61 protein-coding genes (2 of these 61 running past the window's edge) are annotated in these 57,021 nt (G+C 42.6%); 10 read left to right on the forward strand and 51 right to left on the reverse strand.

The features are described 5' to 3' along the window. On the forward strand, positions 1 to 1,956 hold the 3' portion of the coding sequence (locus tag GS399_RS13315) for a TonB-dependent receptor (RefSeq protein ID WP_160845143.1). The gene continues 435 nt to the left of window position 1, outside the view; only the last 1,956 of its 2,391 coding nucleotides appear in the window; its start codon lies beyond the left edge, outside the window; its stop codon occupies positions 1,954 to 1,956. Positions 1,957 to 1,974: 18 nt separating this feature from the next. Then, complete coding sequence (locus tag GS399_RS13320; RefSeq protein WP_160845144.1) at positions 1,975 to 3,210, forward strand: DUF4374 domain-containing protein; 1,236 nt, start codon at positions 1,975 to 1,977, stop codon at positions 3,208 to 3,210. 173 nt (positions 3,211 to 3,383) lie between these two features. Here the strand turns inward: GS399_RS13320 and GS399_RS13325 are convergent, their stop codons facing one another. The 6 genes from GS399_RS13325 to GS399_RS13350 form a co-directional block, all read right to left on the reverse strand. Then, positions 3,384 to 6,458, reverse strand: a complete 3,075-nt coding sequence (locus GS399_RS13325; RefSeq protein ID WP_160845145.1) for an efflux RND transporter permease subunit — start codon at positions 6,456 to 6,458, stop codon at positions 3,384 to 3,386. Next, the gene (locus GS399_RS13330) at positions 6,455 to 7,345 is read right to left on the reverse strand and encodes an efflux RND transporter periplasmic adaptor subunit (RefSeq protein ID WP_160845146.1); all 891 of its coding nucleotides are present in this window, start codon (positions 7,343 to 7,345) and stop codon (positions 6,455 to 6,457) included. The genes GS399_RS13325 and GS399_RS13330 overlap by 4 nt, the downstream gene beginning before the upstream one ends. 46 nt (positions 7,346 to 7,391) lie before the next feature. Further along, positions 7,392 to 8,627, reverse strand: coding sequence for a TolC family protein (locus GS399_RS13335; protein WP_160845147.1), 1,236 nt, complete (start codon positions 8,625 to 8,627; stop codon positions 7,392 to 7,394). Between the two features lie 64 nt (positions 8,628 to 8,691). Continuing rightward, positions 8,692 to 9,129, reverse strand: coding sequence for a PepSY-like domain-containing protein (locus GS399_RS13340; RefSeq protein ID WP_160845148.1), 438 nt, complete (start codon positions 9,127 to 9,129; stop codon positions 8,692 to 8,694). Between the two features lie 69 nt (positions 9,130 to 9,198). Continuing rightward, positions 9,199 to 10,446, reverse strand: coding sequence for a sensor histidine kinase (locus GS399_RS13345; protein WP_160845149.1), 1,248 nt, complete (start codon positions 10,444 to 10,446; stop codon positions 9,199 to 9,201). Continuing rightward, positions 10,443 to 11,120, reverse strand: a complete 678-nt coding sequence (locus tag GS399_RS13350) for a response regulator transcription factor (RefSeq protein WP_160845150.1) — start codon at positions 11,118 to 11,120, stop codon at positions 10,443 to 10,445. The genes GS399_RS13345 and GS399_RS13350 overlap by 4 nt, the downstream gene beginning before the upstream one ends. 223 nt (positions 11,121 to 11,343) lie before the next feature. On the opposite strand from GS399_RS13350, the gene GS399_RS13355 reads away from it, so the two are divergent. Then, the gene (locus tag GS399_RS13355) at positions 11,344 to 11,853 is read left to right on the forward strand and encodes a hypothetical protein (protein WP_160845151.1); all 510 of its coding nucleotides are present in this window, start codon (positions 11,344 to 11,346) and stop codon (positions 11,851 to 11,853) included. Positions 11,854 to 11,882: 29 nt separating this feature from the next. Here the strand turns inward: GS399_RS13355 and GS399_RS13360 are convergent, their stop codons facing one another. After that, positions 11,883 to 12,197 (reverse strand): transcriptional repressor, encoded by a 315-nt coding sequence (locus GS399_RS13360; protein ID WP_160845152.1) that lies wholly within the window; start codon positions 12,195 to 12,197, stop codon positions 11,883 to 11,885. A gap of 134 nt (positions 12,198 to 12,331) precedes the next feature. Further along, a complete protein-coding gene (locus tag GS399_RS13365) occupies positions 12,332 to 12,925 on the reverse strand; it encodes an HD domain-containing protein (RefSeq protein ID WP_160845153.1) in 594 nt (197 codons plus the stop codon). Between the two features lie 123 nt (positions 12,926 to 13,048). Between GS399_RS13365 and GS399_RS13370 the strand changes: the two genes are divergently transcribed. Both GS399_RS13370 and GS399_RS21190 read left to right on the forward strand, forming a co-directional pair. After that, entirely contained in the window at positions 13,049 to 14,071 is a 1,023-nt protein-coding gene (locus GS399_RS13370; protein WP_160845154.1) for a YncE family protein, read from the forward strand. Between the two features lie 88 nt (positions 14,072 to 14,159). Continuing rightward, a complete protein-coding gene (locus GS399_RS21190) occupies positions 14,160 to 14,621 on the forward strand; it encodes a di-heme oxidoredictase family protein (RefSeq protein ID WP_439649251.1) in 462 nt (153 codons plus the stop codon). A 34-nt stretch (positions 14,622 to 14,655) separates the two neighbouring features. On the opposite strand, the gene GS399_RS13380 is transcribed toward GS399_RS21190, so the two are convergent. The 9 genes from GS399_RS13380 to GS399_RS13420 all read right to left on the reverse strand — a co-directional run bounded on the left by GS399_RS13380 (position 14,656) and on the right by GS399_RS13420 (position 25,755). After that, complete coding sequence (locus GS399_RS13380; RefSeq protein WP_160845155.1) at positions 14,656 to 15,075, reverse strand: EamA family transporter; 420 nt, start codon at positions 15,073 to 15,075, stop codon at positions 14,656 to 14,658. 586 nt (positions 15,076 to 15,661) lie between these two features. Continuing rightward, complete coding sequence (locus GS399_RS13385; protein ID WP_160845156.1) at positions 15,662 to 16,507, reverse strand: toll/interleukin-1 receptor domain-containing protein; 846 nt, start codon at positions 16,505 to 16,507, stop codon at positions 15,662 to 15,664. A gap of 40 nt (positions 16,508 to 16,547) precedes the next feature. Then, entirely contained in the window at positions 16,548 to 17,993 is a 1,446-nt protein-coding gene (locus tag GS399_RS13390; RefSeq protein WP_160845157.1) for a type I restriction-modification system subunit M, read from the reverse strand. Then, a complete protein-coding gene (locus GS399_RS13395; protein ID WP_160845158.1) occupies positions 17,990 to 18,886 on the reverse strand; it encodes a hypothetical protein in 897 nt (298 codons plus the stop codon). Before GS399_RS13395 ends, GS399_RS13390 begins: the two co-directional genes overlap by 4 nt. Next, positions 18,883 to 20,466: an AAA family ATPase gene (locus GS399_RS13400; protein WP_160845159.1), complete on the reverse strand. Its 1,584-nt coding sequence runs from the start codon at positions 20,464 to 20,466 to the stop codon at positions 18,883 to 18,885. Before GS399_RS13400 ends, GS399_RS13395 begins: the two co-directional genes overlap by 4 nt. Next, the gene (locus tag GS399_RS13405) at positions 20,453 to 22,198 is read right to left on the reverse strand and encodes a restriction endonuclease subunit S (RefSeq protein WP_160845160.1); all 1,746 of its coding nucleotides are present in this window, start codon (positions 22,196 to 22,198) and stop codon (positions 20,453 to 20,455) included. Before GS399_RS13405 ends, GS399_RS13400 begins: the two co-directional genes overlap by 14 nt. Positions 22,199 to 22,509: 311 nt before the next feature. Then, a complete protein-coding gene (locus tag GS399_RS13410) occupies positions 22,510 to 23,469 on the reverse strand; it encodes a hypothetical protein (RefSeq protein WP_160845161.1) in 960 nt (319 codons plus the stop codon). A 16-nt stretch (positions 23,470 to 23,485) separates the two neighbouring features. Further along, complete coding sequence (locus tag GS399_RS13415; protein WP_160845162.1) at positions 23,486 to 24,604, reverse strand: AAA family ATPase; 1,119 nt, start codon at positions 24,602 to 24,604, stop codon at positions 23,486 to 23,488. Further along, complete coding sequence (locus GS399_RS13420; RefSeq protein ID WP_160845163.1) at positions 24,604 to 25,755, reverse strand: DUF262 domain-containing protein; 1,152 nt, start codon at positions 25,753 to 25,755, stop codon at positions 24,604 to 24,606. Before GS399_RS13420 ends, GS399_RS13415 begins: the two co-directional genes overlap by 1 nt. Positions 25,756 to 26,083: 328 nt before the next feature. On the opposite strand from GS399_RS13420, the gene GS399_RS13425 reads away from it, so the two are divergent. Next, the gene (locus GS399_RS13425) at positions 26,084 to 26,386 is read left to right on the forward strand and encodes a hypothetical protein (RefSeq protein WP_160845164.1); all 303 of its coding nucleotides are present in this window, start codon (positions 26,084 to 26,086) and stop codon (positions 26,384 to 26,386) included. Beyond that, positions 26,335 to 27,270 (forward strand): SOS response-associated peptidase, encoded by a 936-nt coding sequence (locus tag GS399_RS13430; protein ID WP_160845165.1) that lies wholly within the window; start codon positions 26,335 to 26,337, stop codon positions 27,268 to 27,270. Before GS399_RS13425 ends, GS399_RS13430 begins: the two co-directional genes overlap by 52 nt. Positions 27,271 to 27,273: 3 nt before the next feature. Here the strand turns inward: GS399_RS13430 and GS399_RS13435 are convergent, their stop codons facing one another. Genes GS399_RS13435 through GS399_RS13450 form a run of 4 tightly spaced genes read right to left on the reverse strand, consistent with a single transcriptional unit; the run spans position 27,274 to position 33,006 of the window. Next, positions 27,274 to 30,483: an error-prone DNA polymerase gene (locus tag GS399_RS13435; RefSeq protein ID WP_160845166.1), complete on the reverse strand. Its 3,210-nt coding sequence runs from the start codon at positions 30,481 to 30,483 to the stop codon at positions 27,274 to 27,276. After that, positions 30,480 to 31,982, reverse strand: a complete 1,503-nt coding sequence (locus GS399_RS13440) for a Y-family DNA polymerase (RefSeq protein WP_160845167.1) — start codon at positions 31,980 to 31,982, stop codon at positions 30,480 to 30,482. Before GS399_RS13440 ends, GS399_RS13435 begins: the two co-directional genes overlap by 4 nt. Next, positions 31,975 to 32,700: an ImuA family protein gene (locus tag GS399_RS13445; RefSeq protein ID WP_160845168.1), complete on the reverse strand. Its 726-nt coding sequence runs from the start codon at positions 32,698 to 32,700 to the stop codon at positions 31,975 to 31,977. The genes GS399_RS13440 and GS399_RS13445 overlap by 8 nt, the downstream gene beginning before the upstream one ends. A 9-nt stretch (positions 32,701 to 32,709) precedes the next feature. Further along, the gene (locus GS399_RS13450) at positions 32,710 to 33,006 is read right to left on the reverse strand and encodes a hypothetical protein (RefSeq protein WP_160845169.1); all 297 of its coding nucleotides are present in this window, start codon (positions 33,004 to 33,006) and stop codon (positions 32,710 to 32,712) included. A 104-nt stretch (positions 33,007 to 33,110) separates the two neighbouring features. Between GS399_RS13450 and GS399_RS13455 the strand changes: the two genes are divergently transcribed. Both GS399_RS13455 and GS399_RS13460 read left to right on the forward strand, forming a co-directional pair. Beyond that, positions 33,111 to 33,464: a hypothetical protein gene (locus GS399_RS13455; protein WP_160845170.1), complete on the forward strand. Its 354-nt coding sequence runs from the start codon at positions 33,111 to 33,113 to the stop codon at positions 33,462 to 33,464. Positions 33,465 to 33,469: 5 nt separating this feature from the next. Next, complete coding sequence (locus GS399_RS13460; RefSeq protein ID WP_160845171.1) at positions 33,470 to 33,721, forward strand: hypothetical protein; 252 nt, start codon at positions 33,470 to 33,472, stop codon at positions 33,719 to 33,721. Between the two features lie 11 nt (positions 33,722 to 33,732). Here the strand turns inward: GS399_RS13460 and GS399_RS13465 are convergent, their stop codons facing one another. Then, complete coding sequence (locus tag GS399_RS13465; protein WP_160845172.1) at positions 33,733 to 33,993, reverse strand: hypothetical protein; 261 nt, start codon at positions 33,991 to 33,993, stop codon at positions 33,733 to 33,735. A 396-nt stretch (positions 33,994 to 34,389) separates the two neighbouring features. Here GS399_RS13465 and GS399_RS20700 point away from each other — a divergent pair, with 396 nt between their 5' ends. Further along, positions 34,390 to 35,169 (forward strand): hypothetical protein, encoded by a 780-nt coding sequence (locus GS399_RS20700; RefSeq protein WP_202409462.1) that lies wholly within the window; start codon positions 34,390 to 34,392, stop codon positions 35,167 to 35,169. A 261-nt stretch (positions 35,170 to 35,430) separates the two neighbouring features. Here GS399_RS20700 and GS399_RS13475 read toward each other — a convergent pair whose 3' ends face one another. The 29 genes from GS399_RS13475 to GS399_RS13615 form a co-directional block, all read right to left on the reverse strand. Next, the gene (locus GS399_RS13475; RefSeq protein ID WP_202409463.1) at positions 35,431 to 36,264 is read right to left on the reverse strand and encodes a DNA adenine methylase; all 834 of its coding nucleotides are present in this window, start codon (positions 36,262 to 36,264) and stop codon (positions 35,431 to 35,433) included. A 17-nt stretch (positions 36,265 to 36,281) separates the two neighbouring features. After that, a complete protein-coding gene (locus tag GS399_RS13480; protein WP_160845173.1) occupies positions 36,282 to 36,482 on the reverse strand; it encodes a hypothetical protein in 201 nt (66 codons plus the stop codon). A 218-nt stretch (positions 36,483 to 36,700) separates the two neighbouring features. Then, positions 36,701 to 37,201, reverse strand: coding sequence for a hypothetical protein (locus GS399_RS13485; protein ID WP_160845174.1), 501 nt, complete (start codon positions 37,199 to 37,201; stop codon positions 36,701 to 36,703). Beyond that, positions 37,198 to 38,070, reverse strand: coding sequence for a hypothetical protein (locus GS399_RS13490; RefSeq protein WP_160845175.1), 873 nt, complete (start codon positions 38,068 to 38,070; stop codon positions 37,198 to 37,200). The genes GS399_RS13485 and GS399_RS13490 overlap by 4 nt, the downstream gene beginning before the upstream one ends. An 18-nt stretch (positions 38,071 to 38,088) precedes the next feature. Further along, a complete protein-coding gene (locus GS399_RS13495) occupies positions 38,089 to 38,403 on the reverse strand; it encodes a hypothetical protein (protein WP_160845176.1) in 315 nt (104 codons plus the stop codon). Continuing rightward, positions 38,393 to 39,001 carry a hypothetical protein gene (locus GS399_RS13500; RefSeq protein ID WP_160845177.1) on the reverse strand — a complete coding sequence of 203 codons (609 nt, stop codon included), beginning with the start codon at positions 38,999 to 39,001 and terminating at the stop codon, positions 38,393 to 38,395. Before GS399_RS13500 ends, GS399_RS13495 begins: the two co-directional genes overlap by 11 nt. A 5-nt stretch (positions 39,002 to 39,006) precedes the next feature. Then, a complete protein-coding gene (locus GS399_RS13505) occupies positions 39,007 to 39,789 on the reverse strand; it encodes a DUF4099 domain-containing protein (protein WP_160845178.1) in 783 nt (260 codons plus the stop codon). Between the two features lie 10 nt (positions 39,790 to 39,799). After that, positions 39,800 to 41,008, reverse strand: a complete 1,209-nt coding sequence (locus tag GS399_RS13510) for an ArdC family protein (protein ID WP_160845179.1) — start codon at positions 41,006 to 41,008, stop codon at positions 39,800 to 39,802. Further along, positions 40,998 to 41,174, reverse strand: a complete 177-nt coding sequence (locus tag GS399_RS13515; RefSeq protein WP_160845180.1) for a hypothetical protein — start codon at positions 41,172 to 41,174, stop codon at positions 40,998 to 41,000. Before GS399_RS13515 ends, GS399_RS13510 begins: the two co-directional genes overlap by 11 nt. Before the next feature lie 17 nt (positions 41,175 to 41,191). Further along, a complete protein-coding gene (locus GS399_RS13520; RefSeq protein ID WP_160845181.1) occupies positions 41,192 to 41,680 on the reverse strand; it encodes a M23 family metallopeptidase in 489 nt (162 codons plus the stop codon). Between the two features lie 10 nt (positions 41,681 to 41,690). Next, positions 41,691 to 42,116, reverse strand: coding sequence for a hypothetical protein (locus tag GS399_RS13525; protein WP_160845182.1), 426 nt, complete (start codon positions 42,114 to 42,116; stop codon positions 41,691 to 41,693). A 23-nt stretch (positions 42,117 to 42,139) separates the two neighbouring features. Continuing rightward, entirely contained in the window at positions 42,140 to 44,173 is a 2,034-nt protein-coding gene (locus GS399_RS13530; protein ID WP_160845183.1) for a TraM recognition domain-containing protein, read from the reverse strand. A 4-nt stretch (positions 44,174 to 44,177) separates the two neighbouring features. After that, the gene (gene traN, locus GS399_RS13535) at positions 44,178 to 45,020 is read right to left on the reverse strand and encodes a conjugative transposon protein TraN (RefSeq protein WP_160845184.1); all 843 of its coding nucleotides are present in this window, start codon (positions 45,018 to 45,020) and stop codon (positions 44,178 to 44,180) included. A 14-nt stretch (positions 45,021 to 45,034) separates the two neighbouring features. Beyond that, positions 45,035 to 46,240 carry a conjugative transposon protein TraM gene (locus GS399_RS13540; protein WP_160845185.1) on the reverse strand — a complete coding sequence of 402 codons (1,206 nt, stop codon included), beginning with the start codon at positions 46,238 to 46,240 and terminating at the stop codon, positions 45,035 to 45,037. Positions 46,241 to 46,258: 18 nt separating this feature from the next. After that, positions 46,259 to 46,690, reverse strand: coding sequence for a hypothetical protein (locus GS399_RS13545; RefSeq protein ID WP_160845186.1), 432 nt, complete (start codon positions 46,688 to 46,690; stop codon positions 46,259 to 46,261). Beyond that, entirely contained in the window at positions 46,662 to 47,288 is a 627-nt protein-coding gene (traK, locus tag GS399_RS13550) for a conjugative transposon protein TraK (RefSeq protein WP_160845187.1), read from the reverse strand. Before traK ends, GS399_RS13545 begins: the two co-directional genes overlap by 29 nt. Before the next feature lie 66 nt (positions 47,289 to 47,354). Then, positions 47,355 to 48,464: a TraJ family protein gene (locus GS399_RS13555; protein WP_237487948.1), complete on the reverse strand. Its 1,110-nt coding sequence runs from the start codon at positions 48,462 to 48,464 to the stop codon at positions 47,355 to 47,357. Between the two features lie 19 nt (positions 48,465 to 48,483). Beyond that, positions 48,484 to 49,272, reverse strand: a complete 789-nt coding sequence (locus GS399_RS13560) for a hypothetical protein (protein ID WP_160845189.1) — start codon at positions 49,270 to 49,272, stop codon at positions 48,484 to 48,486. Between the two features lie 4 nt (positions 49,273 to 49,276). Further along, a complete protein-coding gene (locus GS399_RS13565; RefSeq protein ID WP_160845190.1) occupies positions 49,277 to 49,948 on the reverse strand; it encodes a hypothetical protein in 672 nt (223 codons plus the stop codon). Positions 49,949 to 49,954: 6 nt separating this feature from the next. Further along, the gene (locus tag GS399_RS13570; RefSeq protein ID WP_160845191.1) at positions 49,955 to 50,611 is read right to left on the reverse strand and encodes a hypothetical protein; all 657 of its coding nucleotides are present in this window, start codon (positions 50,609 to 50,611) and stop codon (positions 49,955 to 49,957) included. After that, positions 50,608 to 51,276, reverse strand: a complete 669-nt coding sequence (locus GS399_RS13575; protein WP_160845192.1) for a hypothetical protein — start codon at positions 51,274 to 51,276, stop codon at positions 50,608 to 50,610. Before GS399_RS13575 ends, GS399_RS13570 begins: the two co-directional genes overlap by 4 nt. A gap of 17 nt (positions 51,277 to 51,293) precedes the next feature. Beyond that, entirely contained in the window at positions 51,294 to 53,753 is a 2,460-nt protein-coding gene (locus tag GS399_RS13580) for a TraG family conjugative transposon ATPase (protein ID WP_160845193.1), read from the reverse strand. After that, positions 53,725 to 54,030 (reverse strand): DUF4133 domain-containing protein, encoded by a 306-nt coding sequence (locus GS399_RS13585; protein ID WP_160845194.1) that lies wholly within the window; start codon positions 54,028 to 54,030, stop codon positions 53,725 to 53,727. The genes GS399_RS13580 and GS399_RS13585 overlap by 29 nt, the downstream gene beginning before the upstream one ends. Then, a complete protein-coding gene (locus GS399_RS13590) occupies positions 54,027 to 54,341 on the reverse strand; it encodes a DUF4134 domain-containing protein (protein WP_160845195.1) in 315 nt (104 codons plus the stop codon). The genes GS399_RS13585 and GS399_RS13590 overlap by 4 nt, the downstream gene beginning before the upstream one ends. Before the next feature lie 43 nt (positions 54,342 to 54,384). After that, on the reverse strand, positions 54,385 to 54,714 hold the full coding sequence (locus GS399_RS13595; RefSeq protein ID WP_160845196.1) for a DUF4134 family protein: 330 nt from the start codon (positions 54,712 to 54,714) through the stop codon (positions 54,385 to 54,387). A 1-nt stretch (position 54,715) separates the two neighbouring features. Then, positions 54,716 to 55,063, reverse strand: coding sequence for a hypothetical protein (locus tag GS399_RS13600; protein ID WP_160845197.1), 348 nt, complete (start codon positions 55,061 to 55,063; stop codon positions 54,716 to 54,718). Next, positions 55,060 to 55,449: a hypothetical protein gene (locus GS399_RS13605; RefSeq protein WP_160845198.1), complete on the reverse strand. Its 390-nt coding sequence runs from the start codon at positions 55,447 to 55,449 to the stop codon at positions 55,060 to 55,062. The genes GS399_RS13600 and GS399_RS13605 overlap by 4 nt, the downstream gene beginning before the upstream one ends. Then, positions 55,446 to 56,081 carry a ParA family protein gene (locus GS399_RS13610; RefSeq protein WP_160845199.1) on the reverse strand — a complete coding sequence of 212 codons (636 nt, stop codon included), beginning with the start codon at positions 56,079 to 56,081 and terminating at the stop codon, positions 55,446 to 55,448. The genes GS399_RS13605 and GS399_RS13610 overlap by 4 nt, the downstream gene beginning before the upstream one ends. A 17-nt stretch (positions 56,082 to 56,098) precedes the next feature. Next, positions 56,099 to 57,021 carry the 3' portion of a relaxase/mobilization nuclease domain-containing protein gene (locus GS399_RS13615; protein ID WP_160845200.1) on the reverse strand. Its footprint extends 289 nt past the window's final position, so 923 of the gene's 1,212 nt are visible here — the last part of the coding sequence; its start codon lies beyond the right edge, outside the window — the gene reads right to left on this strand; the stop codon is at positions 56,099 to 56,101.

A 57,021-nucleotide genomic window follows, 5' to 3' on the forward strand; every position in this document is an offset into this window, starting at 1 on the left:
GATCTTAACCGTGCTCTTAATCAAACTTCGGGAGTTCGTGTTCGGGAGGACGGAGGTGTCGGTTCAAATTTCAGTTTTTCATTAAACGGTTTCTCCGGCAGGCAGGTAAAGTTTTTTCTTGACGGTATTCCTATTGACAACTTTGGGCAGTCTTTAACACTCAATAATTTTCCGGTGAATATGTCGGAAAGAATTGAGGTTTATAAGGGAGTGGTTCCGGTAACCTTAGGTGCTGACGCACTCGGAGGAGCAGTTAATATCATCACCAGGAGTAACCCTAATTTTCTTGATATCTCGTATGGTTATGGATCGTTCGGCACACAAAAAGCATCTGTTAACCACGCCTATACCAATACAAAAACCGGTTTTACCGTCCGAACCAATGCTTTTTATAATTACTCGGACAACGATTATAAAGTCAAAGTACAGCCAATTGATTTACAATCCGGTCAAAAAGAAACAGAGCAGGAAGTTAACCGGTTTCATGACGGATATCAATCGATCGGTGCCCAGGTAGAAGCAGGACTATCCGGCAAAAGCTACGCCGACAAACTGTTAGTCGGCCTGATCGCCTCCGGTAATGATAAGGATATACAAACCGGCGTGACAATGGACCAGGTATTCGGAGCCAGAACATCAAATTCCAGCTCGCTGATTCCAACATTAAAATATAAAAAAGCTGATCTGTTTATTCGCGGCCTTGATTTGGGCGTCTATGGCGCTTACAATATGACCCGGAATACATTTGTTGATACAACCAGGCTGAAATATAACTGGCTCGGGCAAACAGTTCCCTCAAGCACGGCCGAGCTAAGCAGGTCGCAGTTAAAGAACAAAGACAACGAAGCTCTTGCCACGGCGAATCTGACTTATAATTTGAATCAAAACCATGCCCTGTCACTGAACTATGTATTGACAGACTTCAACCGAAAATCGAGTGATGTTGAAAATCCCGACAACATTACTTTTTTATACCCTCAAAAATTAAGCAAGCAAATTGGCGGACTTGCATGGCAAACGAAATATGAACGCTTTACCGCTACGGTATTTGGAAAGTTATATATTTTAAATGGCCGGTCATTTGAACAGGTTAGCAACGGAACAGGTGTTGCCGGTTACCGTGAATCATCGACCAGCACCAGCGATTTCGGTTACGGAGCTGCCGGAGCTTATTTTATCAGGCCTCAGTTCCAGGTAAAAGCGTCCTATGAGCATACCTACAGGCTGCCTGAAGCTGTCGAGTTACTCGGTGACGGATTATATACCAGGAGGAATTCAGAGTTGAAACCGGAAAGCAGCAACAACATAAATTTGGGCGCTGTGTACTCACTTAACCTTAGCAGTGCACATAAGTTCGATTTTGAAGCAAACTACATTTTCAGAAATTCCCACGATTTTATCCGGTTGGATCAGGCCCAAACGCAACCTATTGACAGGCAGTACATCAATATCGGAGATGTACGAACCAACGGCATTGAGGGGGAGATCAGGTACTCCTGGAGAAATAACCTGCACACGGCGATAAATCTGTCTTATCAAAACATCATCGACAAACAAAAAACATTTACCAGTACAAATTTCCAGGGAACGATCACCTCTCCTAACCTCGGCTATGGTTACCGAATTCCTAATACACCTTACCTGTTTGGCAATGCCGATCTTGGATATTTATTCAGCGAAGCCGGCGGAAGGCGAAACGCACTAGATATCACATATAGTTTAAATTTCACTCAGAAATACTACCTGACTCCTAACCAGCTCGGATTAAATAATAAGGATGATATCCCGACCCAGTTCGCACATAATATAACTGCCAATTATACCCTTCAGGATGGCAGGTACAATGTATCGCTGGAATGCAGGAATTTTACAAACAGCGATCTTTTCGACAATTACCTGCTGCAAAAACCAGGTCGTTCCTTCTTTTTGAAACTGAGATATTTTATCAGCAAATAATTACACAACAAACACATAATGACTATTAAAAATCTATTAAATGTTGCCCTGATCACGGGCGTGGCCGTTGGAACGGTTTCTTGCAAAAAAGACAGCGATAACGATACAACTCCGCCTGCAGGACAGAAAGTCTATGCGCTTGGTATCGGAGTGACGACTACCACGGCGACAACCAACTATGTCGTGCAGACAAGCGACCTTATGAGCGGAACTGTTTCGCTGGCAGGTAATGGTTTGCTGCAGGACGGATACCGCGATTATGCATATGCAGGCTCAAAGTTCTTTAGTATCGGCGGTCTCGGCATTACAGATGTGAATACACTGAGCCTCAACGCGTCAGACAAGTTAACCACCCAAACCGGTCTTACTTTCGAATTGCAAAACAATGAACTGATTGATATCGACGGAACAGGAAAAACGATGGTTGGCGCGTCTTTACCTACCGGTCCTACCGTTGGTTTAAATGCGAAATTCTACACAGTAGACGTTGCTTCGAATACCGTTGCAAACAAAGTTGATGTACCGATGAACAATATACACCCCAGCAGTGAGGACTGGCTGTTCCATACCGGCATGCAGGTGCGCGGAAATCAAATGTTCCAAACATTTTATCCTGTAAACGCTGCGACCTACGAAACTAAAAACACCGATTACAATTATGTGGCTATCTACAGTTACCCGGGTTTTGTTCTTCAAAAAGTCATCAAGGATTCGCGTACAGGGCCTTCAGGCGCATTCAACACCAGGTCGGGTTTGTTTAAAACTGAAAGCGGCGATCTTTATGCCGTATCCAACAGCAGTTTTTCTAACGGATACAGCCAGTCAACTAAGCCGGCCGGTATTCTTAAAATTGCTTCAGGAGCTACAGAATTTGATGCCAATTATTTCTTTAATACCGATGCTGCTGCCAACGGCGGTAAAATCGCCCACGCGATTTATATCGGTAACGGAAAACTATTTGCTGAGATCACTACGAAAGTTCCGACAGCAGCCGACAGATGGAGCGATGCAAATCTGAGACTGGCCATTGTGGACCTGAATGCCAAAACTGTTACACCGGTAACGAACTCACCTGTGTTTAGCGGAAACGGCGGCAGAAGTTTTGCAGCCACAACAGACGAGGGTAAAGTATACTGCGCTATAACAGTTGCCGGAGTAATGAATATCTACCAAACAGATATAGCTACTGCAACCGCTACAAAAGGCGCTACCATAGAGGGAACTTTCCTGGGTGGCATCGCAAGATTAAAATAACGGAATAAAAATTCTTTAAAACAAAGCCTGATGAATCGATCTTCATCAGGCTTTTCTCTTTATAAATAAGTTGTCGCACTAGTATCGGTCACCTGCGGAAACGCACTTACCGATATCCAGTAAAAAAAAAGAACCAGCCGGCTGCGTTTAGAAAGTATAAACGAACCCCTCCTTTATTTTGTATGCTCGTCTTTCACCGGTTGTATTTGAAATTGGTGATTGCGATAAAACACCCGCATCATACTGGGCAGTACGATCAGCAGCAAAGGTAAAGCAGCTATAAAGCCGCCGATCACCGTAATTGCCAGGGGCTGATGTAACTGCGCTCCCGCCCCGATTCCCAGAGCCAAAGGCATAAGGGCAGTGATAGCACCGAGGGCCGTCATTAATTTCGGGCGAAGGCGAGTTGATATTGAATAAATGATCGCGTCGTCAACAGGGCTTGTTTTTGCGCTTTCCCTAAACTGCCAGAACGTAAAAATCGCATTCTCCCCAATGATTCCAACGATCATAATCAGTCCCGTGTAGCTGCCGACGTTCAGCGGCGTGCCTGTAACAAATAATGCCAGTAAACTTCCACCGATTCCCAGCACAGCTACAACCAGGATCAGCAATGCAATACGGAATTGTTTGAACAGGAAAAGAATCACCCCGAAAACCAATAAACTTGCCGTTACCAGGATCATTAAAAGTTCCTTAAAAGATTGCTGCTGCTCGGCATAGGCACCGCCATATTCCACGTGATAACCTGGCGGGAGATTCACTTTCTCTGCGATTCCTTGTTTTATCGCCCGGATAACGCTTCCCAGGTCACCGTTGTCAAGCCGGGCACTGACCACTCCCATCGCCTGCAGATTTTCACGTTCAACTTCCGCATTACCCTGCCGGAGTTCTACCTTAGCCAGCTGAGTGATTGGAATTAAGCGGCCATCCGGTAAAAATATCGTTAACCGTTTTATTCCGGCAACGTCCTGAACGCGGCTGTCCGGATAAACCATTCGTATGGGAGACAACTGCTCCTTCTCGAACAGGTTGCCGACCAGGTTCCCTTCCAGGGCCGACTGTACCTGCACCTGCAATGCTGCCGGAGTCAAATTGTACTGAGCAAGCCTGGCGTAATCGGGCAATATGTCTGCCGCCGGACCTGCAATAACGATCCCGTCAAACACGTCAGCCGTTCCTTTAACTTCGGTAACAACACCGGCAACCTGTTTAGACAGCTGATGTAGCCTGGCCTGGTCATTGCCGAAAATCTTGATCTCGATGGGCTGTGTAGAAGTCATTAAATCACCGAGCATGTCCCCGATTACCTGTCCGAAGTCGACCCGTAAAGCAGGCTGAGTCTCCTCAATATGCGTTCGCAAATCACTGATCACCTCTTCTGAAGTTTTAGCATGGCTTTTTTTTAGCTGTATCAGGTAGTCACCCGTATTCGGCTCGGTGATAAAAAACCCCATCTGCGTACCCGTGCGCCTCGAATAAGCCTCTACATCGGGTTCCCTGATAATCACCTTCTCAATCTGCCGTAACATATGGTCTGTCTCTTCCAGCGAAGTTCCGGGAGGAGATGTGTAATCCAGGACGATACTTCCTTCATCCATATCCGGTAAAAATCCAGTTTGCAACCTAGGCGGGACAAGAACGATCACCAGGATAAGCAATACGATCAAAGCCATGCTGACTGCTGGCCGCAAAATAAAAAATGACACCCAGCTTTGTCTTTTTACACCGTAAGCATCCTCTTTTTTCGGGATATTGCTTGCTTCTCCATTTTTAGTTAACAGCAGGTAAATAACGGGCAGCCCAATCCAGGTTACAAAAAAGGAACATACCAGGGTGATAATCATCGTATCGGTCATCACCTTGAAATAGGCTCCCGCCACACCTGTCATGAGCAAAAAAGGGATAAATATCACGACCGTACTGACCGAAGAACCGACCATTGCCGGAAAAAGATAATTAACAGCTTTCTCAAGCAGCGTCAATGTCGGCTCTTCTGGATGTTCCTCATGCGTCCGGTGGATTTGTTCGACGACAACGATTGCATCATCGATAATCAACCCGATAGCCGCAGCAATCGCACCAAGTGTCATAATATTGAAGGTATAACCTCCGGCGTACAATACGACCATCGTCAGCCCGAGGGTTATAGGAATCGTGATCAGGATAGTGGCGCTCGCTTTAAAAGACCGTAAAAAGATAATGGCAACAATGATGGCCAGCGCCAGTCCAATCCATAAACTATCGCTCACGCTTTTTACCGATTCATTGACAAAGTCTGCCTGCACATAATACGGTTTGATAGAAACGCCTTTAGGCAATATTTTTCGCAGCTCGGCAACTTTGGCTGACATAGCGGCGGAGACGTCAACCAGGTTTGAATTAGGTTGTTTGATCACGGCAATCAGTACTCCCTCGTGCCCGTTAGCATTGATCTTCGTGTATTCAACACCGGGATTTATCTGTACCGTAGCAACGTCTTTTACCTGAACCACACGCTTACGGTTGTTACTGATTACTAAGTCCCGGAGCTGTTCGCTGCTGTTCACGCTAGCATCGGTCACCGTTAAATACAGCATTTTGTAATCAGACAGGTAGCCGTTCGATTTGATAAACGCTGTCTGGAGGAGCGTGTTGGTGATCATATCAGGCGTCAGACCAAGCGCACTCATTTTCTGGCGATTTAAAATCAACCAGTATTCCTTCGTTTTACCGCCGATTACCCGTATTTCCGAAACACCGTCCACCTGCGAAAGAAACGGCTTTACGGTATAGGTTGCCAACTGTTTAAGTTCGATTGGCGACAGATCATGACTTTCCAACGTGTAACCACTAACGGGTAATATCGACGGATTCATTTTTTCAACCGTGACGTTTGTTTCCGGCGGCAAATCATTCTTTATCTGTGCGATCTTCGATTCTATTCGTTGCTGACTCAGGTCGATGTTAGCGTCCCAGTTCATAAAAGCCGAAATTTCGCAGCTTCCCCGGCTGGTCGTACTACGGACATAACTTAGATCGGGAACCTGCTTAACGGCGTTTTCCAGCGGCTTTGTGACCGTCACCATCATTTTGTTGATCGGCTGTAAACCGGCGTCGGCGATGATCTTTATTTTGGGAAAGGTAATTTCCGGAAAAAGCGATGTCTTCAACTGCGAATAAGAAAACCCTCCGGCAAGCAGAATAACAAACATCACCAGGCTGATGGGTTTCCGGTGCGTGACAAAAAAATTATTGAGGTTATTCATGGCTGCACGATTTTCACTTTAGCAGTATCAGCCAAACCATAATTGCCCGTTAAGGCGATCCGGTCACCCGGTTGAAATAAAGGCGAAAGTATTTCTACACGTCCGCCGGATTCGATACCTTTTTTTACGATCGTTTTTACAGCCGTTGTATCATTGATCAGTTTCATCACCCAAAACTCATCCTGTGTTTCGTTGGATAATACAGCGGATTTCGGCAAGGAAGGCGTACGGGACTTTTCCGTTTTAATGATCAGCGCTTTAGCTACCAGATTCTCCGGTATAGGGTGACTGCTGTGAACTTTAATAACGACACCCTGCGTTTGGGAGAGCGTGTCAACTGAAGGCATCAGAGATGATACATTACCGCTTAACTTTTCTCCATCCGGCAAGGTAAGCTGCATCTGCTGGTTGCGGGCAATTACGCCGCGAAGTTCATACGGCAACTGAAGCACAAAGGCGAAGCTTTCCCGGTCGCTGATAATGGCCAGTTGTTCCCCATCCTGAACATAATCGCCAACTTGATGCAGCAACTGGGTAACGAAGCCGCAGCGCGAAGCACGTATGATATTTATCCCCGAAAATTTAAAGGTCGTATCCAACACGTTAATCGTATTACCGATGCTTTCAGCCTCCTTGGTTTTGATTGTAAACAGTAGCTGCCCTTTTTCAACGAAATGACCTGGTTGTACATTGACCCGTTGAATATATCCTACGGCATTCGCGTTCACGTAATTTTTTTGCAGAAACGAAGAAGTGGCATTCAATTCTATCGAATCAGACAGGGCCGCATTTTCTATCGCAGTAACCGTCACCGGAGCTTGTGACTCGACGGCCGTTTCTTCATCGGTTGCCTGGCTGCCTCCACATGAATAAATTGCAACAAACATTAAAACGATTAACAAAACTTTTATTGACGGGCCATACTTTTCCATATTATCTGCTCCAGTAGTTTAATTGATTGATCAATTGCAACCTGCTTATAGTATTTTGAGTAAGCAGATTCCTGACGCTGAGGTAATTGTTAATTGCCAGGATCAGGTCTGCAATTTTCAAATCTCCGGTTTGCAGAAGCTTAGTGTCAACCTTGATCAGGCTTTCCGAATATTTAAACTGGTCGTTAATCTGGCCTATCAACTGATCGTAGTCGCTGATCTGCTGATTTAGCTGACTGATCTGCTGGCTATACTGATTATTAAAAAACGCCTGGTAGGTTCGCCGCGTGTCCTGTTCGAGCGATAGCTTTTTGTACTGAAGCTTTCGGTAGCCACCATCGTAGATAGGCAGACTCACTGCAAAACCCAAACTGGCTCCAAAATTTTTATAATACTGGCCTGTCAGGTCTGAATTGTACCCTCCGTCTCCGAAAACGCTCAACCGGGGCTTATAACTGTAGTCGATCAGCTTGCGAGTATTATCGAGCCGTAAACTATCAAGGCGATATTGTCGAAAAAAAATACTGTTATCAGGACGCTGAACGATCTTGCGCTGAAGATCAGGTTTGGCGATCGCTAAGACGGTTGTATCCGCTAACCCTGATAAATAATTAAGCGTCGCATAGTCAGTTTTGTATTGCAGCCGTGCCTGGGAAAGTTGCAACTGCGCCTGTTTAAGCGTCACTAAAAAGGTCAGATAATCGCTCTGCCGGTACACGTTGCTTCGCGTCAGGCGTTTAAGCAAATCTTCCTCTTTACTTAAAAGATCGACAATTTCCTGGTTGAACGCCTGTTGCTGCAAACTGCCATAAGCGGTGACATACTGAGCGATAATTGTTCTTCTCAGATCCTGCTCCGACAGTTTGATGTTGTTCCGTAATGAGTCCTGCTGAAAGCCAATGCCGGCAAATTGGGCGTTCAGATAATTCTTTCCTATAAACGACTTGCTCACCGTAATCAGGCCATTGATCGACTGTCCGTTCGTGATTGCTTGTGAATAACCATAGCCGTTGACAACAGGCGCATACAAGCCGGCGCTGCTTGCTATTACCTGCGGCTTAAAACCAGCCCGAATCCGGACGCTGTCAAGCTGCGCCGATAGGATCTGGTTATTCAGATCTTTAAGCAACGGACTGTTCGTTATTGCCTGCTGAAGATATTCGTCCAGCGTTTTCTGTTGCGAAAAGCAAGTTAATGTCCCTAGGAACAGCAGTAAGAAATTGAGTATGTACTTCATCCCTGGTCTTATTCGGGTAATCTCCTGTCCGATCAATTAAGAACAGGCATATGAAAACGAAATGCTAGTCTTTAACCGCGTTTATAAATTTACCGGAACTATCGAATAATAAATCTCTTCCGTTAACTTCAGCCTCAAAATTAACCTCGCCGCCTGCCTTGGTGATTTTAGCGGCCTCTTTAATTGGATATCCTGAATAGTTCTGTTTAATGTAATCCAATATCGCGGCGGGCAATGCAGCCGTTTTTATTTCCAGTTCTGTTTCCAGTTGTCTCCCTTCCGCGGTAAACAACGCAGACATATCGTTATTCGACTGCATAAAGCTTGCCTCATAATTTCCCTTCTCCTTTTCCCAGCGGACTGTCTTTACCAACGGATAAGCTGAAGCAAACGTTTTCCGAACTGTTGCCGGAACTTCTTTCTGACTTACTTTCTGTGCCAAAGCTGTTAAGCCAGGGCATATGACAGCGACACTTACTGCCAAGGTTCTGAAAATATTCATAATCTTACTTTTTGACTAAGCTCTTAAGTAAAACTGGATTTTTTTTGGATGGCAAAAATTGTAATCCCTTTAGAACGTGATTGTAAATACATGTATCCTGTCAGCCCGATTATAATCAAGTATGAACCCGTAATTATCACAGACCTGCTTGCATATTGTCAGACCTAAGCCGATGCCTTCAGATTCGTTTGATTTGCTGAATCTTTTCAAAACCTGTTCAAAATCAATATCAGCATTACCGGTATTACTGATAATCAATTGACGGGAATTTAATTCAATGTTTATTGTGCCATTTCGGTGATTATGTTTGATGGCGTTATTTATCAGGTTATTCAGTAACACATCCAGGAGCAATATGCTCGCCTCAACCTTTTTATCATTAAGCTGCGTTTCGAGAGTTATATTCTTGTTTTTAAGAATCTCCTCATACAGATCAAGGCATTCGGTCAACACCTCTTTTATATTAACTTCCTGTTCGTCCTGAATCAGCCCGTTTTCAATCTTGGCAAGCAATAACATATTTTTATTTAACCTGGTCAATCGCGACACGGTGCCGTATACATCATTCAGCAGCTTACTTTGTTTATCCGTAAATTTATCCGTTTGAAGCAAGGTATCCAGCTTGGAATTGATAACCGAGATCGGCGTCATTAACTCATGGGAGGCATTTTCCGTAAATGCCTTCAGGTTCTGGTAATCATTTCTAACCCGACCCGCCATTGTGACAACCGCATTGTCCAACTCTTTAAACTCGTCAATTTCTGAAGGTGTATTGGCTACAGCCGTCTGGTTGGTTGGGCTGAAGTCCCGTAGCTGGGAAAGTACTTTGTAAAAAGGCTGCCAGATACTTTTCAGGATGAACCTGTTCAAAAGAATCAGGACAACAAGTAAAATAACGATTACACCAATCGTTATCAGAAATATGATCTGGATCAGGTATTCTGTTTCGACTTTCGACTGAGTGACCAGGATGCGAAAGTTTTTGCCGGAAACTGTCACCGAACTGATCAGTGCACGGCCGGGTTCCAGATCATTTTCCGTTGTTTCACGATAAACGGTATCTAAAAATCTTCGCTCTAACCGATTGTTGCCAAGAGGTTCAAATACAATTTGCTGATGATTGGATTCGTAAACGTCGGGAAGCCTTTGATTCTTTCTAACGTAACTGAATACTTCGTTTTCTTCCAAAACCAGATCCTTATCTATCTGGTTTGTTAATATGGCACTTATGGTATAATAATAAATGATGCCGGTAACAAGCATAATCCCAACAGTCACAGCAATATTGATACGATTGTATTTATCGAGCAGTTTCATTGTTCAATAAACTTATATCCCATACCATAGGCCGCCTGAATGTAGTCATTACCACCTGCCTCGAGGAGTTTCCTGCGGAGATTTTTTACATGCGAATAAATAAAATCGAAGTTATCGGCTGCATCGATACTATCTCCCCACAAATGTTCAGCAATCGCACTTTTTGAAACGACTTTTCCTTTGTTGGCAATAAAATAAAGTAAAAGAGAATATTCCTTAGGTGTGACCTTAATAGGCAGGGCGTTTACAAGCACCGTTTTAGCCGAAAGATCAATCGCGATCTCATTAAATTTCAAAAAATTATTACCGTCAAAGGATTTCCGCCTGACAATGGCAGCCACCCTGGATTTCAGTTCTGACAAATGAAACGGCTTGGTCAAATAATCATCTGCACCAAGATCAAGGCCGGTTAAACGATCGTCGAGGGAATTTTTAGCCGATATGATCAGTAGCCCGTCATTGTATTGATTTTCTTTTAAATGTTTGATGATATCAAGGCCGTTGCCGTGCGGCAGAGTTAGATCCAGAATGATACAATCATACCGGTAAACACTCACCTTGGCAAGAGCCGAGGTAAAGTCATTTGCTATCTCACATACATTGTCGCCTTCTGTAAAATAAGCTTCGATGCTCTCCCGGAGACCCGGCTCATCTTCAACTATAAGTATTTTCACGTTCGAATATTAGCACTAAAATCTGGAGGAAATCTGTTGCTTCATACTGGTGCAGACAGTTGCACAGATTTTCTCCAAAATCATTTGACATTTTAGTAAAAAGCATAGCCAATAACTAAATTATGTCCGTTCAAATTCACTTCGCTTTTTAACGAATTCGCAATCCGAAACGGTCTCGATCATTAAATATAACACCTTACAAACCTCACTCACAACCATCAGCATGAATCTCAGTAATTCATCAGTGTTACTCAGGTCTGCAAAATTACTCTACCGGTTAAGAACTCCAATATATTGGCCAGGCGAATTTGGAAAAAATGACCAGAAACAATTAAAGACAATACTTAAGCAAGGTGAAATTTCAGGCTATATGTACCTGCTTTTTTCGCTTCGCCTGGAGCGACATAAAGATTTGGTAGAAGAAATGAAGATTATGCTGAGAATTCTACAGGATAATGAACCGCCCTCAAATCCCTTGCAAAAGTATTTGACTTATGTTATAGATAAGGTTACCTTGATAAAAATTGCCTATCAAATCAATGCCAGGTATTATGAAAAAGTAAAACAAGGTCAAACATTAAGTACTAAGGAGACAGCAAGGTATTTTAAAAATATGGAATTATGTATCCTGGCCACGAATGACCGGATTTGCAGGGAAACAGAAATGTTATATCGCCAGGCTACCGGACGTGACTTACCATTAGAGCTGTTACAAAATCTATGTACTCGTTAAATACTTTGTTTATAGGAATTGTGGCATATTTATTTTACAGGAGTGTCCGCTTCGATAATCTCATTGGCAGCTGCTGTGGCCAGCCTGTAAACAGATTCTTTGTTTGATACCTTTATTTTTGTGACTAAAGCAACGGTAGATAAAGCCTTCAGACGCTTATAGACCGTGGTTATACTCATTGGAAATCCATTATTTCTTATTTCCAGAAATAACTTCTCGGCAGTAACTTCCTCTTTAAAGTTGAATAATATATTAATGATAACTTGGTCGATTTGCCGATCCTGCTGCTGTTTATTCAGTATCCGCCGATCATCGCCTCTGAACTGGTATTTGTGATATGTCATTAAAGTAACCTATTTTACAGGTACGCCAACGAAAGCATGCATTTATCTCGCTGTCTTGTTATTACGCAACGATGATTTTGAAAGATTCTTATTGCCGCCGGGTTTTAAACCTTCTGAGACGTATCGGCAAACGGCTAATTCCAGAGCCTTTTTAATCTTACTATATTTTCAAGTTTATGTGATTGCATTACTTTTTGTCCGTAATCGGTAAAATACCGGTGTCGGGATAACAAGTGCAGGCTGGTTTCAAGCCATTCCCTATCTGTATATTCTTTATTTAACCTGCAACCCCATTCCTTTCTTAAACGATCCGACATATTAATAAAATCATCGTCCGACAAATGAAACATGTCTGCATCGCAGATTATTTGCTGTAACAGATTCTCCGGGGATTGAGGTATTTTGGTTGCTCTTACACAATTAACCACTTCTTCGATCAGGCTGTCATCGCAATTATGCTGAATCAAAAATGACGATGCAACCCCTATACTTCGCTCTTCGTGCCCGCTATATTCAAAACAGTAACCGGTGTCGTGAAACCAGGAAGCAATCCGCAGTATCAGCATATCTCGCCTGCTTACATTGGAATAAAACCCAATCTCCGTTACTGCATTTACAACATATTGTGTATGTGTTAGGTTGTGGAAATACATATCGTCAGGTAATTTTTCAAGAAAAAGCTCCCGCACAAATCTTTCAATCTCTCGTACAATTAGCAATGATTCCATTTCGCTAGTTACGCTCATATTCTGGAGAAATTCTGAATTAAATTACTACCAATACTATTATTTTATGGTAAAACAATATTCTACAGAATCTCTAAGTATCTAGTACGCAAATAGCATGTCAAAATGAACTTATATCATTTTAACCGGAAATTCGCATTGGCCGGAATTCTGTTTGTTACCTTGTCCATAGCATGCTTTGCGCAGCAAACGGCAAACATGCGTATCCTGAAAACCTTTCCGATTGGAAGCGCCGGCGGATGGGATTACCTCACCGTTGATCATAGCAATCGCAAACTATATGTTTCTCACAGCACACAAGTCAATATTTTAGATTTAGGTACTGGAGACTCTGTCGGCGTGATTCCAAACACAAATGGTGTTCACGGCATCGCTCTTGTCGAAACGATGGGTAAAGGTTATACCAGCAACGGCCGCGATAACAACTGTACTGTGTTTGATTTAAAAACTGACAAAGAAATCGGAGCAATAGCGGTCGGAACAAACCCGGACGCAATATTCTTTGATGATTTTTCCAATAAAATTTTCGTATTTAACGGACGTAGCCAGGATGCTTCCGTGATCGATCCCGCAACCGATAAAGTTATCGCAACGATTCCGCTGGGCGGAAAACCCGAAACTGGTGTTTCTGATGGCGAAGGTCGCGTATATGTCAACTCGGAAACTACTAACGAAGTAGTCGTGATTAATGCCACTACCTATAAAGTTGAAAAGCGCTATAAAATAGAAAAAGGCAATGAACCCTCCGGACTTGCAATTGATCGGGAAAACGGACTTTTATCTGTTGGCTGCGGAGGAAATCAGACCTGCGTTGTGATGAATATCGCAAACGGCAAGAACCTGGCAGCGCTTCCGATCGGATCTTGTGATGGAGTAGCTTTTGATCCCGGCCTCAGGATAGCTTACACATCGAATGGCGAAGGAAACATTTCAGTAATAAAGGAACTGAGTCCTGCTAAATTTTCGTTAATGAAGCCAATTGAAACAGAACCTGGCGCAAGAACTATTGCTATCGATACAAAAACTCACCGTCTCTATTTACCTACCGCAAAATTGGAACCCGCTAAAGCAGGAGAACGCCCTAAAATGATTCCGGGAACATTTCATGTAATTGAAGTAGGATTGTAACCGTCGAATCTTAAAATCACGGCCATACCGGAAAATCCCTTCAATAGCGGAACTTAAAATGGGATAAAGCTTCTTTAATACTAACCGCATTTTCTCAAACTGTCACGTTCGAACACTCGCGGTTCCGGTTAGGCGAAATGCAGATGACGTCCAGGTTATAAAAGGTAAAGCCTTGTTTCTATCAGTAGGTTGCGCTAAATGCCACATCCCGGATCAGAAAACGAAAGTAAACGTTTCGTTCCCGCAGTTAAGCAACCAGCTGATTCATTCTACACCGATTTTTTGCTTCACAATATGGGCGATGACCTTGCAGATAATCGTCCCGATTTCCTGGCGACCGGAAAAAGAGTGGCGGACGGCAACATTGTGGGGAATAGGCCTGACACAGAAAGTTAACGGTCACACGAATTTTCTGCATGACGGCAGGGCGCGAAACTTACTGGAAGCCATCATGTGGCACGGTGGTGAAGCTGCACCGGCCAGAAACAGGGTAAAAAACAGCTCCAAAGCCGACCGCGATGCTTTAATATCATTTTTTAATTCTTTATAGTCGGTGAGGCGCCATAAATCGGGACCGCTACTTACTAACTGCCTAAAACAATAATGACGGACCCTATTACGATCAACGCAGCACCTAAGATTGTAGTTAGTTGCACCGGTTCTTTGAGAAAAACAAATGCCAGACAAATAGCAAATACGACGCTCAGTTTGTCCAAAGGTGCAACCCTGGAAACCGGCCCTGTCTCCAGCGCTTTGAAATAAAATATCCACGAAAGCCCAGTAGCCAGACCTGATAAAACAAGGAACAGTAAATTAGCCTTGCTGACCGTTTTCACATCTTTCATTTGGCCGCTAAAGAATGTTAGTGCCCAGACGATCAGAAGAACAACCAGGGTACGAATTGCCGTAGCGGCATTACCGCCAATACCTTTCACACCGGTTTTAGCCAAAACCGCCGTTATACCGGCAAATAAAGCGGATAATAAGGCATAGTATTTCCACATTCCTTGATATTTAATTTGCTGTCAAAAGATTGTTTACCTCTTTTGTTTTATAAAGATAGTACCTGATTTAGGATAAACGCTGGATAGATCACCTATAACAGTTGGGGTAACTTATTACAGGTAAAGCAGCTGAAAGATTAACAGCGGTCCGATATATTTGTCTGAAAATCTGCCTATAGTATTTGTATCACAACCGATTAAGCCACTTTTATTTACCACCAATGTAAAAACTAAAACTGGTAACCGGATTGGCAACCAGAACCTTGATTTTCTTTGTATTTGTTTGGGGTGTAAAAAGCAAAAAACCCTGTAAATGAGGCTATTTACAGGGTTTTAGTTCTCTTTAAGGGAGTACTTCGTGCGCCCACCTGGGCTCGAACCAGGGACCAAAAGATTATGAGTGGTCGAGTTGGGGCTAATATCTTGAGCCAAAAACTGCGTTTTTGACTTGCTTAGGGCTAATTTACGACTATATTTTCTTTTTTGCAAGTAATTCAATGACGGAATGGTGACGGTTTTTCGATTAATTCAGCATAAAAAGCTGCTTTTAAAGTTATTTAATAATCATAAGATGACGCTTTTAGAATTACTTTAACCGAAGTTTTCTGCTATCGTTTAACATTTCAAGATAATCTACTAAGTGTATTAGCATATCGTTATGGTTATCTTCACCCATTAAACTTGCCTTGATAATAATTTTGAAATCAATATCTGAATTAATATCCCTCATTAAAACTTTAAGTCTAAACAAACTATCTCGCTGCACAAGTATATCAAGTTCCCTTAATCTTGTATTTTCGTAAAGTAGGGTTATAACTGTCTCTTTCATTAGCCAATCAACGCCATGGCTAAGTTGTTCCTCAAATCTTCGGGTTCCCTGTACGTTAGCTTCCACATTAATCGTTAAGAGAATTGATTTGCGTTGTTTTTCATACCAATTAACAAGATCGATGCTCAGGAAAAACAAATCCTCGTCAATGCCCCAATTTATCGCATAGTCGGTGATTATATCATTATCCTTTTTGCGACCCATGTGCTCAGAAAACAACTTTGACAATGGTCTTAAAAGGTTATTAAATCCAGTGTCGAAATCACTTCGAAAATCTGCATAAAGTTTATCCCTTAAAAAAAGGGGCACCTTACAATCATCAAGAACAGCTGGAATAGCTATTACTTTTTTTTCTTCAAGTTCCCTCATTAATCCAGCGCTCAACTCTTTTTTGCACCATTCGCTATTTACGGAATTTTGAGACAAGACTACTATTAAAGCTTCAGCATTTTCTAAGCCATCCTGTATCTTTTCAATTAGTGAATCGCCGGGCTGCATTTCCCACTTATCGAGCCAAATTGGAATTTTATTTTTGATCAGCTTTATTGATAGCTTATCAATAAAATCACTATCCTTAGTTGAATAACTTATAAAAACTGACATCTTTAGTTAATTGGTAATTTAAAGGTTGTAAAATGCATTATTATAATAGTGATTCCTTCATTGTTTTTAAATTCATCAAGGCATTTTCCATGTTTACAATTATATCTCCAATCAAATCATCTGGATCGGGAAGATTATCATAATCAAGTAGATTCTCGTCTTTTAGCCAAGATATATCTAAATTAATTTTGTCCCTTTTTATAATATCATTATAGTGATATTTTCGCCATCTACCAGTAGGGTTCGAAGTACTCCAGGTTTCTCTTCGTTCCATTAATTTACCAAAGTTATAAGATTTGATAAAGTCCTTCAGATTGGCTGCATTTAACGGATTTTTTTTAGGTGTATGTCTAATATTCGTTCGATAATCGTAATACCAAATCTCATTCGTAGCTGGTTTTGATAAATCCCTGACCTTGTCAAAAAATAACACGTTGGAATTTACACCTTGTGCATAAAAAATTCCGGTTGGTAGTCTTAAGATGGTATGAAGATTTACTTCCTTCAAAAGAGTACTTCTGACTAATTCGCCTGCCCCGCCTTCAAAAAGTACGTTATCCGGCAGCACTACAGCCGCTCGGCCAGTTTCGTCCAGCATAGCGACAATATGTTGCAAAAATGCAAGCTGTTTATTGCTTGTGGTGACCCAAAAATCTTCTCTTAAATAATAACCTTCTTTATCCGATAATTTGACATCTGGAGTCGGAATGTCACTACTACTTTTTCCAAATGGTGGATTTGCTAATACAATTTTTGTTTTTTTTGCCGGTAAAACTTTTAGGCTATCTCTTACTTCTATTTCTGGAGTTTCTTTAAGATCGCCAACGCCGTGTAAAAATAAATTCATAAGACAAAGTCGGGCGGTTGAAGTTTCAATTTCCCATCCGTGGAAAGTTTCGAACTTCAAAAACTTATTTTGTTTGTCGTTTAATTTGTTTCTTAATATATGTTCTAACGCCCCAAGAAAAAAACCTCCAGTACCACAAGCTGGATCTGAGATAGTTTCGCCAGGTTCAGGATTAATACATTCGACCATAGCTGAAATGACTGCCCGTGGGGTAAAATATTGGCCTGCACCACTATTTTCAGCATTTTTCTGTAATAGTGATTCATAAATTTCACCCTTTATGTCAATCCCGGTAGAAGTCCAATTTTCCTCGTCTATTAGATTAATTAGCTTTTTAAGTTTTGCTGAATCATTTATTTTGTTTTGAGCTCCTGTGAAAATTTTTTCCAGCATTCCACCTGCTTCTGCCAGCGTTTTTAATACTTTTTCATATTGGTCGAGAAGTTCACCCCCTTTAATTTTCAGCAAATTTTGCCAGTTGCAATTACTTGGCAATTCATATTTGTTTGTGTTCTCATCGGCCATTTTTAGAAACAGCAAATACGTTAACTGTTCTAAATAATCATTGTAACCGAGTCCGTCATCTCTTAATGTATCACAAAATGACCAAATTTTTAAAACTAAATTTTTTGTTGTCATATTAAATTAGCACGTACAAATCGTTTTAACCAGGCACTATAGCCATCCAATTCTGAATAAACCATTACGCAGGCTTTAGAAACAGCAGAATAAGGCCGCGCTGGATTTTTTATATAATCTTTTATGTTTCTCAACGAAATTCCCATAACGATTCTTCGCGCTCTTTCATCAGGCGCGTTGTCAATGGCATCTTTAGCAGTTTTAATTTCTCTTTCACAATCCTTCCACGCTATCAATCTTTCTTTAGTAAGTTGTTCTAAATCCAAATGATAATAAAAAATTGATTGAAGAACCCTATTGTGTTCATAATCAGATTGCCCAGCGCTAATTACTTGACCATTTTCGTCGAAAGTCAACAGGCCTACATCTTCTTCTACACATGGGTCTAACAGAATAGGAATTTCACAAGAAAGATTAGCGTTATCGGCGGCAAATGTTCCGACACCATCCAAATCAAGCGGGAAGTAATTTCCTTTTCCTTTGGTTCCCTCAGATGGATTTAGTCGGTCAGTCCTTCTTAAATTTGCATACGTTCCACAAAGCCTATAATTATCATAGCAATATGCTTTCCACCAATATCCATTTGGTTTATAAGCAGTAGCGGCCCTGGTAGCATCTTTGTAATCTTCTGAGTAAACAGCACGATTTTTGGGTCTAAAGTGTTCTACGCTAAAATCATTGTTACCTCCAGGTGCTTCTGAATACCAACATTTATTATTGGATAACGCCATCATCGCCGGCTGCAATAAGTTCCAGTCAGGATGGCTATTTATATATGTTTTTCTATTACGGGCGGTCATTCCAGCCATTGCCGCAAGATGCCCTTGACGAATACCATCCCAACCAAGAGCCTGAGCTGCGGCCTCTAATTCGGTAAGTGGAATATATTTCATTTTTTATTCGCTTCCTCTTCTTTCAAAATTTCATCTAAGACTTCGGCAGCAATTTTGTCTAAATTTTCTTCTTCATCTTTTGAATATTTGCGATTTACGAATTCCTCCTTTTCGCTTGTCAATTGAAGAAATCGATTATAACGGCTGTCCACCGTTTCGTCATTGAATCCAATTCTGTTAAAATAGCTTGTTAGGCGATCAAAAATTCGTCTATCACTTTCTTCTAAGCCACCCCTTGTGAGTTTTGCTTGTAAATACCTTTTTTCATTTAAAAGGTCTTCAAGCTTTTTGCTCATTAGAGAAGGAATTCCGAACAATTCACTTGTTAATATTTTGGAGACGCTCATTTCACGTGGGCTAACAAATGGGTTGCTCGCTTCTGTCTTACCTGTAGCGTCTTTTTTAAAAATTTGAACCTGGTTTCTTTTTAAATTTCCAATTACGAGAGGATCATGTGAACAAAAAATAATTTGGGTGCTGGCTTGACGCTTAACTACTTTATCTAAATAATCTAAATATTTCCACTTCCACATCGGATTTAGATGCGTATCAGGTTCATCAAGCAATATCAAAGATTCCTCATCTTTGGTAAATTTCAACAGCCCTAAAACTGTGAGTAGCTGTTTTTCGCCCTCACTTAGTTCACTCATTGCTAATTCTTCATCAACATATTTTTTACCCACTTTTATCTTTACATCATGAAGTAAATCGGAAATGTAAATACTTTCCAATGCATTGAAAAGTTCGATTTTGTTTTTATAATTGGATTCTACCAGTTTTTTAAAATCTGCTAAATCCTTGATGTAAAGGTATAATCTGTTTTGAGTTTCGGCTTGCTTATAACTCACACTGATTCGGGCCTTATCCTCAATTGGAGCAAATGAATATTTAAGTAAGTCGTCCAGTAATTTCCTTACCAAACCTTTAGCGCCCCAAAACTTGTCCTGTGAAGTTTTTCCTTTCCCCCATACAGGCTGTTTTAACATAAATAGCGCCGAGCCGAATTCTGTTATGTTCAATTCCTGTTTAAGAAATTCCAAAGTTTCCTGTGATTGATCAGGGAATAAGAAAAATGCTATTAAAGCAAAATTGGCGTGAATATTTTGAACGAGAAAAATTCTACGAATGGAGTCAAATTGTGATAACCTTGCGCCCTCTTTAATAATTTGCTCGTAGTAAAGCTTTTGATGGGGAATATATAAATCCCTTAGACGGTCGCTAATTCCTGAGTAATATATAAAGACATGTTTGGGTAAATATTGCTCAACGCTTTTTGTAAACTCTGTGGTAACAATTATATCATTTACCTTAAATTGGTACCTTCCTTTATAAGTTACTTCGATATTTCTGCCCCTACACTCATATTTAATGTAAAAATGAAAGGGAGGAGTTTGTTTTCTGTTATAATTAAAGTTCAAATCCAAATCCCTAAAAATGATAACTAAAGCCTCGAGGAAATTTGATTTGCCGGTCGCATTTAATCCAAGTAAAACAGTTTCCATCGCAGCTTCTGCGATATCAATTTTAAAGTCCTCCAGATTTTTAAATCTTGTGACAATATGAACTTTATCTATTCTCATCTATTAATGATAACATCCCTTTTTCTACTTCAACTACTTGACTTTGAACCTTTTTCAATTCAGAATAAAAAGCTTCTATATCCTCGCTATATTTACTTTGCTCCCAAACCGATTTCGCAGAAATAGGCCCAGGTGATGCTTTTAAAACATCAATAATTGTTAAATTCTTGGCACTCATTTGCTTTTTTTGTTGGTTGATAATCCTACGTTTCGCCGGTTTTACCTGGTAATTAATTTTATCTAAGTTAATTCTTTCTAATAGTAATTTTCCTGATTCTTCTTCGGGAATCGCCAATACCAGTTTACCGTTAAATGCAAACTTTAAAACACTTTGCCGCAAAGTATTTAATTCGGCAAGTGCTTTTTGTATTGAATTTTCTAAATAGTCAATCATTGAATTTTGAGTTTCGATATAATTCACAATCATATCTTGTTCAACTTTTGACATTATTGGAAAAGGTAAATCAGAAAGTACTGATAAATTGATTGAAGCAAGGTTTGTAGTTTGTTTTGCTTTAGAAAAGAAATAATCCTTGGCGATTCTTGTACCTGAATATAGTGCGCAAAAGATTGGATTAATTTCATCGGTTTCAATACGAGCGCGAAAAATATGGTTTTGATGGATACAGGGTGATACTTCATTTTTCCAAATCGTACCTCGCCCTAATTTATCTTTATCCCCTCCTTCAGTATATAATATGTCGCCATATTTTAACTTATACTTTTCCAGTTCAAAATGGCTGACACTAATATTTCTTAAACCTATTAAATTTAAATAACCATCTTGAACGTTTGCTACTCCTAAATAAGGAACCTCAAAAGTTTCGATATTGTTATACTTCTTTCCTTTAGTCACTCCACTGGTAATTTCAGTAAAAGCGCTTAATTTAGTCCATGACCATTCTTTAGGAATTGAAGGCAAGACATCTACCTGAGCTTGTGATAAATTGGCAACAACCTTGGGCGTTTTTGGCTTGACCGGTTTGGTGGTAATCTTTTTTTCTATTTTCCATCGTTCTACCTGCTCCAACCAAATAACCATTTGGAGTTTATAATCTTCTTCATTTTTGACAATTAACCGTTCAATTATATTTATGCCAGGCTCTGGGTTATTCGCAATTCGCCAACTACTTGAGAAATGCCCCTCGAACGCCAGTTTTAAAACTACCTGTCTGTAAATAGATAATTGTGCTTGGATTAATTTAAATGAATCGACGCTTTTATCTAATTCACTGAACAGTTCATCAATTTTTTCAGTAATCCTTTCTTGTTCTTTAATTGGCGGTACAGGTACTGGAAAAGTTTCTAAACTTCCCTTTGTTAATTTTAAACGAGTTGTGCCATTAACGTATTTTTTATAATCAAATTGATTTAGATAATTAAGTAAAAATTTCTGAGAAAAAAACTCATGTGCTTTTATTATATGAGCATGATTATTCACCCATGATTTTCCACTTATAGGATATGCTTTACTTTTAAATGGATCGAAAAATGGTGCTCCATCTTCACCAATTAAAATATAATCATCATCAGTAAGGTAATCGTCAATATATCCTACCTGGCCAGTGGCTCCATAATACGGAAATAGTTTGTGTTCTTCTTTACCGTCAATTCTTCTTTGTCGCTCTTTACTATTGACCGGCTCTCTTAAATGATCAAGGATATATGCAATATCAGTAATGTTTGCCCATACCCAGTTTGAAGGGATATTATATAATTCAACTTTCTCCATTAAGGCTCTCCAAACAACAATATTTTAGGGATTTAATTATGTTTTATAATGACCGATTGTGATTCAAACTGAATAAGTTCTCACCAATGGGTTGTTATAATTAGCTATTGAAGCTAAAGTAGTTCGAAAATACTAAATAAAATATGAGAAAGTGGTATTCTTAATTGCCTATGTGGCCATAATTTGGGGCTCCATTTTTAAAACCCTGATTACTAAAATGCTTTATTTGGGGGCACTATTATTGAAGCTCATTCCTTTAATAATGTCTGCGCTCCTCAATGATTGGGTTATGGAATTGGATATAAAAATTTCTATTTATAAAGAACGGTACGCAGATGTTTACCTATGTAACCAATATAAATTTTGTTTTTCTTTGGGTCGGCAAAAAAATGAAATCTTAAATCGCCGGTCTTAATATGTAAATCGAAAATTTCTTTTCCATTGCCTGGTATTGTAAACTTGCGCAACGTCCCGTATTTTTTTAAAGTTGCATCGGATTCAGAAGATATATTTAGGTTTGTTGAGCCATTAACGCCATTAACATCAAAATTTCCCTTAGTCCAATTTTTTGCGAATTCGTTTAACGATTTTAACCTTTCTATAATTTGAAAGAGGAATTTTGAAAAACCTAATTTTTTTATCTGATCTTCAACTTCAGGGCTAAATTCTAAATGCGGAAAAAATTCATTTCTCCTGTCCCAAAGTTCTTGACTTTTCGCCAAGTTGTCTACTCTAAGTTTATTCCACCAATCAAGGTGAAAATCGAAGGATATGATATCAAAGAAATTTTTTGCCTCAACGTTGACTGTATCGTCTGTTCCATCACCTTTCATGAAATAGTGACTAATTGGCACACCTGTATTACTCCAGCAATCATGTGAAATAAGGCTTATTGCAAGAGTATTGTATATGTACGCAGCTCCTAACCCAAAAATTATTTCTTCCTTACCCGCATAATTATATGCAAATTCAGACCGGGTAAATTGCTCATTAGCTATAAATTCTTCTTCCTTAAATAAAGGAAAAGTACCAATTATGACCCTAAACTTATCTTTGACATCATCATTTACAGAATTATCCCGTAGCCAATTATCAATGTTGTAATCGTCCCACAGTGGAATTTGGTAAAAAGTTTGAATAGCACCCTCATATAACCTAATTTCTGAAAACCCATGTACTGATGCATGGCTTGCAGCATTGACAAATTCAGACATAAGTGATTGAGCATTGGCTTTTGAATTAACTTTCCTTAGAGAAAGTTCGTTGAGCATGTAAATCATTTGCTACTTAAGGTTTTATTAAAACATCTAACTGTTTAGAATATTCGTCAAAAAATCCTTTAGGCTTATGACTTAATCTGCCATTAATGTCAATTGTAGGCTGGTCGATAGTGGTTATATGTTCATTGTTTTTTACATCCCTTTCAAAATAAAATATGGATACCTCCTCAAAATCAACGTCTTTATTTTTAACAGCAATTCTAATCCCGTTGAGCAAATGGTCAGAATGCGACTCGACTATTAATTGAACACCATCATTTGCTGCTTTAGCAATTAACTCACCCATTTTGGCTTGCCCATGCGGGTGTAAATGGGATTCTGGATTTTCAATTATTATTAAATCGCCTTTTTTAGCAGAAAGTATTGCAGTTAATATCGGCAACGTATATGTAAAGCCAAACCCAACATTTACTGGGCTAAATTCAGGAGTAACATCTGATCCTGTTTCAAATTGATAAGAAAGCTTTACAATATCGAGATCATTATAGTAGGTCGAAATAACATGAGTACCGGGCGTTATTTCGTTCATCCAAGCATCAATATTTGAAATTAAATTATTTGCTTTTGCCAAGGGATGTTTAACAGATTCAAGGGTAACAGGTTCCAGTTTATTTAATGCTATAAATAATCCAGCATTCTCTCCCTTATACCCTAAAAATCCATCCCTTTGTACTGCGGATAAATTTGCTTTATAGTTGTGTTCAGGTGCAATCCTTTCTGCTCTTAAATATTTGAAGTTATTTGTGAGCAAAGCCATGTTATCCCCTCTATGATCTAACATGATTTTTTCATTAATACCTGGTAATATATCTGTTTCTGCTATATATTTATAAGAGACATTGATCATATTTTCATAATCAATATCAACTTCAAATTTTATATAATCATCCGTTGCATTAACGCAATATGCATCTTTTCCCTTACCTATATCAATAAGATTACCTTTCAAACGTAAGCCTCCTAATAAAGTAATCCCTTCAATTTCAGACTGTCTTAGTAATAAAAGTGATTGCAGGAAAGAAGATTTACCCATTCCGTTTAAGCCGGTAAAGAGATTTAAAGCTGTTAAATTAATTTCAGCTTCTTTAAAAGCTTTGAAATTTTGCATTAATACTCTTGTGATCATTAGATGTAATTATTAATAAGTTCCTTTATTTTTTCAAAACGCATTTGTACTGATGAATAACCCGATGTGGAAGTTGAAACAACACGAGAGAAATCTGGATTTGCTATCAGTGCGATATATTTAGAGGTTAATTTTTCTTTATTTTTTATCAATTTTTTTTGTTGGCTATCGTTTAGTTTGTAGACCTCCGATACCCAAACTTCAAATAAGGCACTATTTAATTTCAAGTTACTTTTTTTGTCTATTGACCTACTGAATACATCGCGACCAAATAATTCATATTGAACTTTAATTGCCTTTATAATGCCATTTCTAATATCTAATAGTTCTGCGTCTGTTTTCCCATCAAGCGCTTCTAATGCCTTATCCAAAAATCCCGATAAAGGTGTTTTGTATTTTTGATAACTATCATTAATAAAGGCAATTGCTCTCAAATACAATTCTCGATCCTCCATTCTCCGATCCTGAATTTTCAACAATCCTCTTAATTCTTGATCTTCGGAAAGATTTTTTAAAAAAATTGACGGTTTGCCTTGATTTAGAGCGTTTCTTATTTCCATTGGATTTAAACCCAAACCGCCTGTATTGATTCTTCTGAAAATATTATATTTAACTTGTTTCGGTGTTCCAGGTTGAATTAAATATGTTGTAATAGTAGTTTCCAGTATTCTTCTCTGCATCGCGCGGTTTAAGTCCTTATAGGTAATTCCTTTAGCGTTATAATCAGTTAAAATATCTAAACCAACTAATTCGAGTGGCTTGTAATTGTCATCGTTCAGTTCGCTATTAATTACAAAGTTTTTTATCGTCCAAATTCTTTGCAATCCGTCAACCACCAACCATTTATTATCATCTTCCGCATCAAAATAAAATGCTGGCAATGGAAAACGCAGCAAAATGGATTCAATAAGTCTACTTTGAGCATCTGCTTTCCAAAGATTACCCTTTCTTTGAAATTCTGTGTTCAAATCAATTTCATCAAATCGTAGCCGTTGAACTAAATGGTCTATGGTTTTAGGCTCAACTATGATTTTTATATCTTTGGGATCAAACGGGCTAACGATATCATCAACATCCTCTATACTATCTTCATCGGTCGCCTCAATTTCGATTAACTCTTTATTTTCTTCTTGTAATTCTTCTTGAGACATTTCTTAAATTTAAACTTTTCAAAAATCGCTAAAATAATTGGTTTGCTATTTAGTAAATATCGCTATACTTTGCGTTATAATTCAAATCACGTTAATAATAACACGAACAGTAAAGTAACCGAGGAAGTTAATAAATTATCACAAAAGCAACAGTCGCCCAAATAATCGATACTGCCAACCCATTGCGGTGAGTAAATGCTAATTTAAAATATGATTACAAATAGAAAATTCCTTTTATTTTAGCCAGTAAATCTTTTAGTTCCCATCATTTCAATATCAAAATAACGCCACTCCGTAATATTACTAATTTTGTTAGTATATTTGAATTATGAATGATCCAAAGACATTTGACGTGGAGTTAAACGGACAGTTAGTCCGGGTGAGCGGCCACACGATCAAGTCGGCTCGGGTTTACCATATTGTCTATCCCAATTCCAAACCGCCTTTAAATATTACCATAGCTGAAGATACTGATGGGGTAAAATTTTGGACATCCCTTCCCGAAGGACGTCAAGAAGAAGCAGAATTTGCAGGCAAGATTATTGCTATGTATATTCGTGAATACAGGAGGAACCAAGTATGTGTTACTACAACGGACAAAAAGTTACCCGCTCGGAATTTATTCGATTAAAAGGCATAGAAAAAGCGATTAGGAATTATAACTTTCTAAATGTTGGCGTTCATAACGGCTTTAACTACGCCCCCTGTGCGATATTAATTCCGTCTGAAGATGGACGAAGCTTTGAGATTGTGCAGGCCGAATGGGGTTATGTGCCGGGTTTTGTAAAAACCCGCTCTGAAGCCAACATTTTCCGCGCCAAATACACTACCCTTAATTTTAAATCAGAAAATCTTTTTTTGAAAGAGGACGGCAAACGGTCTATGTGGTCATCCGCAGCTAAGAATCGTCGTTGCCTGGTGTTATCTACTGGCATTGTCGAAAGCCGACATGTACCGAAGATTGGCAAAAAAGGACAGGAGTTAAAAGAGACGATCAAATATCCATATTATGTAACGGTAAAGAACCAGGAGTATTTTTTTATGCCAGGTTTATATAACGAATGGTTAGACCCGGAAACGAGCCAGTTTGTAAATACCGTCGCTATTGGAATTACAGAGGCCAATGCCCTTATGCGCCAAGTTCATAATACTAAATTGCGCATGCCGACGATATTAACGGAAGACCTGGCGTATGAATGGTTACTCAAAAAGCCGGACGAGGAACGATTGAGCACCATTGCCCGCACACAAATACCGTCACGCTTATTAGAGTTTTGTACGATTGATCCAGATTATCGCACCGCTAAAGAAGCGACGCCGCGTGACTTTCAGGAATTAGCGCCGATAGACACGGCTTACCTTGACTTTGCTGAGGAACTAAAGTTTAATCATTGGCCCGACGATCTTGAGCCTGTACTGGCTGGTGCCGAGCGGCCATCAGGTACAGTAGTCGAAAGTACCGTCAGAACTTATTATCCGCCAGGTATGAATCCCCAAGGCGACCTGTTCAACTAATGTTTATTTAAAATTCCTGCCTTTGTGCAGGTAGTTGGCCGATTCGGTATCGAGAGACTTTAACGGTTTTTCCATCGGAATAAATGGGGAGGCTTTTTCATCAGCTCGTGACAACGTCAAAACGGGTTGTTTCTCGTTACGGATTGCGGTTAGATCACCCAAAAGTTTTGTGATATCGAAAACGCGGCGCACAATGATGTGCGTAACTTCAGTACGTTCTACCACTCCTTCAACCATCAGTAACCGTGCATGTAAAATTTCTTTGCGGTATTTATCGAACAGTTTTGGAAAAACAACCAGGTTGGTTGTGCCAGTTTCATCTTCCAATGTTATAAAGCAAACTCCTTTAGCTGTCCCTGGGCGCTGGCGGATCAAAATTAAGCCTGCGGTTTTAATGACCGTTTTATTTTCAGTGGTATTTGCTTCTTTAGCTGTTTTGATATGCAACAACTCAAGCGTATGCCGAATAAAGCTGAGTGGATGGCCTTTGATAGAAAGCCCGGTTGTTGTATAGTCTTGCACGACGTGTTCGGACAAGCGTAGTTCAGGCAGGCTCACTTCCGGCTCGTGAACGCTTTCTGATGGTTGGCCTTGCATCAATTGCACGGGACGGTCATGTAGTGCAGATACCTCCCAAAGCGCGCGTCTGCGGTCAAGTCCCATAGAACGGAAAGCATCGGCATTGGCGAGTTTTTCCATCGTGGCTACGCTGACTCCGGCATCACAAAGTTGATGAGGAGCCGTATAGGGTTTAGTTCTGCCCGCCACCAGCTTTTCCATTTCCTCTTTTCGAATGCCATCAATTTCCCTTAACCCTAATCGATGTGCAAAATATTCACCTTGCTTGGCTTCAAGCGTATTGTCCCATTGTGAAAGATTAACATCAATAGGCAGCATCTTAACACCATGCTCACGGGCATTCCTAACGATCTGCGCAGGTTGGTAAAAGCCCATGGGCTGACTATTAAGTAAAGCAGCGCAGAATACTTCGGGGTAATAAAATTTAAGCCAGCATGAAACGTAAACAAGCAAAGCAAAACTGGCGGCGTGGCTCTCAGGAAAACCATAACTCCCAAATCCCTCCAACTGTTTGAAGATACGGCGGGCATATTCTTCAGTATAACCTCGCGAGGTCATTCCAGTGATCAACTTATGCTCAAACTTACTGACCAAACCGTTGAATTTGAAGGTCGCCATAGTACGGCGCAGCAGATCAGCTTCTCCTGGTGTGAAACCTGCAGCTACGATGGCCAGTTCCATCGCCTGTTCCTGGAACAACGGTACGCCGAGTGTGCGCTCCAATATAGATTTAATTTCTTCCGAAGGATAATCTACAGCTTCTTCACCATTCCGTCGCCTGATATAGGGATGCACCATATCGCCTTGTATCGGGCCTGGCCTTACAATCGCCACTTCGATCACCAGGTCATAAAAGCAGGTAGGCTTCATTCGCGGCAGCATAGACATTTGGGCACGGCTCTCGATCTGAAACACGCCAACGGTATCTGCGGCAGTGATCATTTCATAAACTTTGGGATCATCCTGTTGGATATTGGCTAAAGTGAGTGTAATACCGTAATGGTTTTGCACCAAATCAAAAGCCTTACGAATACAGGTCAGCATTCCCAAAGACAAAATATCTACTTTCATAAAACCGAGGGCGTCTATGTCGTCCTTATTCCATTCGATATTCGTGCGGTTCTCCATGCGGGCATGGAAGATCGGGCACAGGTCGCTTAGCTTGCCATCAGTAATGACAAAGCCCCCCGTATGCTGGCCAAGCTGACGTGGAAAACCGATTAGCAAAGAGGTAAGTTCTATCACTTTCAACAAATGAGGGTCTTTGTGATTAAGCCCCAAAGCGCCGACTTGCGCCGCCGTAATTTCCTCATCGGACAGATCGCCGTAAGCATCCGATAGCTGCTTGATCACATCTACCGAAAGTCCCATGGCGCGTCCAACATCATTTACCGCACCTTTGTAATGGAGCATGAATACGGTTGGCAGGATAGCTGCACGGTCACGGCCAAAGCGATTGTAGACATACTGCATTACTTCTTCCCGCCGTTCATGCTCAAAGTCTACATCAATGTCAGGCGGTTCGTTACGCTCTTTGGAAAGGAAACGGGCGAAGAGCAAATTAGATTTATCAGGTGCGACCGAAGTAATACCGAGTACAAAACAAACTGCGGAATTAGCGGCAGATCCCCGGCCCTGACAAAGGATACGCTGGTTTCTGGCCCAGGTCACATAGTCTTCTACAGTAAGGAAATAATCTGGAACATCCAATTCTGCAATGATCTCCAATTCATCTTCAATAGCTTTTTTGACTTTTGACGGTATGTTGTTATTATAAAAGCTATTCGCACCTTTCCAGGCGAGGTATTCCAATTGCTGCTGAGGTGTACGCCCGTCAGTGGTCAGTTCACTGGGATATTTGTATTTTAGTGATTTCAGGTCGAACCGGCAGGCATCGGCAATAGTTCGGGCATTAATGATCGCTTCCGGATAATTGCGGAATAAGCGCTCCATCTCAGCTTTTTCTTTAAGATGCCTTTCGGCATTTTGATGCAGTTTATAACCAGCATTAAAAATGGTGCATTTTTCCCGAATACAAGTCACAACGTCTTGCAGTTCCCTTCTGTTAGGGTGATGATAATGAACGTCATTAGTGGCGACCAATGGGATATTTAATTCAGCTAACAGGAAAAGGCGCTTGGCATCATCGCCAGTATAATACTTGGTTGCAGCGAGATAAAGGTTGCGCAGGTTTTGCTTGTAATCTCTTACATGGTGCGTAAATACAAGTTCAAATTCAAAATCTTGGGTGATCTTGTCGGGTGGTATAATTATAAAATAAGACCCTTCGGAATGCTGGTAAACATCCCTTTTAGAAATATAACATTTTTCTTTTTCAGCACGTAAATTGCCCAATGTAAGCAAAGCGGAAAGCCGGGCATAGGATTCTTTGTCCGTTGGATAGGCCAGCAAGCTTGGGCCATCGAGCAGGTCAAGGCGAACACCGGGAATCAGCCGGATATTGCGGTCTTTAGCAACTTGGTAAGCACGGACAACACCTGCAAAAGTGTTACGATCACTGATGCCAATCGCATCATACCCCAAATCGGCCGCCTGGTCGACGAGTTCTTCCGGGTGACTGCCGCCGCGCCGAAAGCTGAAATTGCTGGTCACCTGTAATTCGACGTAACTCATGCGAAAAAGCCATGTAGATACCAGTGTTGATTGTTTTCTGCATTATAGTGGCCTGAGCGAAAAAGCCAATAACGACGCCCTGCTTCATCTTCGGCGATATAGTAGTCCCGGTGTTCGCCCGGTTCGAGCCACCATTCACGTTCGATGCGCTCAGGGCCGTCGGCACCTACGATGATATGCTGTTCACCTTTCCAGATAAATAGCTTGGGTGGGTAATCCGGTGTTAGCGCCATCGCTTCAATACGTTCCGGATGATCCAGTATTTGCATAGGCCGTGGCTTATCTGTGCGCCAATCACTTTCGGGTTTCTTTTTTAAATTGCAGTTTGGTTCCGGTGTACGTTCAGGCCAATAATGTTCCGCAGGCAGGTAACGATTAATATGAGCTGTGCCGATCCGACCTGCTACCCGGTCAAGCAGTTCGGCTACTTCTTCACTATCCGCGCCGCCTCCGGCTGACCAAATTTCACTTTGCTTATCGTTGATAGGTTCCGTCTTCAGTGCATCCAACACAAATAATTCAATGCCAAGTCCCGGCGCGATGGTTTCCAGCTTAATAAAAAATAATTTGAATAAGTGCTGTGTTCGGTTACTGGGATGATTCGTGCCTATGCTAATGTTCCCGTTCTTGCCGTCTACCCGGTACCAGGTTAATATAGCGGATCGGACACCGAGACCTTCGCCATAAAGTCTTTTACAAAGCCTTTCAAGCAGATCATTCAAACCAATTTCTATAGCCGTTCGGGTGCGGACGGGTTCCAGGCAATCGAGGCGTACGCTGTATGGCACTGGCTCTTTAAGCGGAAATAAATATTCTACCTCCTGACCGAGTGCTTGTTGCAGCCGCAGTACCATATCTTTACCAAAGCGCCTGCGCAGGACGGCGTTTGGCATGTAAATAAAACTACTGATCTGATGCAAGCCCAAATTCCGCAGTTTCAACAATTGATTCATAGGCAAACGGAGCGCTGAAGGTGGTAAAGGCATTAGGGCATTCCGGTGTTCTCCCTTTGGTACGATGAGGCCGGTGGTCGCACAGCGGGCAACGCCCCAGGCGGTTCCGATGGTATCGGCAATCGCCGGGCGAATGTCATAGCCAATTGCTTTTAAACGCGAAACAATCTCTTGCAAAAAAGCTTTTTCCCCGCCTTTCAAATGTGTGCAGCCGGTCACATCCAGTAATAAACCGTCAGGCGGATCAAGCTGTACGAGTGGCGTATATCGCAGGCACCATTCCGCGAGGCCGGTCAGTAATTTCAGGTTGCGGCCCGGTTTACCGTCGAAAACATGGAGATCCGGCGCAATCACCCGTGCATCGGCAACGGTCATACCTTCCGTTACTCCATACTTACGGGCTTCATCCGTCAGCGCGGTAATGAGCATACGTCCATGGTCGGGTTCGGCGAAGACATAGGCTTTCCCTTTCAGCCCGGTCTGGCGGATTGCCTTCCAGTCTGTGAGTAAATGCCGGAACCATATGGACGCAAAACGCTTAGGCATAACGGCGCGCTTCCTCCGTACGCTGCGGTGTGGTGATCGTTTGAAAATCCTGTTTTTTCCATTCTACAGTCCAGTTGCCTGGCCTGCCGTTCCTCACTTTCAGCAATTCAACCTGCCAGCGCGGATGGCCGACGCCGGGCATTCCGGTTCTAAGCTGGCTGCGTACAGGTCGGATTTGCCAACGGGTTACGCAGGCAGTCGTATTGACTTTTTTGACATCTTTTCGTAATACAAATCCGGTTACATGGCTTTTTTCAACGGCTAATTGTAATCGCTGGGATTCTGTAAAACTGAGGTCTTTTGTTTCACAAATAACAGTAGCAACACCCTCACACTTCAGCGCTTCTTCGGTAACCCAAAGTACATCTTTCTGCAACGGAACGTCCACAAAAATAACACGGTCAGGATCGACGCCAAAAAGTTTTAGCGCTGGCGGGTAAATGCGGCGGGTATAACTGATCCACAGGCACGCCCCACCGTTGCCCAATAGTTTTTGAACAAGACCGGCAATAAATCCGCCACTGGCGGCGGTGTCTTCCGGACAGTTGCTTATAAATTCGTGGATCGCTCCGGTTGGAAATACCCCGTCTTGAAAAGCGGCGGCTACCGGGCCAAGGCCCAGGTCATTGTCCGTGCCGGGTTGTGGCGGACGGAAGCCCTCCCAGCGGATCATATCCTGCCTGAGTTTGCTGATGATTTCTTCTTTCGTAGCAGTCATGGTCGTCGTTTAAAAGTCAAAGTGCATTTGATCAAAATTCAGCTTACGGCTGCTGTTGTACTCCCTAATGGCGGCGGCAATGGTTCTCACTTCATCCAGCGAAAAAACCTCATCTTCGCTGAAACCGATAATATCTTCAGGTTCCAACGGCTCATCCTCGATGTTCACATAAATCACCGAATGATGATTGAATGTCCTGATCTGATAGCGCATAAAACCAGCATTATCAGCAAGTTGATCAAGCTGTTCGGCAGAGAAAGTTACCAGCCGTGCATTGAGTTCGATTTGTAAATTGAATGGTACCATGTTTGCCAAATTGAGGACTATAAAGTTATGCTAATATTTTTAGCATTTTCTATTACTTTTTTACAATTTTTTATTCACATTTGTTTTATTAAAATTTACTGAATATGGATAAGGTATTTTTAAGCGGGCCTCAAACGATTACAATTGATCGTAAAGAGGGAGGGCAACTAACTCTGAAGGTAATCCCCGAATTTGATGATGCTACCGAAGCATTAATTTATGGCGGATTGGTCTTTCAATTATTGCGGGAAGATTATGGCATGTTTCAGTTATTTCATGTCGAATCGCCTGGCTACGAAGCGCCCAAAATGGAATTGTTAGGCAGGCTTTTATTTGACCGCGAGGAAAATTGGATTTACGACGGGGATAAATTAACAATTGATGAACAGGAAGAAGCTGCGGGATTCATTACTGGTCATCGTGGGGCAATGGATAGGCTGATCAAAGACATTCTTTAAAATATATGCATACGGAATACTTAAAGCGAGTGGTCATATATCTACAGCAGGAATTGCCGGAATACCAGGAAATGTTGACTGTGAAAGCTAATCAGATTGTGTTTACCGTACATCCTGGTGCCGTATTTGAACAGTTTTACCAAAAGCTATTCGCTTCTGTATCTACATGTACCGCCCGCATCCGCAACAGGGAAATTGATTTGGAATTTAAGGTATGGTCACCTACGCAGGAACGTGATTTTAAGGTGCTTAAATAAAATTTCCACTACTAAACAAAATGCCAGTCAATCTCATTGCCGACAAGCTGTGCCAGCCAATTCAGATCCGGATCGGTTAGCCATTCCCACTCGTTGATATCGGCACAAATAACGGTGCCAAGTTCTTTACCTGCCTGGAAAATATAAAAACAACAAAAGTCATCCCCGCTGTACCAATGGGGAATTATATCAAGTTCAGTCGTATCCCTATTGATTTCAATGGTAATCAAAAAAGGTGGTGCTTCCGTTAATATGGTTTCGACATCAAACAATGTTCAGGAGATTAGAAGTCAGGTATCCGATTAACATTTGAATTTAAGATGCTGACCTGGATATTACCCTAAGCTACGAAATCATAATGTCATTTCAAACAACCCAACCTGACTTATCCACGTGCAAGATTTTGCAATCGTACTGTTTTTGAGTTAAAGTTTTGGTATTTCCGGCCCGCAAAAAAGGGTTGAAATAACAAAATCGGTTGATCCCCATATGTATTTTTAAAAATAATACTTATAATTGTGTGTGCTTGTTGGCAAGCCTGCTCGTTCGTGCAAAGATTTCATCAGCCAATGGATAAATAATGCAAACCCACCGGGCTTATTGTCTGAACAAAGCTTACGAACGTTAAATTCTCCGGATAATAAACTTGGTAACATAAGGTATGTATTATGAAACCATTAGACTTCTTTAAACTCCAATCCAAAAATCTTTTCAAAGATTACAAAACCCAAAGGCCTGCTACTGAGGCTGACCCTTCCTATTTCGGATACGACCCAAAGTATTTCGACATCAATGGCCTATTCCTGGACTACGATATCGATGAAGAGAAATTCAGCCTGATGAAGGCACAGCACTTGATCGCCAAGTTGGTCGGATTTCGCAAGTGGACCGATCTCATGCAAGCATCCGCCACCGAACTGGAACTTGCAAAGTTGCTGTTTGATAATCAGCATAAGCTAAGTGCTGAAGACTGGCAGATGTATATCCACGGCATTGAATCAGAAAACAAAACTACATTATCGCCTGAGTTTAAACTCGAAATTCTTGAACAGGCGTACATTAATGTTGAGGGCCATGAGAGTACGTTCCAAGATTACCGCCTGAAACAAAGTCAACCAAGCGAGATAAAAAGTCAAAAGGCCAATCGAGTAACTGCTAAGATTGGCAGGAAAATTACGGCCCTCCCCTTAAAAGGGAAAGATCGAGACGCATTTATTGAAACTGCGAAAAGCGCTTTTGAAACTGTTATGTGGCGAATGGAACCCCTTCATCCTGAAGGTGTCCGCAAGCTTTGGAATCCTGAATTTTATATTGATAAAGTTCTATTAAAAGACGGTATGCTACCTATCGACCGGGACTATGCACTTTCTCTGATTGATGCGGTTTTGGTTCACCATGTTCTTGAACTCGCAGTTGAGGCGGACGAATTGGCGGTAAAACTTAACTGATAGCATCGAGCTATTTATTATTTAACCCTTAACTCGAAATGTAGATTTGTTAAAAAATAAAAGTCCCCATGCGCTCGCCGCCGGGGACTTTCAACCTAAACCTTATCACAATAAACGAATGAGAATCATTCGCTTAAAATAGGCTGGCAATTTAAGCAATAAAACAACTTATACGCAAGTAAAAGGCACAACAAAGCACCCCGCCTTATTAGGTCGGGGTGCAATAGGTTATGCTTTATAAGCATAAGCCTTTTAGAGGTTTTAAAATAATAGCTGACCGTAGTTCTGGGCCAAATGAAATGGGTAATTGGCAACCAGCATCTCCGTCTTTAACTTCTGCTTTCGGTTTTTTGAATTAACAGCTATGGGCTGAATAATAGCAAGTTCTACCCACCCATACTGTTTAACATACTTCGCTAAAATGCTGGACGGGTAAGCGGACAATAAGAATTTACCTTTTATTTTCGCCAGTAAAGAGAGCAAGTTCTCAAAATCCTGCTCAGAATAGCCATCATAATGCCCCATATCGGAATTGAAATACGGCGGGTCGCAGTAGAAAAAACTGTTTTCATGGTCACGGCTTTTGATAATTTTTAAAGCATCAGTACATTCCAACTGGCAGTTTTTTAACCTTTTGACCAGCCTTTTGGTGAAGTTGTCAATCTTGGTTTGAATCTTTCCGTTCATGGTATTACCTGTAATATCATACCCCCAGCCGCCATCTATCATAGAGGCAAAACTTTGGCAGCATAATACCCAGGTTGCCCAGGCTCGCTTAACTTCCGAAAACATATCGGTGTTATTATAAATTACCCATGCGTGGCGGTGCATCTCCCGGCTGTGGAGAGTAGATTTAATTTCCTCATATAAGGCATCATAACTTTGTTGTATGACCCGGTAAAGGTTAATCAGTTCACCGTTGGTATCGTTTAGCACTTCCACTTCTGAAGGATGTTTGGCAAAGAATATCGCGGCACCTCCAGTAAATGGTTCCGCATAAAGCAGATGCCTGGGGATCATGGCAACAATCTTTTCAGCCAGATTTTGCTTACCGCCATAATAAGTGACCGGCGTTTTGATTTGGACATTGCTCATAGAAAAGATTGGGGTTTTTATAGTACGTCGGTTAAAGTGAGATCGACCACTTTGTCATTAATCAACAGGGATACGCGGCACTTTACGCCCGGAGTTCCCATGCTTTGTACTTTGAAGATTTTGCCATTATGGATAGCATGCGGCGAATCTTCCGGCACCTGAACCAAAGCGGTGCCGCTCGCCCTAATCCGGTCGACCTTAGCAAGAATGTGTTTCATGGTTTAACAAAATTGCGGGTTGGAAAAAGCCAGGTCTAAGCCGCCCGGCCCGTTTGAGAAAACGGGGTTGGTGAAGGGCGGCTTTGTCCTGGCGTGGGTGCCTGAAGGTGTGCGGGCGTTCCCGGCGCAAGCGATCCCGGCTTTAGCGGGTACGCATGCGCAAAGGGTTAGCCCGCATTCCTGCAAGGCTTGGGAGAAAAAACATTTATTGAGTTTACTTAACGGCCTATTTTGCGGCTATCATCCTGACGGTTTTGGATTTCATTTACCCTAAACTCATTGTATTTTTTTCCTGTGAGATAAGATAAAACCTCCAGTTCGTGCAGGTCTAAGCTTTGAGCAAGAATATGCCGTGTGAGATAGGTTTCCTTTTCGGCAAGTTGTTCAGGATTTTCGGCAGCATTTATGAATGCCCGAAGCAGGTCCGCCTGGGGTGACAAAGGTTGCTGCTGTAAACAAGTATAGGTATAGGTGCCGCGATCCTCATAAGGTACACGAAAGTCTATCTTATAGCTAACATCAAATTGCTCGGCTATTTCGCTCAGGCTCCTGATCGGGGGTATCCAGCGTGAATCAAAATGAAGGGCGTTATCATAAACCATGATCGAAAGAAAAGGCGGTGTATGTTCCTCCATTTGGTTGAAATGCGCTAAGATTGCTTGTTCGTTATCGCCAGCAAACACAACCGTGTTCATGCAATGGCCGGTAAGACTGCTCATCGACCTCGTGTTACGTTATTCGCCTCGCTTTCTGCGTGCTCAAATGAATTGGAGATATCATTTTCGGCAGCTTCCTGGCGTTTAACAGTTGTGGTTTTGGTTTGTTCCCCATTGTTACGCGCTGCTGCTTTTTCCGGCCAAATATCCTCATCCCTGATCTCCTTCATGTTTTTATCATAGATATCGATAGATTTCATAACCGGATTAGCTGCAACGATAACCGGAATACTTTTTTTGCCTATCGACAGTTCTGTATGCCAATAATTTCCATTTCGCATAGCCTGCAGTCCTTCGGATTTGGCTGTTTCATTATCCAGCCCTTTCAAGGGGTACTTTGCGAGGCTATTTTCAAATTGATAGCCATATTCCGGCCTTAATACTTTCAATGGATGATTGCCATAAGCGTCTTTAACATCCACTTGCAACTTAAACCAGGCCTTTATCTTCTCTGATTTTTTCGCATCAGCCTCGGCGCCTTGTGGCCTTACGTAAATATCCTTTTCAAGTGATTGGCCGGATAATAACTTATAAGCCTGTAAAGCCGTAATGCGATGATCCCTTTCGATGTCGAAGGTTTGCTCACGCGGTACCAATTCGCCGGTTTTATGCAGCGTGACATCAATCGTGTTTAAGAAATAGGCATCGCCATCTTTTTGCTTATTAAAGTTAAGGCCATATTGAATGTAATCGGTTTTTGGAGCGTTTACATCTTTACTTTCTAAGGGCCTTAGTATATTACTGATACCCAGCGTAAATTTGGGCAACTCGCGGCTGATCGCCGATTCCAGTACTGCATTTAGCTTTTCGCCAAAACCAAGGCTGGTTTGCAGTTTTTGAAGGTATTCCAGGTTTTTTTCATTCTTTACCATAATATTAAATGTTAGTGATTAAAAAAGTTTGTATTGATGACCGATGGCCGGAGGTTCATAGCCATTTTCCCTCGCGAAGTGTTCGCCGAATTCTGTAACCAGTTCTGCTATATCCCGGTAGGCCGTATCCTCCAATACTTCAGTATGAAAGAAATGTGAACGATAGCCTGTTTCGCTGATAATTGGGCTTTCCGAGCGAAACTCCATGTGGCTAACCAATGGTTCATTTTCGGGATGCTTATCCAGCCAATAGTAGCGGTAAGCGACCTGTACATCCTGCCCGTAAACTTTGATTTCCAGGTCAACATTTTGTTTAAACTGTTCAGGTATCATAGTTGGCGAATTGTAATTCGATAAATGAAGACAGGCCACGCAGCGGCTTATGCGTTCGCATGCCTGCGCGCAATCCGGTTAGCCGTTCAAATCGACTTAGTGAAAAAATTCCGCTGTCTACCACAAAAGACTTGTCGCAGTAGGTAATCATTACCTGCTCGTTCATGATCTGGAAAGAAACAGAACGGCCCATATACCAGGTAGCTATTGCCGCATCTGCAATGCGGCCAACGAGATTGGCATCAAAAATCAGGTGCCAGCGCGCTAAAGGAAAAGATGATTTTAAAGCCTCCACTTGCGCCGTTGATGGCAATAACCCTACTGCCGCAAAAGCATGTTGTTCAGGAAATTTTAATAAAAATGTGCGCTGCGAAATAAAGCAAAGCAGTTCAGCGGCTGAATAACTGATATATAGGTCGGCAATCAGATTTGGATGCTCGGCATTGGCCAGCCAAAATTCCGAGGTGGCCGGGACGCGATGCCATTCCGGTGCCCAACTTTCGACCACTTCATTGCCGTAACGAAATATTAACCGGCCATCGGTATATTGAAAAAATGGAGTGAAAAGTTTTATCACCTCCGGCTTGAGGCCAAACATGGAGCTTATCTTGCGCGGGTTTTGTTATAACCCCTTGTTTCTTCAGTTTGCTGATCGGCAGCCTTAAATTTCTTAGCAAAGTGTTTTTCCATTTCAGCATATGCCTTTTTGAACGCTGGTGTCTGCTCGTCGGCTTGTTCCTTTTTATCGCTGTTTAATAGGTGCCTTAGTCCCCTGATCAACAAATAAGAAATTCCGCCGTCAAGTAATACGGATAATATCAAAGCTGCGCGGTCGGCGCGGATGCCTTTGGGGTCGGTTGCCCTGTGCTGCAACTCGGTTCCATCCGGCAATCGCACGTTAAAGCCTTTTTGAAAATCATCCTTTTGCCAGTCTTTCAGTTTGTAGCCATTAATTTTATCAGGGGCAATAACCAGCTTTGGATCAAAAGAGATGAATTCCCTCGTATCCGGGTCATATTCAAAAACAACTTCTTTCTTCCCTGGCCCAGGAATGATCTTGTCAATACTTAGGGTTTCGCCAGTAATCAATGCCTGTGCTTCATCTTCGTCCAGTAGTGGTGGAATTATTGGCTGTTTATAAATGGGGTGCAACCTAAAGCTTACCTGGCCATCCGGGTTCCTGTCCAGTGATAATTTAGCATCAAGCTGTTCAATGTGAACACCGCTTGCATCAAGGTTTTTCAGGCTCATTAAATTCGTTCGTCGACCGGCAAGCAAAGCTTCAACATCATCCGGGCTTAGGATATAATTCCCGGTCTTATCAACCAGGCTGAGGCTTTCCATTTCCTGCTTGGGTAGTTCATTGACATAAAAAGGATTTTTCATATTTCTATTTTTAGCGTTTTAATTGATAGTTGTTATTGACCTCTATTTCTGAAAATTGAGAATTCATTGTATTTAAAGATTCAATGGTTAATACTTCAGGTTTTTGCTGTTTGGCTTCCAACAAATTTTTGTACAACAGATCCTCCCGGCTTAAAATAAATTGCTGGCCGCTTCCGAGGTCTTCCATTTTCAGCCGACCATTTTTTAGGTTTTCGTTCACCTTAAAAATCGTCCCGTTATAGCTGATATGATCGTTTTCCGTTAAGAGGTGACTGGACACCTTTTTATCGTCGGCGAAAGCGGTTAGTTCCATGTTTCGTTTTCTTTCGAGGTCAAGGAGGTAGGTATAAATCTTCTCCGCATCGGCTGCGGCGCTGTGTATTTCAAAAGGATGATCAGTTAGAATACTGATCCAGCTATCCACATAAGCCGTGTGCTGGCTGGGGTCATGGCCGATTCGCAACTCATCACCGATTAGAAGGGACGCAATTTCTGCCCGTAATTCCTCCCGTGCGTAATCTTTAGTCCCAAACTTGTTTAACAGGCTGCGGTCAAGGCGGCTTTCATGGCCGGTCCAATGGCCGAGTTCGTGAAGGGCGGTTGCATAATATTTGCCTGGCTCATCGAACTGTTGTTTAAGGGGTAAAGTGATATTATCCTTAAAGGGGCTGTAAAAAGCGCGATTTCCCGGAACATGCTGAATATCTGCACCGGAACTTTTGATGAGTTGTTCTGCTCTTTCCAGCGGTTCCCAACCAAGGGAAGAAATATCGGGGATGATCAGTTCGGGGATGCCGTTGACCTGCTCAGCGTTAAAAACAGCAAAACTGGTGATAATTGGCCTGTTCAGCTTTACGGTAATTTTTACAGTATCACCTTTATCATCCTTAACCACCTTTCCGTTCTCATCCCTTTTCGTTCTTTGCTCGAACAATTTAATAAACTGAATAGGAGTTGATTTAGATCCTTTACTTACCTGCCAGCCGTTATCATCGGCTTGTTTATAGGTCATCCAACGGGGATCGTTCCTGCCGCTCATGATAAGGGATAATGTGTTGATCCCCTGATAACGGTTACCGGTGACGGCATTGTAAGGCAATTGAAAAGCTGGCAAGCCCTTGCTGTTCCAGGGCTTTTGCCAGGGTGCTGTTCCGGCCTTTAAAGCTTCGATCAGTTTTTCAGCTACTTCCACATGAAGTGCCTTTTTTTCATCGGCCATCTTCAGCCTCCTTTCTTTCGTCGGAGTTATTGGGAAACTCATCAACGTAGTCAACGCCGTAGATCAACGCTTCTTCGGGTGTCAGTTCCAGTTCCTGGCCCTCGGCAATCAGTTGTAATTTTCTTTCCAGCGATCCGAGGTGCCGATTATGATAATCATAGTTCATGGTGATTTATTTATGGGTTAAGGCGGCCTGGCAAACAAGCCGCATAAAAAAGCCAGCGGGGATAATTCCTGGCCATGATATTTAATGGAAAAATGAAGGTGTTCTCCGATTACCCTGCCTGTCGCGCCGGTGATCCCGATAGCCTGACCTGCCACTATTTCTTCGTTCGGCAAAACGGAGATTACAGATAGATGCCCATAAATGCTCTCGACGTCGCCGCTATGTGTGATGATGATATAGTTTCCGATGTAGGCGTTGTAGCCAATAACCTTGACAATACCATTGAGTATGCAGAAAACGGTATCGTGGCGGGCGGCAAGGTCAACGCCTTGGTGAAATTGAACTTTGCCGGTTATGGGATGTATCCGCCAGCCAAATCTGGAGGTCATACGCAAATTCTTTAGTGGGAAGCTAAAGTTCAATTGGTCGCTATCCATTTGGGGCCATGCTTTTGTTACTGTTAAAAGCAATAGAAAAGTCAGGCAGGTGTTTCTTTTTAAAACCATAGCCCTATAATTAGCGCCCCCGTCCAGGTTTATAGTCCGGATCAAGGTCGCGATGCACATCAATATAATCTTGTACACTGACCACGGTAGCAAACATCAAATTCGACCTGCTCATAGCTAAATCCAAGGCCTCTTTTCGGTAGTTCAGTTCACCGGTTGCATCCAAAAGATATAATCCTAAAATATCAATCACATCCTGTCCATCAATTTCCTCGTGTAGGTGGGCGCGCAACTTGTCAAGTATTTCTTCGCCTGGCACCAACATTAGCAGGGCATCGGTACTATACAGGCCAATCATCTGATTTTTAAATTTGACCAGCACCTCGTCTTTTTCTACATCCAAATTGTATATGGTACCCATGTGGCCTTGCATGTGAACGGGGTCATGAGTTAGGGTTGGGTGAACCATGACCACTTTATCAAGTAGTTCATACATAATCTTAGTTTTTTGTCAAGTAATTAATGTTTGTGAGCGGGCTTCATGGTGCCTTTTGCCGTGCCTGCGGATTGCTGGGGTGGGATTTTCCGGAAGGTCATGGTCAAGGCTTGCACCTCGTTAGTGATCCGCAAGTAGTTGCTGCGCAGTATATCATCCTTTTTGCCCTTGAAATTATAGAATAGCGGTAAGTCTTGGTAGGCTTTTTCCTCCGCTTTTATGGCATCCAGATTGAGGTTGATGCGGCAATTGATAGCGGAGGTTTCATATTTCCCGGTATATTTTTCTACCGCATCCGATGCTAAAAGCCCTACCATTTCCCCAGCTTTCAGTGAAGCTATTTTACCGGCTGGGATCAGCGGTTCGAGTTTCTCGTTTAAGGACAGCGATGTTTTATTACGGTCAATACTTAGGCTTTCGCCGGTTTGTTTAACCTTGCCGAATAACCGCTCCAGCCATTCCAATGTATCTTTATTCCGAACAGAGCCAGATAATACGTTACCCATCACTGAGGTAATGGTTTCGGCGGTTTCCTTACCATATTGCTGCCTGAGCATTGGTAACTCCTGCATTCCCAAAAGGACAGATACGCGATTACTTCGTGCCTGGGAAACGCATACATCCACACGGTGGCAGTATAAACTTGGGCTTTCGTCGACCACAATCCCGACCGGGATATTACCTTTAGAATTGACTTCGCGCAAGATGCAATTCATCACTACAGAATAGCAGGCGGAGTTAATACTTTGGGTACTTGGGTCATTAGCCAGCACCAAAATTCCCGGATGTTTAGGGTCGCTGATCTTGAGGTCAAAATCATCACCGGAGAAAACCCAAAAGGTTTCTTTTGTCGCCATGCGGCTAATAAAGATTTTTAAGGTGCCGACCTGTCCTTCCAACTGCTCAAAGGCTTTTGCCCGGTAAGCAGTTACGAATGGCGATAATAATGAGGCCAGTTCCGGCTCTGAAAAGAGCGTGGTAAACACTTCCTCGTAAGGCAGGTTTAAAAAAGCCAGCACATGAGGTAAAGTGGAGTATTTGCCGTCCTCATATTTACTAAAGAAGTAAATGCAGGCTGCCAAAAAATTGACAGCACTTTGCGTAAAAAATTGATCGCTGCCGCCGCTCTTATCGCCTTTTTTCAATGCTTCTACCAGCGCTTCGGCATTTTCGGAGGCATCAGCAAGAGTCTTGAGATACTTCTTGTTAAAAGGGTTAACCCGCCTGCTTTTCTCCGGGTCATTCAGGTTCACCACATGAAAGGTGTAGCCTTTGCATTTCTCGTTTTGTTTAGCAAGCAGGTAATGATAATAAACTATCTTACCCAAATCCGGGTACTTCAGATCGTAAACGCAAAGCGTGAACTCGTTGGCTATCATCTGCCGGATAACAGGCATCACAATTCCAAAGCTTTTCCCGCTTCCAGGCACTCCCAACAGCAAAATCCCTCGGTATAAATTCTCTAAAACGAGGTACCCTTTCCTGACTTTATTTTTGAAATAGAACAGGGTTGGAATGTTTACAGCGCTGGTTGCCAGGAGTGGCGTGGTTCGCTGCATAAAAGATTCTTCCTCAACGTTCCATCGGTCTTTGCCAAGCCTGGCGCTGATCATTTTGGAAACGTTATCCATTGAAGTGTGGATCAGAACAGTTCCTGCAAACGCGAAGGCGATATACGCGATCTCATACCAGTTTAAGCCATAAAAAACGGGCAACCCCGGATGTCCGTAAAACCATAAGCCTCCAAAAAACAACAGTAAGCCTGAACTTAAAGGATAGGCGACCGAGTTTTTAGGATTAAAATCCTGTTGTTTTTTGCTGAGCGTGCCAACGGATACGAGGCAGATCAGGATCAAGGTAAAAAGCTTGCTGTATATTGGTTGCTGGTAAATCTTCAGGCGGTGTAGCCGGTCAATAAAAAAAGCCAGGCCTTTGTAGGCATGGCTTTGTAATAATGGGGGGCCGTAGATAAAGCAAAATATTTCGAGTGCTACGGACAAATAGATGGCGGCCTGCAAAAACCTATGCTGGCTTTGCTGCTCTTTGCTTTCTTCCATAGCCTCATAAATTATCGGCCTTTAAAAGATCTCCGTATTTGATTTGCAGCGTTAATGTTCTGCCGGAAACCTGCTTTTCGGATAGTTCCACATTAAGGATTTTATTATCCGGGAACGTGACCTTTTTGAATACATAAATATTATGGTACTCCTTTTTAAAGGAGGGCTGCTGGTAAAGCTGCCATTCAGGTTTTATTTCCAAAGATTGTACGTTAGTCGCCTTAGTGATTTTTTTATCCTCGATCTTAAACCGCAGTTCGTCGATGTCATAAGCAAGGTTCGTTTTGTTCTGAAAAGCCACATCTAAAAAAACGTGGTCGCCAACCGTATATACATGATTAAGGATCACAGTCAGCCCGTACGCCTTTGCTTTCCGGATATCGGTTTTTTTACCCCTGTGTAAAATATCCATGGCATAGGATTTCATTTCAGGGGTGGTCAACGTTATGCCAGGAAAGTCAAGCGGCCGGCATTGCTCCGGCTGTATCGCAATAGCTGTGGGTAACTGCTGGCTGGTTGATTTGGTAAACACCAAATGATATTGCGCAATAAAGCTTTCGCCTACGATAGTGATCACGCCGAGGCTGGTGCAATCAGTTTGCAGGTGCCGCAAGGAATCCGGCACCAGTTTTATGCGCAGCAAGTTTTTAACAGGCATATCGCCGACAATACTATGGCTGGAAATGTCTGCATACTGGATGGGTTCAGGCGATAAAAAATGAATGTCTGCCTGGCTACTGATCTCAATTTGCGGCAGCGAATCAATATAAGTTCTACCAAGGCTTTGAGCAAAAAGAATGTGTGCCGCGCCTAAAAGGGCGGTTAACAACAAGAATACTTTTTTCATAAATTTTATTGTTTTTACTGGTGGTTACGGAGGGTTTCGGGGTCAATCAGGTAAACGAGCGTATTGTATTTTAATTTAGCTTTATTCTGGCGTATTAGCTTGCTTACGGCGGTGGTGGTCGATTCGAACATGCGCGAAACTATGCTCATCACCATCTGGTTATTGTTATCCGCGGATTGCTGTAAGGTGAGGCCCTGGCTGGCATCGCTACCGAGATCTTTTGTAAAATCCCGAAATGCGGACGCCGGAACATACAGGCCGGGTAAACCGTCATTATCATAAATAGATAATTTGACGGGCAACAACTGGTCGTCCTCCATAATGGATTTAATGGTTAGTAATACCCTTTGCCCGGTAAAGCCGGATATTTCGGCATAGAGATAAGTACCCTGTTTAATCAGAAAATGCCCGGCCATCATATCTTCCAATAGCCGGATGCGCAAACGTGATCCTGCATAACCGGTGATATTCTGGTCGACAATGGCGCGGATGAGTCCGTTATGCTGTTCGGGCATGATGGTATTAAAGGCAGCGGTTGAATTGCTGGCTTTAGTCACCGGCAGCGTTTTTTCCTGTGGTGTTGCCGCTGCCAGTTTTTCAGTTAAAGCTTTCCTCTGTTGCGCCTTATATTCCGGGTCATGTGATTTATCCATGCTATCTATGAGCGCCATTTGCTGGCGGAATAATTGCATAGGATTGGCATTCTGCGAGTTGCCGCTATTGGTGTTTTGCCTGGGCTGGCTGCGCATTCGGTTAAGTGCATCTGCCAAGGCTTGATCTGACTGGTTGTGTTTTGCGGGCTTAGTTGGAACCGCCGATGCATCGGGAAAACCTGAATAATTAGGAGGTAATGACCGCGACCTGTTGTTTTTATACTTGGCGGCAACTGCTTTTTTCAAGGAGTCAAGCTTCCTTTTCTCGGCATCGTTATAGAGATTTGGCGCTGCCGAGGCAGTCGTCGTATCATCCTGTAACTGGTTGATAGCGGTGTAGCCATCCGCTTTTTTGTACTGGTCGCGGTAAGCATCCAGTTTGTCGGATAAGGTGCTTTTCTTAACCTGGTCGGAAACATCGGCCACGTTATCCTGTAGGGTTTCCTTTCCTTTGGCAACCGCTTTTGGCTTACCGAAGCTGCTTTTATAAGTATAAAAAAGTAGCAGGAAGAAAGGCAGCAGGATAAGCGGCAGGACGTACCTGGGGCTTTTAAAATTTACTTTCATGAGTTAATGATTTAGTTATTAATGGTTGGGCCGGGATTTTTTAAGCAAGGCGCGCAGATTTTCCATTTGTATTAGTGCTTGATTCAGGGTCAGGCTGTCGGCATGGGTAAGTGTATCTTTTTTCAACAGTAGGTCGACCTGTTGCTGGGTAGCCCATAAAGTTTGCAAAGCGTTCGCGGTGCTGATAATTTGGCCAAATCCGGAAGCTGTATTTTGAACCGATGCATTTACCTGTACGATTGGCCTTTGCTTCTCCCGCATGACTGTAAAAGCCAATACGCCTGAAAATAGAATGGCAATAACCATGGCGGTGAAAACCTGGCGGGGATATTTTTCCATTAGCTGGCGGCTTTTTGAACCAGCGCGCTCGAAATAAATACCAAATTCCTTTTTCAGTTCGCTCCCCAATGTTTTACCGGGGTCACGGTTGGAAGTTATTTTTCTGAACATTATTGAGGTCTTTGTTTTCAAGGGTTTTCCATTGGGTAATCAGGACGGCGTTGGGATTATTGTCCGAACGCACGTCGAGGTCTTTGAGGTAGCCCTCCGTGACCAGCGAACGGGTCAGGGTGCTGCTTCTGCGATCAATCTTCTGTTTCCCGTAATACCTGAAATATTTGTGCGGCATGTCCAAATACACCGAGTCCATTGTTATGGTGAGCACGGCACTGGAGGATAAAATGGAATTGAAAAATCCTTTTTCCTTAAGGTTATTATATTGCAAGGCACCGCTTTCATCGACGAGATACATCGCCTGCTTCATTTGGTATTCGATGTATTTATCATCGGGAGTCAGCGTAAAAAACAGGCTGTGAAACCGGATAATGTCGGAGCGATATTCAGCTGCGCGGTTCATCTGCACATCGGTTTGCCTGGCCAGTACCGGGGTGCTGTTGGCATCCAGTACATAGATACTTTTACGGGCTATCGCAACCTGTTTGTAGGCAAAAAAACTAACTATACCCACCATTGCCAGGGCGCATAAAAAGCTTCCTACGGATAAAAAAGTAGCCAGCCTGATCTTTGATTCAATGTTTTTTATAATCATAATGGGCTTGGAAATAAAAAAAGCCGCCTTGTCGGGGCAGCTTTTTAGTGGTTATTAAAGAGGTTATTAAATCTTGGCGATCATACGGGTAACTGTCGCTCCGAGGCTGGAAGCGCCGCGTCCCATAGTAGAGGCTGCCGAGGTAATACCTGATGTCGACACTATCCAGGTGGATATGCTTGGTACTGTCAACATAGTTAAGCCGCCTATCAAAAAGGTTACTATGACCATTCCAAAGGATAAAATGCCATTGGAGGCGAACCAGCCTAACTTCTCCATTGAGTTTCCCGCCGAAGTATCCAGTAATTGCTGGAAACGGGTAATTTCAGCTTCCATTGCAAACTGCTGAAATTGAGTGGCGATATAGAGTACGAGGAAAGCTATTCCGCTGTACAGGTTGACTGATATAAACCGGGCGACCCAGGTCGTAAACGAATCCCGAAAAGCGGGCATAATACTGACTGCGACGGAAAACGGCCCGAGTATAATCAGTATCGTTGAAAATATGATCTGTATAAAGAATATGATGTAAACACATATTCGTAATATCCAGATGGCACAAGTTTCCAACAAGGACGTGACCAGTAGCTGAAGCCCGACCTGCAGCCGGTTTCTTAATTCAATAATCGGGTTCCATATTTGTGCAAAGCCATCTTTGACGGCGGAGGTGACAGATTCCCATGCTTTCCCGTACCACGTGGTGGCCTCATTGCTGGCAACTTCGGTTTGTGCCTGCATACTCATCAGCGAGTCGGCGACCGTTACCATTAACTGCGCCCGTTGCACCCGCAGGTCGTTTAGCTGGGTTTCGCTGCCGTTAAACAGGGCGTTGGTTTTGCTTTCGATGACGTCTGTTGGAAAGGCCACTACTTTCGTGAAAGTTCCCCACCAAAGTATTACCATGACCAATCCGAAAGGCCGAAGCAGTGGCATGACTTCCAATTGCTTATCTCCTGACATCATTTCGTATGCCTTTAGTGAAAAAAAGATGATCATAAAAATGGCGGCAAGCGCCTGGGCATCGGCAATGAACGTATCGTATTGTCCCCAAATGCTGGCTTTCATAGCCTGCAAAAAGTGCATGATACCGTCTTCATAAACGCCGTTGCCTTGCAAAAAATTAAAGGTGTCCTTAAACGAATCAGATACGCTGACCGGCTGGACTTGTAATAACATACCGAGCATAAATGATTAGTTAAAGTTTGTAATTGGCTAATATTTCATCCGCGATCTGTTGGTCTGACTTGTAACCAGCCGGGATGGTGACAGGAGTTGTGGCAGGCGATTTCAGGCTTTTAGCCTTTTCGCTCAACGCGAGGAAGGTACCAGCTTGCTGCTTTTTAGTTGCCCAAGCCGAATTTAGCCTGCGGTATTCGGCCAGCAAACGATAATAGGTTAAAATGCGCGAACCCCGGTCAAGTGTCGTCGTTCTCGCCGTGTTGAGGCGTTCGGAAAGGCTGTGCGATTGTTCAAGGTACCAGTTGTAAGTACCGCTGCTAACGAGATAATTTTGCACTTTGGATGATACGCCGCTTAACAATTGGCTATCTTGCTGGTTAAGCAAATCCTTAAATTCCTTACTATAGTATAATAACCACAAAGGGTCGGCGGAGGATACCAGACCAGAATAATTGACGGCTTCAGATACAGCGGTATTACGCAGCGTATCGGCTTGTAATTTATAAGCATTGTCAGTATTCTGCATGGCGGCCACAAGTGCCAGCCTTTGGGTCTGCGGGCCGGACGGACCGAGCGGACGGAGATCGGTTTTATGATAGTTCGGGAACCACGCCCAGGTCAACCAATATAGCGGATTGAGCCAAAGAAAACCATGGGTCGGGGTAAAATCATTTTGATTCCATTGCTTAAAAACCATGCGCTCCTGCTGGTAACGGACTGATTGGTCGTTGACATACATTTGGGCAAAGGTGTATTTGCCCAGGCATAGCAATAGTATTGCTATGATTGCTGTTTTTTTAATCATAAACTTATTGTTTTAGTAATTGATACTGGAGTAATAGCTGGTCGGCCAGGTGGGTGTCCTGATTGATAAATCCCTGGAAAGGATCGGCTGATTTGATTACGCCGTTCAGCTTCGCAAAATACATGGTTTTGTAAATGCTGTAAGAAAGCGCCCGCATAACCTGCAAGTCAAGGATTACCTTGCGCAATAAAAAATCGCGCTTTTCATAATCCATCAATACGTTGTCGCCCTCCTTTAAAATAAAGGATGATACTTCGGATACCAGGTTGATGCCCCGCGTTTTCATTTGCTCGGCATTCTGCTGGGCGAATAATAAGAGTAAAGGATCGGCTTTGGCGAGGTTTGTGATCTGGCTACATTGCGTCGTGATATCGCCGATAATTTCCGCGACCTGCTTAACGGCCAGCCCGTCTTTGAGTGTGCCGTCAACAGTAGCGAGAGACTGGTGGATCATATCCTGTACCAGTACAACTGAACTTACGTTAAGATTAATATTGTCCAAGTCCTGCTTAATCTTATTCAAAGAATTTTGGTGCGTGTTTTCTGCGGCTTCCCTCGTCAAGCCGTTTTCGTTAACGATGGCAAAATGCTGAGCATCGAAAATGATAGTTTGGGCATAGGTCTTCAGGCCGCCTGTTACGAACAGGAATAGGCCGATCAATAATTGTTTTTTCATGGTTTTTCATTTAAGGGCCTTGGCGTTCCGCATAATGTCATCTACCAAACTTTTGTCCTGGTTGATGAAACTGCCAAACGGGTTGCCCGATTTGGAATGGAGTTGATTGTTAAAATTGATGATAGAGTTTAGCAGGCCGCGCGATGCGCCATCGATGCGGCGCAATTCGCTAATCACGTAACTGAAAAGCATCTTGCGGTCACTGGCCTTCATTTGGTTTACGTCGCCAATACTTAAAATCAGTCCGGCGCAATATTCAGTTAATAAGGTTGCCTGGTCGGCGAGGTCGGCCTCGGAGTTCACAGCCAGCAGGATCAAAATGGGATTGCCCTCGCATTGCGCTATAATTAGTTTTTGCTGGCTGACAATTTCGTTGACCAACGGAGCGGCTTCCAGCCCGATCTCACCTGCATCAATCACCAAGCCGAGCGTATGAAGGCGGCTTTGGATATTGCGGTAGGTCGTTTTCAGGGTGGTCATTTGTGATTTGTTCACATCCTCGTTGGCTGTTACCGTTGCCTGATTCGTTCGCGCGGTTGTTTGACGGTCGTGTTCAGACTGGCTTTCGGTAACCAGCTGGTCAATCAGTTCCACGTTGGTTTGTGCATAACCCATTTTTACCAGCAGCATTAGGCCGAGGCTTAAATAAATCAGCTTTTTCATGGCTTCAGGGTTTTGGAGTTTTGGATGATGTTATCGCCGATCTGCCGGTCTATATTGATAAACCCGGAGTATGGATTCAGCGATTTCAGGATACCGCGCATTTTGGCATAATACATCGTCCGGTACATCCCATAAGCAACGCCCCTGATAATTGATAATTCATTGACTATGTGGTTTAGGAGCTTGGCTCTTTCACCGCTATCCATTAAATTGCTCTGCCCGCCTTGTAATATGAAGGTGCTTACCTCGGCTGAAAGTGCGGTCGCCCTGGTCTTAAATTCCGTAGCCCCTTGTTGGGCAAACAGCAATAACACCGGATCACTTTGGGCAAGGGTGGCCGCTTTATTGACGTCGGTTACAATGTCGCTGCTGATCTCGGCAATATCCTTAATGGCCAAAAGGTTCGACATGATGGAGGACACCTGACTTAATCCTTTGTAAATATCCTTTTGCAAGGAATTAACAGCGGTTAACTGGCCGGTTACGGCAAGCTGGCCGGTTTGGATGAGCGTTAATTTATTGTTAGTAGAATTCAACTGCCCGTTGATGATGCCCGAATGCACCGCCATTGCCGCCGCTGTTGTTGGATCGACGTAGACTGCCTGGGCTGAAACTTTCGCGGCGCTTATTGCCGCAAGGATGATTACGAAAAATAAAGATTTCATAGTTTTGAGTTTAATGGTTAAGCCGCATTTTGAGATAGCGGCCCGTGCTTATTCACTTGTTTCACAAAAGCTTCCAGCTTCAGACCTGATGTTTGCAGGTCATTTACAAAGGCGGTTAATGCTGCGGGATAATCATGGAAAATGGCTACGTATTTTTCTACCGCACTTTTCTCCGGCTTTTCGGTTGTATAGGTCAAATACTGGAAGATGGATACCTCTACACCATAAACCTCGCCTGTATTTCCCCTGCGGATATAAACCTCTTTGAATTTTCCCCGGCCGTCCTTGTTATCCAGCTGGTTGATGGTAAAGATTTTCTTTTGTTCTGTTTCAGACATGGATAACAGTTTGGCGATCTCCTGGTAGTTGTCCTTAAACCGGGATTGGTCAAGCAACATGATGGTATCCGAATTACTCAGTATACTATCCTTTACTACCGCGTTCCCTAAAATGTCACCGAGTTCCTGGGTAACCACTATTGCTTCGCCCCAAAACTTACGAACGGTCTTGTACAAGTACAATAGATAACCTGCCATCAATGGCGACGCAATGGCTTTCCATGCTTCCTCTACGATCAGGCACTTGCGGTGATCAGAACGGTATCGCATTTTCTGGATGAACACATCCATAATAATGAGCGTGACAATGGGGAATAAAATGCGGTTTTCTTTTATGGAATCTATTTCAAAGACAATAAACCGCTCGGTAAACAGGGACTGGTCTGCCGCTTCATTAAGTATGCTTTGGAATTCGCCACCTTTGGAAAATTTTTTGAGTACATAACGAAACTCGTCCACATCAAACGGAATGCGTTCTTCCTGCTTGATCTGAGGTATTTTGGTTAGGGCAAAATCATAAAAGGTATTAAAACAAAACGGGTAATCTGCTTCTCCAAAACCATAGCTGTAATAAGCACTGATCACATTGGAAATCACATCCCTTTCTACTGAGGAAATACTACCCTCGGCACCTTTCCATAACAGGCTGATAAGGGTAACCAAAAAGTCCTTTTTCTCGATATTGTATTCCGCTTCCGTGATCTGGAAGGGATTCATCGTAATGGGCTTCTTGTCGGTATAGGTGATGTACTTGCCGTTGTAATAACTGCACAGGCCTGAATAAGAATGCCCGGTGTCCACGATCACCACGTCCATGTTATACAGTAGGTATTGCTCGGTCAGGGAATTGATAAAGTACGATTTACCCGAACCGCTCGGACCTAAACAAAAGCGGTTTCTTGCGCTTATCCTGTTTTGTCGCATCGGCAGATCTGATGGGTCAATGGCTACTGGAATGCCCTGCCGGTCAGTGAACCTTACCAAAAAATCGGACGGGTCATCGGTCAGCAGGGCTTCCTTGAAAAAAAAGCAAAGGGCTGCATCAGAGGTGGTCAGGAACCAGTCGTATTTCTGTAATTCGACTGCATTACCCGGTAAAACAGACCGGTAAAGTTCCATTTGGTTGTAGGCGTTTTTGGAGGGGATAATTCCTTGCTGAAACAGGGCGGCCTCAATATAATTTGCTGCCCGGCTTATCCGGTCATCCTGGGCGCAGACCATAATATTAAAATGGGCATTCACCAGTAGCTGGTTATCCCTGGCTACATCGGCCAATAACTGATCGATGTCTTCGACGCATAGATTATTAGCTGGGTCGGGTACACCGGCGTGTCGTTTGCGTTTCAATTCCAGTTTATTCAGCGTTACCCTTTGATGCGGAATCTCCAGAACCTGATTAAAGATGATGCAGTCATAGCTGGGCACCGTGTGCAGGAAACTAAAATTATCTACCGGAAGCGTACTTTTGGTTTGGCCTTCCTGCTTTTCAGTATAGGTAGCGACTTGCTCCGGCAGTTCTATTAGGTCGGTATCGATCAGGCTGATACTTCGAATTGTGCGGCCACCCATTTTGAGTTCCTGGTCAAGTGAAAGCAAATTATCGAGCGTGATCAGGTCACTGGAAAACGACATACCCAATATCCGTTTGACATATTGCTGAATGTCTTTTTCTTCTAATAGGGTCGGCTGCAGACCTGCGCCAGATAACAGGTCGTTTGTTTTAAGCACCGACTGTTTGAATTCATTAAGTGCTTTTAGATCGAAAACATAAAAAGCATTTCGCTTAATCTGCCGGGTAATAATGAGGTAAGTATAAATAGCGGTGTATTCGCGTCCCTCGAAGTGCTCGTGATATTTCTCCTGCAAAAATTCGGCAGCGGGCTTCCCTTTGTATTGTTTCCGGCAAAAAACGTCCTGCTTTTGGATGATATAACCTTCGCCTAAGATTTTAACGAGATTAAGCAGCAGGCCGTGATAACTGTTATAGCCGTCCGGGTCGGCTGCATATTGCAGTACGGGATTTTGAATTTTAAAAATAACTGAGTAATCGCCGCGCAGGCCATATAACAAGCTTAACCCGTTATGTTGGTCTATACCCGCATACGGCAGTTCAAAGGAGTTTTTCTGATGGGATGCCATGGGATTGAAAATTGACGGGGTGAACAAAAACGCCTTTGTGGCGTGACTTGGAGTGGAGGCCCCCTTTCTGTTTTTGGAAAGTGTAAAAGAGTCCGCCTGCAATGGTGATGATGGTAACGGCACCGCCTAAATACATGCTGGTTAGTGCGCCAGTTAAGCCACCTGAAACCAATCCAATAACCAGTGAGCTGATTCCCCAGGCGATGAATTTGCCTTTGAAGCCTCGATAAATAAGGGGCTTTTGAAGCCCCTTATAAATTGCGTACTTGCGCATCATACCCCGAAAAAGGCCTTGATGACTACAGAAACCAACACCAGGAAAAGGCAAGATCCGCCCCAGCCCATGATCTCCTTGTTGATATCCTGATCCCCTGAGTTCCACTTGATGTAAACCCGGACGCCGCCGATAATACCGACCACGGCACCGATGGCGAGACAAAGTGTCGAAACAGGGTCTACATAACTGGTAAGGGATGAAGTGGCGGCATTGATGCCTGTTGTACCACCTCCGGTTTGCGCGAATGCGCCTTGTGCTGCAAAAGTTACGGACGCAGCTACTGCTAACAGTTTCTTGTTTTTTACTGTCATAAAACTTAAAAAATAAAAGGGTGAATAAAAAAATGATGGATTGTTAAATCCCGTAAAGGGCTTTGATGAAGATGCCTGCGAGTATCAAAAACAGGCAGGAACCGAACCAGCCGATAACCTGGGCATCAATCGGGTGATGGTGCCGATGGCCTCTAATCTGCCAGTTGGTGTAGACCCGCAAACCGCCGAGGATGCCAGTTAGCGCGCCGATAACCAGCACGAGATCTGAAAGGCTGAAATACACACTATGGAGTTGCTGTGTAGCCTGGTTAAAATCATCGATGCCGGGCGGGTTTTGGGCGTACGCCTTAAATGTGAAGGCAAAAAAAAAGACAGCGGATGCTGTCTTTAAAATCAATGATTGATTTCTCATTTCAATATGGTATTGCCTTGGTGTATTGCAGCAGACCTGCCTGTGCAACTTTGATCAGCTCTTTTAAGCTGACCGCACCTGTTGATTCTAATACAGGTGATGGATAGGCGGGCGCAGTTTCCTGGGCAAAAGATTCCTGCTGAGGTGCCGTCGCACTGTTTACCGCCTGCTCAGGCTCGTCATCGTAGACAATAATTTCGGGCTGGGAATCCTCGGAGAAAAAAAGGATATCCTGATCAGCTTCTCTGCCGTGGGTTTTCTGTTTAAGGTATAGGTCGGCCAAAATATTGATGGCGTAATAGCCCAGGTAAATGCCAATGAGCAATAGTATAAAATGGTTCCAGTTCATAATTCAATGGTTTGCAGGGATGCTTTGATGTAATTAATTAATTCGGGACGCTCTTTAAAAAAGCTGTCGAGGCTGTAGGCGATCAACTTGTTCATGTCGATACTCTTGGTCACTTTAAGTTGCTTGAGCATAAAGACTGTGCGGCCATCCAACCGGATCAATAGTTTTTCATTTCCGGTTAATTCGTAGGCGGTCAGTTCTGCAAATAAGATTTCCAGCTCTACTGATGGTTTTTCGGGGGGCGGTTTACCAGCTTTCTTCCTGACGGGTTTATCCTGATTGTTAGCATTTGGTTGACTTTGTTTCGCCGTTTCGGGTTCTTCGATACCGGGTTGCTGGCGCATTTTTTCCCTCAGTTCGTCGGCTAATGATCGTATTTTAGTCATAGGGCCTCCTTTTTAAACAGGTATTGTTCATAGATACAATTGAGCGTAGGCAACACGACCGGATACAGGATCAATGGGGTTTGAAAAGTGCTGATGCGCTGAAAGTCGATCCGGTCAGGAAGGCTTGGAATGATGGGGCCAAATTGACGTATCACTTTTTCCACCTCGGCCTGGGTTTCATATTTAACTGTTTGTTTAATACGGTTAGGAATAAATATCGTTGGAGCGCGGTTATTGATTCGACGCACCACCATGGCAAAAAGGATAGTTGAGTCCACCGTAAACTCGTCATAGGCAAAAGGACATATGATAAAGTCAGCTGCCGCGATTGCAGGGATCAGGCCGTCGTCATCCATTTTGCCCGGCATGTCTAAAATGGCTATATCCTTTTTCTTTTTGCTGATAACCTGTAGCAGATCCGGGAATTGTTTCAGGTCGGTTGGCACCACGTCATAAAGTGGTTCGTTCTCCAGTATTTTTGCTTTTTCTGCTTTGGCCGCGATAGATTGCTGGTAATCCATGTCCAGTATGGTAACCGGGTGCTGATGAACAGTGGTGAGGTAGTTGGCCAGGAGCAGCGTGAGCGTACTTTTTCCTGCGCCACCTTTTTGGTTGCCTATAAGAATGATCATAAAATAAGTTTTAAGGGTTATCGTGTATTGGTTCTTGCCTTGCGTTTTCTTTTGCGGTTCCTGCCATTGATCTGCTCGTCATCGATATCATCGGATATATCAATTCGCAATGGCGGGAGGTATATGCCTGGGGCTTGAAATCCTGTAAATTCGGTGTGATAATTTTCTATGTCATCAGCATACCAATTCTCCGATTCGTCGCCGTTAATTTGAGGGGATTCAAAATCTTCGGATTCAGGGAATTCGGCTATCTCCACAGGTTTATTGATGGTGACATGATTGGCTTGTTCAGGTGCCGGTTTGATAAACTCGGCTAATGGCATCAGGTCGCCGCCTTTATACACGGCTTTTTTTGCATGGTCAATTACTGTATATCCATAAGGTTGTTTACCGTCTTTTGCATGAAAGAAGATTTGAAGGCCAAAATTTCTTTGCAGCATTCCGGCCAGTTCGGAATTATAGCCGGTCGTTTTTCCTTCGCCGCCTCCTGCCAGTTTACTTGTTTCAGGAAAAAGTTCAGGGTTAAAATCAGGCCGGTATTTTTCAATGATGGCTCGCAATTGCTCTAATCGCTTTTTATTTTGCTGGTAATCCGCAATGCGTTCATCAACTTTTTCAACGGGCAGGCTATCCAGTTTTTTACCGAACTTGAAGATTTGATAAATACCATCTTTTAGATTTAGGGTATATCCTTTTATTTCAAGCAACATCATGAACTGCGCTCTTGAACTGAAGTTGTACGTTAAAGCATTGTTCTTATCTTTTTGGGCCTGCAAATTTTCGTCCAGGCCTATAACTTGATTTAATACCTGATAGCCCTTAATTCTTTCGTAACTATCCTTAACCTTTTTGCCGTCCCTGCCGATGCGGGTGGATACGAGATGTACGTGGTTATTTTGAGTGTCCTTATGAAAAATTATCAAATAAGGGTTGCTGCCAT

Source organism: Hufsiella arboris (assembly GCF_009834875.1).
Taxonomy (GTDB): domain Bacteria; phylum Bacteroidota; class Bacteroidia; order Sphingobacteriales; family Sphingobacteriaceae; genus Hufsiella_A; species Hufsiella_A arboris.

Bases quoted from the DNA above. Each gene is read 5' to 3' on its own strand.
- GS399_RS13420 (WP_160845163.1), bottom strand. From the start codon at position 25,755: ATGTCTCAAGAAGAATTACAAGAAGAAAATAAAGAGTTAATCGAAATT.
- GS399_RS13425 (WP_160845164.1), top strand. From the start codon at position 26,084: ATGAATGATCCAAAGACATTTGACGTGGAGTTAAACGGACAGTTAGTC.
- GS399_RS13565 (WP_160845190.1), bottom strand. From the start codon at position 49,948: ATGAAAAAACAATTATTGATCGGCCTATTCCTGTTCGTAACAGGCGGC.
- GS399_RS13415 (WP_160845162.1), bottom strand. From the start codon at position 24,604: ATGATCACAAGAGTATTAATGCAAAATTTCAAAGCTTTTAAAGAAGCT.
- GS399_RS13385 (WP_160845156.1), bottom strand. From the start codon at position 16,507: ATGTCAGTTTTTATAAGTTATTCAACTAAGGATAGTGATTTTATTGAT.
- GS399_RS13435 (WP_160845166.1), bottom strand. From the start codon at position 30,483: ATGAGTTACGTCGAATTACAGGTGACCAGCAATTTCAGCTTTCGGCGC.
- GS399_RS13580 (WP_160845193.1), bottom strand. From the start codon at position 53,753: ATGGCATCCCATCAGAAAAACTCCTTTGAACTGCCGTATGCGGGTATA.
- GS399_RS13400 (WP_160845159.1), bottom strand. From the start codon at position 20,466: ATGAGAATAGATAAAGTTCATATTGTCACAAGATTTAAAAATCTGGAG.
- GS399_RS13320 (WP_160845144.1), top strand. From the start codon at position 1,975: ATGACTATTAAAAATCTATTAAATGTTGCCCTGATCACGGGCGTGGCC.
- GS399_RS13340 (WP_160845148.1), bottom strand. From the start codon at position 9,129: ATGAATATTTTCAGAACCTTGGCAGTAAGTGTCGCTGTCATATGCCCT.
- GS399_RS13460 (WP_160845171.1), top strand. From the start codon at position 33,470: ATGCATACGGAATACTTAAAGCGAGTGGTCATATATCTACAGCAGGAA.
- GS399_RS13560 (WP_160845189.1), bottom strand. From the start codon at position 49,272: ATGATTAAAAAAACAGCAATCATAGCAATACTATTGCTATGCCTGGGC.
- GS399_RS13505 (WP_160845178.1), bottom strand. From the start codon at position 39,789: ATGAAAAATCCTTTTTATGTCAATGAACTACCCAAGCAGGAAATGGAA.
- GS399_RS13430 (WP_160845165.1), top strand. From the start codon at position 26,335: ATGTGTTACTACAACGGACAAAAAGTTACCCGCTCGGAATTTATTCGA.
- GS399_RS13495 (WP_160845176.1), bottom strand. From the start codon at position 38,403: ATGATACCTGAACAGTTTAAACAAAATGTTGACCTGGAAATCAAAGTT.
- GS399_RS13595 (WP_160845196.1), bottom strand. From the start codon at position 54,714: ATGAGAAATCAATCATTGATTTTAAAGACAGCATCCGCTGTCTTTTTT.
- GS399_RS13325 (WP_160845145.1), bottom strand. From the start codon at position 6,458: ATGAATAACCTCAATAATTTTTTTGTCACGCACCGGAAACCCATCAGC.
- GS399_RS20700 (WP_202409462.1), top strand. From the start codon at position 34,390: ATGAAACCATTAGACTTCTTTAAACTCCAATCCAAAAATCTTTTCAAA.
- GS399_RS13480 (WP_160845173.1), bottom strand. From the start codon at position 36,482: ATGAAACACATTCTTGCTAAGGTCGACCGGATTAGGGCGAGCGGCACC.
- GS399_RS13360 (WP_160845152.1), bottom strand. From the start codon at position 12,197: ATGACATATCACAAATACCAGTTCAGAGGCGATGATCGGCGGATACTG.
- GS399_RS13335 (WP_160845147.1), bottom strand. From the start codon at position 8,627: ATGAAGTACATACTCAATTTCTTACTGCTGTTCCTAGGGACATTAACT.
- GS399_RS13330 (WP_160845146.1), bottom strand. From the start codon at position 7,345: ATGTTTGTTGCAATTTATTCATGTGGAGGCAGCCAGGCAACCGATGAA.
- GS399_RS13440 (WP_160845167.1), bottom strand. From the start codon at position 31,982: ATGCCTAAGCGTTTTGCGTCCATATGGTTCCGGCATTTACTCACAGAC.
- GS399_RS13455 (WP_160845170.1), top strand. From the start codon at position 33,111: ATGGATAAGGTATTTTTAAGCGGGCCTCAAACGATTACAATTGATCGT.
- GS399_RS13540 (WP_160845185.1), bottom strand. From the start codon at position 46,240: ATGAAAGTAAATTTTAAAAGCCCCAGGTACGTCCTGCCGCTTATCCTG.
- GS399_RS13570 (WP_160845191.1), bottom strand. From the start codon at position 50,611: ATGAAAAAGCTGATTTATTTAAGCCTCGGCCTAATGCTGCTGGTAAAA.
- GS399_RS13510 (WP_160845179.1), bottom strand. From the start codon at position 41,008: ATGGCCGATGAAAAAAAGGCACTTCATGTGGAAGTAGCTGAAAAACTG.
- GS399_RS13530 (WP_160845183.1), bottom strand. From the start codon at position 44,173: ATGGAAGAAAGCAAAGAGCAGCAAAGCCAGCATAGGTTTTTGCAGGCC.
- GS399_RS13405 (WP_160845160.1), bottom strand. From the start codon at position 22,198: ATGGAGAAAGTTGAATTATATAATATCCCTTCAAACTGGGTATGGGCA.
- GS399_RS13370 (WP_160845154.1), top strand. From the start codon at position 13,049: ATGAACTTATATCATTTTAACCGGAAATTCGCATTGGCCGGAATTCTG.
- GS399_RS13410 (WP_160845161.1), bottom strand. From the start codon at position 23,469: ATGCTCAACGAACTTTCTCTAAGGAAAGTTAATTCAAAAGCCAATGCT.
- GS399_RS13365 (WP_160845153.1), bottom strand. From the start codon at position 12,925: ATGGAATCATTGCTAATTGTACGAGAGATTGAAAGATTTGTGCGGGAG.
- GS399_RS13450 (WP_160845169.1), bottom strand. From the start codon at position 33,006: ATGGTACCATTCAATTTACAAATCGAACTCAATGCACGGCTGGTAACT.
- GS399_RS13345 (WP_160845149.1), bottom strand. From the start codon at position 10,446: ATGAAACTGCTCGATAAATACAATCGTATCAATATTGCTGTGACTGTT.
- traK (WP_160845187.1), bottom strand. From the start codon at position 47,288: ATGATTATAAAAAACATTGAATCAAAGATCAGGCTGGCTACTTTTTTA.
- GS399_RS13575 (WP_160845192.1), bottom strand. From the start codon at position 51,276: ATGAAATCTTTATTTTTCGTAATCATCCTTGCGGCAATAAGCGCCGCG.
- GS399_RS13525 (WP_160845182.1), bottom strand. From the start codon at position 42,116: ATGTATGAACTACTTGATAAAGTGGTCATGGTTCACCCAACCCTAACT.
- GS399_RS13515 (WP_160845180.1), bottom strand. From the start codon at position 41,174: ATGAACTATGATTATCATAATCGGCACCTCGGATCGCTGGAAAGAAAA.
- GS399_RS13610 (WP_160845199.1), bottom strand. From the start codon at position 56,081: ATGATCATTCTTATAGGCAACCAAAAAGGTGGCGCAGGAAAAAGTACG.
- GS399_RS13545 (WP_160845186.1), bottom strand. From the start codon at position 46,690: ATGTTCAGAAAAATAACTTCCAACCGTGACCCCGGTAAAACATTGGGG.
- GS399_RS13585 (WP_160845194.1), bottom strand. From the start codon at position 54,030: ATGATGCGCAAGTACGCAATTTATAAGGGGCTTCAAAAGCCCCTTATT.
- GS399_RS13485 (WP_160845174.1), bottom strand. From the start codon at position 37,201: ATGAGCAGTCTTACCGGCCATTGCATGAACACGGTTGTGTTTGCTGGC.
- GS399_RS13600 (WP_160845197.1), bottom strand. From the start codon at position 55,063: ATGAACTGGAACCATTTTATACTATTGCTCATTGGCATTTACCTGGGC.
- GS399_RS13490 (WP_160845175.1), bottom strand. From the start codon at position 38,070: ATGGTAAAGAATGAAAAAAACCTGGAATACCTTCAAAAACTGCAAACC.
- GS399_RS13355 (WP_160845151.1), top strand. From the start codon at position 11,344: ATGAATCTCAGTAATTCATCAGTGTTACTCAGGTCTGCAAAATTACTC.
- GS399_RS13390 (WP_160845157.1), bottom strand. From the start codon at position 17,993: ATGACAACAAAAAATTTAGTTTTAAAAATTTGGTCATTTTGTGATACA.
- GS399_RS13380 (WP_160845155.1), bottom strand. From the start codon at position 15,075: ATGTGGAAATACTATGCCTTATTATCCGCTTTATTTGCCGGTATAACG.
- traN (WP_160845184.1), bottom strand. From the start codon at position 45,020: ATGAAAAAAGTATTCTTGTTGTTAACCGCCCTTTTAGGCGCGGCACAC.
- GS399_RS13555 (WP_237487948.1), bottom strand. From the start codon at position 48,464: ATGTTATTACAAGTCCAGCCGGTCAGCGTATCTGATTCGTTTAAGGAC.
- GS399_RS13445 (WP_160845168.1), bottom strand. From the start codon at position 32,700: ATGACTGCTACGAAAGAAGAAATCATCAGCAAACTCAGGCAGGATATG.
- GS399_RS13520 (WP_160845181.1), bottom strand. From the start codon at position 41,680: ATGGTTTTAAAAAGAAACACCTGCCTGACTTTTCTATTGCTTTTAACA.
- GS399_RS13605 (WP_160845198.1), bottom strand. From the start codon at position 55,449: ATGACTAAAATACGATCATTAGCCGACGAACTGAGGGAAAAAATGCGC.
- GS399_RS13500 (WP_160845177.1), bottom strand. From the start codon at position 39,001: ATGTTTGGCCTCAAGCCGGAGGTGATAAAACTTTTCACTCCATTTTTT.
- GS399_RS13475 (WP_202409463.1), bottom strand. From the start codon at position 36,264: ATGAGCAATGTCCAAATCAAAACGCCGGTCACTTATTATGGCGGTAAG.
- GS399_RS13395 (WP_160845158.1), bottom strand. From the start codon at position 18,886: ATGAAATATATTCCACTTACCGAATTAGAGGCCGCAGCTCAGGCTCTT.
- GS399_RS13590 (WP_160845195.1), bottom strand. From the start codon at position 54,341: ATGACAGTAAAAAACAAGAAACTGTTAGCAGTAGCTGCGTCCGTAACT.